Below are 55,659 nucleotides of genomic sequence, written 5' to 3' on the forward strand. Positions count from 1 at the left end.
TTAAAGGTATTTTACGTAAAATAATCAATTTATAATCGTAATTATAATTATTTATGCTGAAATTACATTCAGGTATATATTCTATAATAGAATATAATTTCAGTGTCGGCCTATTAAATATAAATGTTGTCAGACAAAGTAAGGGGGAAATGAATTAAATTCAAATTGAAATTGATATTCGTCATCTCAGATATTTCATCGCTGCGGCAGAAGGTGGAAGCTTCCAGAAGGCTGCAGCGGCACTCGCGGTGCAGGAATCCTCCGTCAGTCGCCGGATCCGCGACATCGAGGACCAAGTCTGTGGGAGCGCCGACGCTTCCCCTTCCGGTCGGCCCGGCTCCACGACGAAGCCGCTGCCGACGGAATAGAACTTCCGCGCCACAAGGAGCCGAAAAGCTCCTCCCGAACCCGTCTGATCCGCACGGGCATGGTCTTCAGGAAGCGCCTTGCGGCTACCCGGGACCCACCGTGTGGGACGAGGACGGCCCGATACCGATCCTGAACAGGTCGAACACGCTGATCACGCCGCCCCCCATTCCTGCGCCGCCTCCAGCAGGAAGGCCTGGGCATAAGGGGCGAAGGACCGCGCACACTCGACGCGGAACCCCTCGTTGCCCCGTATCAGCACGATCTCCGCCTTGGCGAGCACGGTGCGGGTGGCGCTCCCCGGCGGAAATGCGCTCCCGTGGAGGTCGAGGGGGACCCCCGCATTCAGGATCATCGGCGCGGCGGCGCCGCCGACGGTGATCGCCGCCTGGCGGTGGCCGATGTCCACCAGGGAGTGAAAATGCCCGGCGAGATCCGCCGCGATGGCGCTGGCCGCTCCATCCCCATCCGGCGCCACCAGCAGCCATTCGTCGGGGCCGAGGCGCGCGGCGAAGCGATCCGTCGTGCCCCGCGCGGAATTGACGGGGCCGGACAGATCGAACATCCCCGCCCGTCCCACCGCCGCCGCGGCTCCGGGCGGGAGGCGCAGCACGTGGCGGCTTGCCGGGCCGAGGGGGACGATGGCCGCCGCTTGCATGATGGAGGCCGGCGCGGTGAACGGCGAGCGATATGTGGCACGCTCAGACATGGACGTTGCTTCCATGGACGCGTTCTCCCGTAGGATCGAAGAAGACCGGGGGCACTACGCGCACGGCGGTGAAGCCGGTACGGGTCGTCGCCTGGAGGACCTCCTCCATCCGCCCCCGCCCGCCCGAGACGAGGGCCAAAGCGATGGATCGCCCGCAGGTGTCGCTCCAATAGCTCGACGTGACATGCCCGAGCATGGGCACCGGCACCGCGGCCGTCGGATCGGCCACGATCTGCGCGCCCTCATCCACCAGGAGGCCTTCCGCTTCGGTCAGCAGGCCGACCAGTTGTCGGCGGTCCGCCTTCAGCATGTCCGGCCGGCATAGCGAGCGCTTGCCGACGAAATCCGGCTTGGTGCCGGACACCGCCCAAGACAGGCCGGCATCGTCCGGCGTCACGGTGCCATCGGTGTCATGGCCGGCGAGCAGGAAGCCCCGCTCGGCACGCAGAACATGGGTGGCCTCGGTGCCGTAGGCGGACATGCCGAAGCCTTGCCCGCGCTCCCACAGGACGTCCCACACATCCCGCGCAAAGCCGGAGGGCACGTTGATCTCGTAGCCCAGCTCGCCGGTGAAGGAGAGCCGGAACAGCCGGAGAGGGACCCCGCATAGGGTTCCGCTACGCACCGCCATGGGCGGGAAAGCCATGGGCGAGAGATCAATGCCCTCGACCAGCGGCGCGATCACCTCGGTTGCCCTGGGCCCCTGCACGGCGATAACGCCCCATTGCTCCGTTGTGGAGGTGAGATGCACCTTCAGGTCGCTCCATTCGGTCTGGAGATAGTCCTCCATGTGGGCGAACACGCGCGCCGCGCCGCCACTGGAGGTGGTGACGTGGAAAAGGTCCGGCCCCAGGCGGGCGACGATGCCGTCATCGAAGATAAAGCCGTTCTCGCCCAGCATCAGGGCGTAGCCGCACATGCCGGGTTCAAGTGCGCTCAGGTCACCCGCATAAATGCGGTCGAGAAACGCCAGAGCATCGGGTCCCGTCACCTCGATCTTGCCCAGCGTCGAGGCATCGAACAGGCCCACCGCCTGGCGCACCGTTCGGCATTCCCGCGCCACGGCAGCGCGCATGTCCTCTCCGGCCCGGGGGAAATAGCGGGCGCGCTGCCACAGGCCCACCGGCTCGAAGACCGCGCCCCGCGCGCGCGCCCAGTCGTCGATGGGCGTGGTGCGGATGGGGTCGAACAGGGTATCGCGCGCCGCGCCCACAAGGGCGCCGAACGAGACCGGCGTGTAGGGCGCGCGGAAGGTGGTGGTGCCCACCTGCGGAATGGGTCGCTCCACCGCTTCGGCGATGAGGCCGAGAGCGGCCATGTTGGAGGTCTTGCCCTGGTCGGTGGCCATGCCGTTGGTGGTGTAGCGCTTGATGTGCTCGACGCTCTCGAACCCCTCGCGCACCGCCAGCCTGATGTCTTTGGCTGTGACGTCGTTCTGGAAATCCACAAACGCGCGCGCGCGGCCCGGATCGGCGTCCGTCGGCAGCACCCGAGCCGGGGTGAAGCCCGTGGCGGAGGGAGGGACAACGGCGAAGGTCCGCGCGCTCTCGCCCCTCGCCGCTCGCGTGCCCGCCTGCCAGCCTTCCGCGAGAATGGCGGACAGGTCGTAGGCGCCGTTGCAGGCGCCCGCCGACCGCGCCCGCTGCGCCGCCGCGCCGGGAACGAAGGCGTCGATATCTTCCCGGAAGGCCAGCTTGCCGCGCGACTGGGAGTGAAGATGCACGGTGGGCGTCCACCCGCCGGAGAGGCCGACGGCATCGCACGCAAGAACGCGGCGCGGCCCGACGCTCCCGGACGGGCTGACCGGCGCGACGACGAGCCCCCTCACCCGGCTGCGACCGAGGGAGCCGACCACAGTGTGCCCGGTCAGCACCTCGACGCCGGCATCGCGGATCCCGGCCAGTTCCGGCCCGCAGGCGTCCTGCGGGCGCGTGTCCACCACCGTCACGGCAAGGCCTGCGGCTCGCGCCTCCGCAGCGGCCTGGTAGGCAGATGCTCCGTTGGTCGCGAAGACGAGGGACCGCCCAACGGCGACCGCATAGCGCTGCAGGTAGACGCGGATGCTCTCCGCCAGCAGGATGCCCGGCCGGTCGTTACCGGCAAAGGCCAGGGGACGCTCGTGGGCACCGGTGGCGAGGACCACCTCGCGGGCCCGTACCTGCCACAGCCGCTCGCGCGGCTGGCCCGCAGGGGCGACCGCGAGATGGTCGGTGCAGCGCTCCGCCAGCGCGACATGATTGTGGTTGTAATAGCCGAAGGCGGTGGTCCGTGTCAGGACAGTGACGTTGTCCCGCCGCTGAAGCTCGGCCAACGCCTTGTCGCGCCAGGCAATAGCCTGCTCGCCCTCGATGCTCGAGACCGCGTCGTGGAGCAGGCTGCCGCCGGGCTCCGGTTGCTCATCGGCGAGGATCACCCGCTGTCCGTGTTCCGCCGCGGCGAGCGCGGCGGCAAGGCCGGCAGGCCCCGCCCCCACCACCAGCACGTCGCAATAGGCGTGGCGATGCCCATAGCGCTCGGCGTCCGGCGCACGCGGAGCCACGCCGAGCCCGGCCGCGGCACGGATCACCGGCTCATAGACCTTGTGCCAGAAACTTCGGGGCCATTTGAAGGTTTTGTAGTAGAATCCGGCGACGAAGATCGGCGCGAGAACATCGTTCACCTCACCGATATCGTATTCCAGAGACGGCCAATGGTTCTGGGAGCGCGTGACGAGGCCGTCGCAGGCTTCCACGATGGTGGCGCGGTTGTTCGGGTCGCGCCGGCCGGCGCCGCGATCGATGTCCAGCAGCGCATTGGGCTCGTCCGCGCCGTGGCTGAGGATGCCGCGCGGGCGGTGATACTTGAACGAGCGCCCCACAAGGTGGATGCCGTTCGCCAGCAGGGCCGAAGCCACCGTGTCGCCGGCGAGGCCGGCAAGTCCACGTCCGTTGAAGGTGAAGCGGAGCGGCTGGGTGCGGTCGACGCGCCCGCCGGCGGGAAGGCGGAAGGGCTGGGGATGGGCCATCATGCGCCTCCTTCTGGCCGTGGCGTCCCCATGGGATAGCTTGCCACGAACGCATCGCTCGCGGTGTCGCGCAGCGCGTTGAACCAGCGCCCGCAGCCGTGCGCATGAAGCCAGCGCTCCGCGTGGACGCCCCTGGGATTGGAGCGGAAGTAGAGGAAGCGCGCCCAGGCCGCGTCGTCGCACGCTTCGGGATGGTCCGGACGGGAGATGTGGGCTTCGCCGCCGCACCGGAACTCGATCTCGGGCCGGGCGCCGCAATGGGGACAATGGAGGAGGAGCATAATGAAACTCAGTGTGCGACCGCCGCCGCGGCCGCCTCGTCGATGAGGCGGCCAGTGCGGAAACGGTCGAGGGTGAAAGGCGCGCTGATGGGGTGCGGGGCACCGGTGGCAAGCATGTGAGCAAACAGGTCGGCCGAGCCCGGCGTCGCCTTGAAGCCACCCGTGCCCCAGCCGCAATTGACGTAAAGCCCTTCCACCGACGTCCGGTCGATGATCGGCGAACGGTCCGGGGTGACATCCACGATGCCACCCCAGGAGCGCATCATCTTCATGCGCCGAAACTGCGGGAACAGCTCGCAAATGGCCTCCAGCGTATGGGAGGTGACGTGCAGCCCGCCCTGCTGGGAATAGGAGACGTACTGGTCGGTGCCGGCGCCGATCACCAGTTCGCCCTTGTCCGACTGGGACAGGTAGGCATGGACGGCGTTCGACATGACGACGCAGGGCACCACCGGCTTCACCGGCTCGGAGACCAGCGCCTGCAGCGGGAAGCTTTCCAGCGGCATGCGCAGCCCGGCTCGCGCCATCACGACGCTGGTGTGCCCGGCTGCCGCGACGCCCACCCTGCGGGCGCGGATCGGCCCGCGGGTGGTCTCCACGCCGGCTATCGCGCCGCCGGACTGGCGGATGAATCCGGTTACCTCGCAATTCTCGATGATGTCGACGCCGAGGGCATCGGCGGCCCGCGCATAGCCCCACACCACCGCATCATGGCGGGCCGTGCCGCCGCGCCGCTGGAGCGCGGCGCCCAGGACCGGGTAGCGAGCGCCGGGAGAAATATCGAGCCCGGGGCAGAAGGCGCGCGCCTCCTCCGCCGTCAGCCATTCATTGTCGATGCCGTTCAGGCGGTTGGCATAGATATGCCGCATGAAGATCTGAAGGTCGTGCTGGGTGTGCGCCAACATCATGACCCCGCGCGGGGAATACATGACGTTGTACTGCAATTCCTGCGCAAGGCCGCGCCACATCTTCAAAGCATGCTCGTAGATGGCCGCGCTCTCGTCATAGAGATAGTTGGAGCGGATGATGGTGGTGTTGCGGCCTGAATTACCGCCGCCGATCCAGCCCTTCTCGACCACGGCGACATTGGTGATGCCGTGCTTGCGCGCGAGATAATAAGCGGTACCGAGCCCATGCCCGCCGCCGCCGACAACAACAACGTCGTAGGCGCGCTTGGGCTCGGGCTTGCGCCATTGCAGCCCCCAACCCTGGTGCGCATTGAAGGCTTCGGACAGAAGCGATGAGAGCGAGAAGTGCGGCATCCAAATCACCTGCAGCGGCAGCTTGGTCCTGCCAATTTGTGCAGCGATTGTGCCCGACGATAATGATTGAATCTTGCAGAAAGACGACTACACAATAGTAGGAATGAGACATTCGCGCGCGGTACGATCAAAGCTGAAGGTCGGCTTTTTGCTGCTGCACAATTTCACCCTTACTGCATTTTCCACGTTCGTGGATGTGCTGCGCCTCGCGGGCGACGAAGGGGATCGCTCGCGGCCCATCGCCTGCGACTGGCAGGTGATGAGCACGAACCGGCGGCCGGTGCGCTCCTCCTGCGGGATCGAGGTACAACCCTCCTCGGGCCTCATGGACCCGGCTGGCTTCGATTATGTGGTGGTGGTAGGCGGATTGCTGCACGACGTACCGCCCCTGCCCCCCGAGACCGCCGCCTATCTTCACAAAGCGGCTGAGGCCGGCGTGCCGCTCGTGGGCGTGTGCACGGCCAGCTTCGTGCTATGCCGGCTCGGCCTCATGGAGCACCGCAAGTGCTGCGTGAGCTGGTACCACTACCGGGATTTCATGGAGGAATTTCCGAGCCTTATCCTGGTCGCCGACTTGCTGTTCGTGATCGACGGGGACCGGATCACCTGCTCGGGCGGGGCCGGTGTGGCGGACCTGGCTGCGCGCCTCGTGGCGCTGCACTTGGGCCAGGCACGGGCGCAGAAGGCGATGCACATGCTGCTGATGACCCGGCCGCGGGACGAGGCGAGCCCCCAGCCTGTGCCGCAGCCGGATCCCCACGCCTGCGCGGACCGGCGCGTCCAACGCGCGCTGCTGATGATGGAGCAGAATCTGGCCGATCCGCTGACCATCCCGCAGATAGCGTCTCGGCTCGGCCTCGGGACCCGGCAGTTCGAACGGCTGTTCCAGGAGCAGCTCGGGACGAGCCCGCACCAGGCCTATCTCGACTTGAGGCTGAAGCATGGCCAATGGATGCTTCGGAATACTTCAACCACCACGGCACAGATCGCGGCGGATCTTGGCTTCGTGGATTCCTCCCACTTCGGCCGCGCCCTCAAGGCCCGGCTGGGCATGACCCCGGCCGCGTTCCGCAACGGGTGCCGGGCCGAGCGGGCGGGAACCGTCCACCCGCAGGAGAATGCGGATCGACGCATCTACGAGTGAGCCTTACGCGGACCGGGGCGCCTGACTGTCTATGCGCATGAAGAACTGCGTGCGCGGGATGAAGATCCGCTGAAACGAGCCGTGATTGGCCGGACTCGCCGAGCTGAAGATCTCCACCACCATGCCGATCGTCTTGGACGCCACCCCGATCTTGGAGCAAATGTCCCGTGGAAGAGGCTCAATTCGGATATCGTAGGTCACGCGCTGGACATTGAGGTTAAGCTCACGCCGCAGGTTAACGCCCTCAAGGGGCATCGTCTTGTCCTTGCGCGCCTGGTCATAGACGCGCGCATCAATAATGAACTGGCTGTAGACCAGTAATTCGTGGCCGATGTCGACGATGCGGTCGATCTCTACCACTTCGTCTTCCACCCATTGCAGGTGCATGCTCCAGGAGCCGCGGCTACTGTGCCGGTGGACACGATCCACCTGGGGGAAGACGGGGAAAAAGTTCTCGCGCCGCTCGTCGCTGAACAGGAAGTGCCAGACCGTATCCACTTGGCGCGGCTCGCGATTGACAAAGCTTCCGGCACGCCCCTGACGACGATCCACCGCCCCGTCCTGCACCAGCTCGCGATAGGCCTTCTGCACCGTGCCGAGGCTGAGTCCGGTGGCCAAGGCCAGATCCTTTTCGGGCGGCAGGCGATCGCCAAGGCTCCAGAATCCCTCGCGAATCCCCGCCAGCACCGCATCCCTCAGCTGGAGGTATTTCGGGGACTGGCCGGGGTCCTTCGGCGCAAAGCGGCGCCAGAAGTCGTAGCCCGCCTGGGACGCCGGAGCCCTGGTCACGGCATCGGCCTTATCGCGCGTCGCACGCGGAACCTGAGGCTTTGTCATGGGAGAGTCCGAACGCAGGTGAGAGGGCGGAGGTACCGACATTCCTCCGAGGAGGCAAGGCGCCGGCACGGTGGCGTGCGCGGTGCCCGCCATGAGCGGTCAGTCGCCGGGCAGATCATGGACGTTGCTGAAGAAAACGTCTTTCCAGGAGGCGAGTGAGTTCTTCAGGAGGCCGGTCTTGTGCATGTATTGCGCGAAGACCATTACCTTTCGGGGTGTCGGCGAGAAGGTCATCATATTTGGATCATTGAGGATCGCGACAATCTCGGCCACCGACAGCTTCGAGGTGTCGAACCGCTTGAACGCCTGCGCCGCCGCGGTCTTGTCGGCGGCGATGAGACCCATCGCCTCGGTCAGCGCCGCATAGGTGGCGTCATAGAGCTTGGGATTGTCCGCCCGCCACTTGTCATTGGCGTAAGCGGTGATCAACGTGCTGGGGCCGCCGGTGACTTCATAGGAGCTGAGGATGGTGCGCACGTTCGGATTGGCGAGTTCCATCTGGATGAAGGGCACTGTGGTCACGTGCGTCTTGGCGCCCGCCCCGCCCGAAAGCAGCGCAGCGACTCCGTCGGGATGGGACATTGTGATGGCGAGCGTGTCGAACTTGTTGCGCTGGTCGAAGCCGAAGGCCTGGGCGGTGGCCATCTCCAGGATCAGGGCATGCTGCGTTCCCTTGCCGGAGGCCATGGCGATCCGGTCGCTCGGCTTGAAGTCCTTGATGGACGTGATCGCGGGGTCGATGGTGTTGAAATAGATCGGGGAATCGCAGATCGCCATCATTCCCTTCACAGGGGCAAACTTCACCGTCTTGTCCCACAAATTCAGCATCACCGACGTGCCGGCCATGGCAATGTCGGCATTGCCGGAGATCAGCGCATCGGTGATGGCCGGGCCACTGGTCAGCTGCGTGTAGGTGACCTTGACATCGGGTACGCCGAGGGCGGCCGCATGCTTTTCAATCAGCCTGCTTTCCGTGGCGATGATCATGGGCAGGTAGCACAGGCCGAGGCCGCTCACGACACGCACCTCGGCCGCCTCGGCCTGCCGAGCAAAGTGCGGACCGAAGACGGCGGCAAGAGCGATGGCTAATCCGGCCAGCCGGGCAAGTTGTTTCATATGTATCCCCTTGTTATCCGGAAGGTTCTGCGCCGTTTTGGCGTCTCGTTTTGCGATCGATGAAACGCGACGCCGGCGGGCCGGGAATCGCGTTTGGTTCTTACTGCATCAGATTCGACGGGTGGTCGCCGAATCGCGTCAGAGCAGGCGGTCGTTCTGCGGTCCCTTGAGCGGGATCTCCATGAGGTCTTCGCCGAAGAAGATGTTGCCGCCGTAGACGCGCGAAATGTCGGAGACCACCCGTTCCCTGAGGCCCGGCCGGTCGAACTGCTCGGTGATGTGGGTGAGAACGAGATTCTTCACCTTGGCGTCGCGCGCCAGCTCCGCCAGCTCCATGTGGCCCATGCAGCTATGCGAAAAATCAGGGCTGTAGTTCGTTCCCGAAAGATAATGGCACATGTGCACGAGCACGTCGCAATCCTTGGCCAGCACATGCATGCTTTCCGCCGGCCCGCTGTCGCCGGAATAGACGAAGACGCCCTCGGGCGTCGTCAGACGGAAGCCGAGGGTGACGAGGAAGGGCTGGAAGTGGTTCACCTGGGTCGTCTCCAGCGTCCAGCCGTCGCCCTGGATGACGTCGCCGGGCGCAAGCGTGGTGACTTCAGGGGCGGGCCGCGGCCGGGGGAGTGCGCCGCCGCGGGCCTTGAACAGGTCGAGGCTCGAGCCGTGGGAGGTGCGTGCCACAAGGTCCGCGTTGTAGACGCCATCCAGCCCGAACAGGCGCTCGGTGATCTCGGCGATGGGGGCGGGCCCGAAGACCTTCAGCTCCGGAATGCGGTCGGCGCCCTGGTCCCAGCGGGTCAGGAGTAGACGGCCATAGTCGCCGCAATGGTCATAGTGCAGGTGGGAGAAGAAGAGGTGGGTCACCCTGGTCGCGGGGATGCCCAGTTCCAGCAGGCGATGATGGGCGCCGAAGCCATGGTCCATGACGATCACGTCGTTGCCGGTCTCGATCACATAGCCGGAGGACATGCGGCGCAGGGAGGGCGTGGGCGTGCCGGTGCCGAGTAGGCGAATACGCATGGGACTGCTCGTTTCCTTGGGTTTATGCGTGCAGGGTGGGGTCAGCCGCGGCTCATGCCCCAGCGGCGGATGGTGCGGGCCTCGATGGTGCGGAAGATCAACCCCTCCACCAGGAGGCCGATGATGATGACGCAGGTGAGCCCGGCGAAGACCTGATCGGTTTCCAGCTGGTTGCGCTTCTCGAACAGGAACCAGCCGAGCCCGCCCGAGCGCGAGGACACGCCGAACACCAGTTCCGCCGCGATCAGCGTGCGCCAAGCGAAGGCCCAGCCGATCTTCAGTCCCGAGAGGATCGAGGGGAAGGCGGCGGGGATCAGGATCAGCGCCACATAGCGCACGCCGCGCAGGCCATAGTTCTGGCCGGCCAGCCTCTGAGTTTCGGAGACGCCCAAAAAGCCCGTCAGCGTGTTGAGGGCCACGGCCCATAACACCGAATGCACAATGACGAAGACGAGGCTGGGCACGCCGAGCCCGAACCACAAGAGCGCCAGCGGCAGGAGGGCGATGGCGGGCAGCGGATTGAACATGGCGGTGAGGGTCGCCAGAAGGTCGGCGCCCAGCCGCGAGGAGACGGCGAAGGTGGTCAGCATGGCCGCGAGGGCAATGCCGATCGTATAGCCCGTCATAAGCACCTGGAGTGTGGCTCCGATGCGCTGGAGCAGGACACCGTGGATGAGGCCGTCCCACAAGGCGCGCAGGGTGTCCGTTAGCGTGGGGAACATCAGCGGGTTGGAGAGCCATATGGCATAGAGTTGCCAGGCCACCATCAGCGCCACGACGATTGCCCCGCGCCTGACACCCTCCATGTTCACAAGGTGCTCCCAGAGCGAAAGCGGACGCTCGATCTCGCCTGCATCGCTCACGCGCGGCGTGGTCCGTTCGAACTCCGGCCGGATCGGCGGGGAAAGCCGGGCGACCGGCAAAGGAGACATCTCAGCCATGGTGACCCTCTGCAAAAAGCATGGTGTTGATCTTCTGAGCCAGGGCCATGAAATCGCTCCCGCCCAGGTGGTCATGCCCGTACTGGTGGGCATTCAGTTCCGCCTTCACCTGGCCGGGATGGGGCGAGAGCACGAGAATCCGCGAGCCGATCACGATCGCCTCCTCGATGGAGTGGGTGACGAAGAGGACGGTGAAGCGGGTGTCGTCCCACAGCTGCAGCAGTTCGTCCTGCATCTGGCGGCGCGTCAGGGCATCGAGGGCTGCGAAGGGCTCATCCATCAGGAGGATGGCGGGCTCCATGGCCATAGCGCGGGCGATGGCCACGCGCTGCTTCATGCCGCCGGAGAGCATATGCGGATAGGCATCCGCGAATTTGCTGAGCTTGACCTTCGAAATACTGGCCAGAGCGCGCTCGCGGGCCATGGCGCGGGGGAAGCGACGGCTCACCAGGATGGGGAACATCACATTCTCCAGCACGGTCTTCCAGGGCATCAGCTGGTCGAAATCCTGGAACACCATCATGCGGTCGGGACCGGCGCCGGTGATCATTTGGCCGTTCAGCCGCATGAAGCCCGCCACCGGTTTCAGGAAGCCGGCGACACCTTTCAGCAGGCTGGATTTCCCGCAGCCGGACGGACCGAGTAGCACGAATCGGTCGGCCGGATAGACTTCGAAGCTGACGTCGCGGGTGGCCGTGACGAGCAGATCGCGGGTCTTGTACTGGAGCGTGACCCCGGACACCTCCAACAATGGCCTGGCTTGCTGGGGCGAATACGTCTGGTCTTGCGGATGCGTGGCAGCAGCGCTCATCGGCCCCCTCATTTTCCCGGCTCTGGCTTCGCCTTCAACGATGCCCGAAGGGGGCTATGCGCGGCGAATTGCACTGATTTTTAAGATGTAGCAAAACGTAAATGCTACATAGTTTAATGTCAAGCGGACCTCGATTGCGGTGGGATGTCGTGGAGCGGCCGCGGCGCTCAGCCGAGAGCTCCATTCAGCCGAGGTGTTGCCCGGAACTGCAATGGGGACCACGGAACAGACATTCTCGATGTCCGAGATGGGGCGCTGGCCTAGGCTCAGGACTCGCGAATCAAAGTCTGAATATAACGGCCGTCGCGATGCAGATGACAGAGAAGAATGCGCGAAAGAATCAAATCAAAACTGGCGCAAAATTTGTCAATTACTTTAGATTTTCGAGCAGAATAACGGAAATTAAATTCAATAATATTTTATAAATTATAAACAAGGCGGGACTGTTTCAGTATATTAATTGTTGCGGGCGCCGAGACGATCGACGAGGATTTTGAATGAAGAGACCTTTCAGGATCCGACACGAGTTCGTGGGGTTCATCCAGCAGGCCCGCGAGGCAGGTGGCCCGTGCAGTCGCGCCATGGGTGACCGAAGACGAACTGTCTGCATGGCGAAACGCATGGCCAGTCTGAGTCGGCTACAGCTGTGCACGGACCGCGACCCTGATGAGCCTGATCGATGGTGTCGGCCGGCGATCATCGCCTACACCCGTCGAGACGCCTCCGCCTCTAAATCTCATAGGTCGGAGTGTGCTGCGTGATCCGATGCCATGCTGATTGACGCTGCCGCCACGACAATCCAGTCTCACATTCGCGGATTGTGCCGCGAATGACCTATGCAGGCGAGGGAGTCGAAAGCGGCCGCTCAGATATCCGTCGCTCAGATATCCGTCCAAGGTGACAGCCGGCTGGAAAGTGGACGGTAGCACAGTCTCTAAAGGGTCAATCCCGCGCTTCGCGGCCGTGCAGGATGCAGCGGGACGTTCTTGGGTGTCGGCATTCCGGCTACGTTCGTTAAGCTAGGCCGGTGCTCCAAAGCGGGGCATCAGATCGCGGGGAAGGGACCCGTGCGTTCGTGCACGATCTCGAGATAGCGTCTGTCCGCGACTTGAGGCTTCGCCAAGATCGCAAGGCGCGGTTCTGGGAGGCCCATGCCAGGAGCGCCCTCAACACACGCCAGCGCCTCGTGGTCAACCGTCTGCTCAACGGCTTCGAAGGCAAGCTGACCTCGTCCAAATATGCCACCCCCGCCAAGTGCTCGTAGGACACCGCCGCCCGCGACATCGACGACCTGTGCGGCACGGGAATTCTGGCCCGGGATCCGGCCGGCGGGCGGAGCACCAGCTACAGCCTCATCGCCAGGGCTGCCGACGCCGTAGAGGCGGTGGCGCGCTGGGTTCTGGCACACGCCGACAAGACGGCGCGGGACGGGCCAGGAATGGCCAGGTCCGGAGGAGGGCCGGGCTCGCATGGAGCGCACTCAGGTCATCGGCCGTGAGCTTCAGACGCTCGCTCGCGAGTTCGACACGACGCCAAGCTATGTAGACTTTGAACAAAGGCTCCGTGCGCAGCACGATCTGGGGCTTTTCCCGGACGATCGATTGGTTCGCGCTGCCGCGATGGCCATCCAACGCGGCATCTAAAAAGGAAATGAAAGTCCGACATTCCCGCAGTCTTTGGCGGCGCCGAATTGATCTTAAGCCAAGCCATATCAGGCTGGGACGAAACACTTGGGCAACGCCCGAGCCTCGCAATTACGTGGGCCCGCCCGCTGTCGAGCGGATCGCAGCACCGAGCGTGCGCAGCGCCTTGCAGGCGGTCCGATCGGTGAGGTTTGAGTAGAGCATCACCTCCCGCGAGGGCAGTCCCGGTAGCCCAACCCTCGGCCCCACATCGACAGTCACCGCCGGGGCTACGCGGCGCCCAAGGGCCGCTACTGCAAGGCCGGCGGATACGGCGGCGCCAATGGTACCGATGCCGCCGCCGACGAACACCTCCGTCCACGGGATGCCCGCGGCATCCAGGGCAGATGTCGCCATGGTGCGAACGCTGCACGGCGCGGCCTGGGTGGCGAGCCCAGCGGATCGCCGGCCCTATGCTCGAAGTCCGGCACCGCCATCCAGCCGAATTCCTCGTCGAGAATAACCTCTCCGCCGCGGCGATGGTTATCGTGGCGCAGTACGATGGCCGCGTCGAGTTCGCCGCGTTCGAAATCCTCTAGGCTCTCCCATCAAGAGGTGACCCGCACCTCCAGGATGAGCGATGGGTCAACGCCACCCATCTCGCACGCCCGCTGCTTGACACCCTGCCGCAGGCCTGAGCGCGATGGCCCACTCGTTGAGCGTCTGGCCCCGTGCCGCCGATCTTGGCGACGAATTCAGCAATTCTCTGTTTGTTGTAATCTTTGGGCAATCGCGCTGCGCGATAGCCCTGCCCATGAAAACCGATCTTCCTCGTCGGGGCCTTGTGTGGCCCCCGCGCTGCCTCCTGATTGTTGCAGGGGCGCTCGCCTTGGCGGCGTGCGGTGAGAGCCAGCCGGCTGCACTCCACGAACCCGTCGAGGTCTCGGTCGTGCAACTGAGACCCGAGGCCATTACGATCTACGACGTGCTGCCCGGCCGGGTCGCCGCCTATCGTGTCGCGGAGATCAGGCCGCAGGTTGGCGGTATCGTCCGGAACCGGCTATTCCGCCAGGGCAGCGAGGTCGAGGCGGGCCAGCCCCTGTTCCAGATCGATCCGGCCGCGTTCGCCGCCGAAGTCGACATGGCGGCGGCGGCCCTTAGCAGGTCCGATGCCGCGCTCAACAGGACGGAGGCGCAGGTCCGGCGCGTGGAGGCGCTTCTCAAGACCAACACGGCCACACAGCAGGCCTATGACGAAGCCATCGCCGCGCGCGCGCAGGCCGCTGCCGACGTCGCGTACGGCCGGGCCGCGCTGGAGCGCCGGACGCTCGATCTCGGCTTCGCCACCATCCGCGCGCCCATCGCCGGGCGGATCGACCATGCGTTGGCGAGCGAGGGCTTGCTGGCAACGCCGGGCGGCACCTCGCCGCTCGCGATCGTGCAGCAGATCGACCGGGTCTATGTCGATCTCCGCCAGCCGGCACGCCGCCTCGACGCCTTGCGGGGGCTGGCGCGCCCCGATGAAGCGGATGCGGGCACCCCGGTGGAAATCCTGTCGGCAGACGGCAAGGCCTATCCTGTGGTCGGAAGGCTGCTGTTCTCGGGGATCAGCGTCGACCCCGGAACGGGCGAGATCGTCCTTCGCGTCGAGGCGGACAATCCCCAGCGTCTCCTGCTCCCGGGCATGTTCGTGCGGGCGCGGCTGGGGCGGGAGAAAAGGCCGGCGGCACTGCTGGTGCCCCTGCAGGCGGTCCAGCGCGACGGCAACGGCGTCGAGCACGTCAGCATCGTCGAGGACGCGGGCAGGGTGGTGCGCCGCGAGATCGTGACCGGCGGGCAGATCGACGGGCGCGTCGTCGTCGAAAGCGGGCTGCGCGCCGGCGACCAGGTGGTCGTGGAGGGGCAGGACCGCATCCAGCCGGGCGCGCAGGTGAACGCCTTGCCCTGGCGGGTCGAGCGCGTCGCGGATGCGGAGCCGCATCGCTGATGTCCGCCTTCTTCATCGACCGGCCGGTCTTCGCCTGGGTCATCGCGATCGTCATCGCGCTCGCCGGGGCCATCGCAATCCCGCAGCTTCCCACCGAGCGCTATCCGGCCATCGCGCCGCCGAGCATCAGCATCTATGCGACCTACCCCGGTGCCTCGCCCCAGGCGATGAGCGAGGGCGTCGTCGGCCTGATCGAGCGTGAACTCTCGAGCGTGCGCAATCTCCTGTATTTCGAGAGCTCGACGGACATGTCGGGCACCGCGACGATCACCGCTACGTTCAAGCCCGGCACCAGCCCGGAACTTGCGCAGGTCGACGTGCAGAACCGGCTGAAGACCGTGGAGGCGCGCCTGCCGCAGGCGGTCCGGCAGCTCGGCCTGACGGTCGAGGCCGTCGCCTCCGGCTTCCTGCTACTGCTGGACATCACGTCCCTGAGCGGGGCGCACGACGAGGTAACCCTCGGCGACTACGCTGTGCGCAACGTCGCTGACGAGCTCAAGCGCCTGCCCGGCGTCGGCCGCGTCCAACTCTTCGCGACGGAGCGCGCGATGCGGATCTGGGTCGATCCGGTCAAGCTGTCCGCCCACGATCTGACCTTCGGCGACGTCACCACCGCCATCGCGCAGCAGAACGTGCAGATCGCGCCGGGCGCCCTCGGGGCCGAGCCGACGACCGCCGGCCAGCGTGTCACCGTGCCGCTCGAGGCCGATGGGCGGTTGCGGACGCCCGAGCAGTTCCGGGCCATCGTGCTGCGCGCCAATCCGGATGGATCCAGCCTGACCCTCGGTACGGTCGCCCGGGTCGAGCTGGGTGCGCAATCCTACGCCTTCGCTTCCCGCTCCAACGGCAGGCCGGTGGCGACGCTCGCGGTCCAGCTCGCCCCCGGCGCCAATGCGGTGACGACATCCTCAGCCATCGCGGCCCGGATGACGGAGCTGGCCAAGGCCATGCCGGAGGGAATGGGGTTTTCGATCCCTTTCGATACGGCGCCCTTCGTGCGCGTCTCCATCGAGAAGGTGCTGGTCACGCTTCTTGAGGCCATGGCGCTGGTCTTCCTGGTGATGTTCCTGTTCCTGCAGAACGTCCGCTGCACGCTGATCCCGGCGATCGTGGCGCCGGTCGCCCTGCTCGGCACCTTCGCGGTGATGCTGGCGGTGGGCTATTCCATCAACGTGCTGACCATGTTCGGCATGGTGCTGGCCATCGGTATCATCGTCGACGACGCCATCGTCGTGGTCGAGACGGTAGAGCGGCTCATGGCGCAGGAGGGGCTCACACCGCGCGCGGCGACGCTCAGGGCGATGCGCGAGATGAGCGGGGCGGTCATCGGCATCACGCTGGTGCTCTCGGCCGTGTTCGTGCCGATGGCGCTGGCGGGCGGTTCCGTTGGCGTCATCTATCGGCAATTCGTGCTCACGATGGCGGTGTCGATCCTGCTTTCGGCCTTCCTTGCCCTCACGCTGACGCCGGCGCTCTGCGCGACCATGCTCAAGCCGGTGCGGGCGCACGGGGAGAAGCCGGCCTTCTTCGGCTGGTTCGACCGGCGCTTCGAGGGGCTGACGCGCGGCTACGCGCGCGGCGTCGCCCGGCTGGTGGTGCGGCCCCGGTACATGATGGCGGGTTTCGCGGTGGTCGTCGTCCTGCTCGGCCTCGCCTTCGCGCGGCTGCCCTCGGCCTTCCTGCCGGAGGAGGACCAGGGCTATTTCCTGACCTCCATCCAGCTGCCGCCGGACGCGACCGCGAACCGCACACGCGAAGCGGTCGAGACCATGGAGCGGCACAATGCCTCGCGGCCGGCCATCCGGCACACCGAGAGCATCCTGGGGTTCGGCTTCTCGGGCTCCGGCCCGAATGCCGCGATGATCTACACCATGCTGACGGACTGGGACGCGCGCAAGGGGGCGAGCGCCGCCGACGAGGTCACACGGGCCAACGCGGCCGCCCGGTCGATCCGCGAGGGCAGCGTCGTCAGCATGCTGCCGCCGGCGATCGACGGGCTTGGCACGACCTCAGGCTTCGCGCTGCGGCTGGAGGATCACGCCGGCCGCGGCCCGGCCGCGCTCGCGGCGGCGAAGGACTGGCTTCTGGCCGCGGCCGCCGCAAGCCCCGTGCTCTCCGGTGTCTATGAGGAGGGCCTGCCCGCCGGAAGCCGCATCCGGCTTCATATCGACCGGCTGAAGGCGCGCGTCCTCGGCGTCTCCTTCGCCGATATCGCGGAGACGCTCAGCGCAGCGATGGGTTCGTCCTATGTCAACGATTTCACCAATCTCGGCCGCGTGCAGCAGGTGATCGTGCAGGCCGACGCGGCGGCGCGGATGACGCTCGAGGACATGCTGGCGCTTCAGGTGCGCAACGCCGCCGGCCGTTCCGTGCTGCTGTCGGAGCTCGTCACGCCCGCGTGGGAGTCCGGCCCGCTCCAGGTCGTGGGCTACAACGGCTATCCGGCGGCGCGGATCACGGGTTCGGCGGCGCCGGGCCGCTCCAGTGGAGAGGCCATGCAGGAAATGGAGGTTCTGGCGCGCCGGCTGCCGCCGGGCTTCGCCGTCGCGTGGACCGGCCAGTCCCTGCAGGAGCAGCAGGCCGGCGCGCAGGCTCCGCTGCTGCTCGCCTTCTCCATACTGGTCGTGTTCCTGGTGCTGGCCGCGCTCTACGAAAGCTGGTCGGTGCCGTTCGCGGTCATGCTGGTGGTGCCGCTCGGCCTGATCGGCGCGGTGGCTGCCGTGATGCTGCGCGACATGCCCAACGACGTGCTCTTCAAGGTCGGGCTGGTGACCATCATCGGCCTCTCGGCGAAAAACGCCATCCTGATCGTCGAGTTCGCGCGGGCCGCCCGCGCGCGTGGCGTCGATCCGGCGAAGGCGGCGGTGGAGGCGGCGCGGCTGCGGCTGCGTCCGATCGTGATGACGAGCCTCGCCTTCACGCTCGGCATCGTGCCGCTCATGGTCGCCTCTGGGGCGGGCAGCGAGACCCAGCAGTCGATCGGCACGGGCGTCTTCGGCGGCATGATCAGCGCGACCGTCCTCGCGGTCGTCTTCGCGCCCGTGTTCTTCGTCGTCGTGACGAAGCTGGCGGAGCGGCTGGCCGGGTGGATTGGGCGCGGTCCGGCGGCCTCGGCCGACCCGTCGCCCGAACCGACGGCCGACCCGGCCGGGCCGCGTTAGGTTGGGGGTCAGGCGCGGCTGCGCCACATGCGCGGCAGAACGTCGGTGGGACCGTTCCTGTCCTCGTAATGGTGCTTCAGCGTGCCCGCCACGTGCAGGCCGACGCAGGCGAGGAGAAGATAGGCCGCATATTTGTGAAGGGCCTGAAACACCGCGAAGGCCGCGTCGTTCTTCGGCAGGAGTTCCGGCAGGTGGGGCAGGAAGAAGAACGGCACGCCGTCGCTCTGGGTGAAGCTGCTCGACATGGCGTAGCCCAGCAGCGGGATGAGCACGGTGAGCGCGATCATCAGGCGGTGGGTGGCGTGCGACAGCATCTTCTCCCATCCCCGCAGGGCCGGGGGCATGCCGGGAAGACGCGCGCTGTAGTGCCAGCGCAAGGTCAGCTGCACCAGCGCCACGAGCCAGACCAGGATGCCGAACTGCTTGTGGTTCACATAGAAGAACCCGGCGGTCGGATCGTCTTCGGACAGCCGGGTCATGTACCAGCCGGCCGCGATCAGCGCGAGGATCAGCACCGCCCGCACCCAGTGCAGGATGCGCATGGAACGCGGGTAGACGACGCTCTGTCCGGCGTGCAGCGATTGAGGCATGAAAGACGTCCTGTTCCGTGTGGCTGTGCCTCGGCTTGGCCGGAGGCGGGCGGGCTTGGTGCGGCAGGTCGGTCTAGTCCCGCCCCGCCATGACCTTCTCGAACCTGAACATGCCGCCGCCGCCCGGCAGCTCGGGCTGATCGTCGCGGTGGGGGTCGGGGTGGCCGGCGTGATAATAGGCGACGATCTTGAAGCCGCATGTGTTGACGTAGAAGTGGATGTTCCGCCTTTCGAAATAGGGGGTGTGGGTCGTCCACACTCGCGTTTGCGGATAGCGGGCTTCGATCGCCTTCCAGGCGCGTTTGCCGATGCCCTGGCCTTCATGGCCCACGGCCACGAAGAACAGGGCGAGCGCGCTCTGCCCGGTCAGTCTGTCAATGATCACGACGGCGCCGCCGACCCTGTGTCCATCCCGCACGATGTGAAGAACCTCCGCGCCCGGTGCCTCGCAGGACTCCTTGATGATTTCGTCGGGCGGGATGGCAGCCTCCGCCAGAGCGCCGAATTCCGCCACGGCGGCGGCGGCGAAGGCCTCCCGCAGGTCCTGCCGGTAGCGCGGCAGGTCGGCGGCGGCCACGGGCTCGAGCGTCATATTATCGTGATCCAAGGTCATGATCCGGCTGAAGGCCCGGTCCGGGCCCCGCGGTGAGGGTGACGCGGCGCGGTCGCGGGCATCAGTCCGGCACAAAGGCTGACACCATGCCGGCACCGCAAGACGGCGTGATGGCTTCGGTTGGCACCGTGTCCGCCGAAGGGACACGATTGAACCCCTGCACACCCGAAACCGCCGCGCGCGCGACGGTTCGCACCTCATCCATGAATCGGAGCTCCATTACATGGACATTACGCAGCCCCGACCGCCGGGCGCCGCAGATGCGAGAACGCGCCTCGGCGCGCGCGTAATCTTCATGTAACGATGACGGCCAAGAAGCGGGGCCACTCGAAGAGGGCATCCATCCGTGCGCATACTCGTCATAGAAGACGATGCCGATCTCGGCCCCTGGCTGCGGGATGCGCTGGAGGCCGCGCTCGGCGGGGCCGATCGCGTGGCGACGCTCGACGAGGCCGAGGCCGCCTTGAAGGTGCGCCCCTTCGATCTGGTCGTGATGGACCGGCGGCTGCCGGACGGCGACGCGGTGACGCTGATCGCGCGAATGCGCATGCTCAGTCCGCGCCCGAGCATCCTGGTGCTCACCGCGCTGGACGATCCCAACGAGATCGCGAGGGCGCTTAATGCCGGCGCCGACGACTATCTCGCCAAGCCTTTCGAGCCGGTGGAACTGATCGCGCGGGCGCGGGCGGTCCTCAGGCGCAACCAGCTCGACCAGAAGGGTGTGACCAGCGTGTCGAACCTGCGCTTCGACACCTTCGCGCGCACCGCCTATGTGGATGACCAGCCGCTGATCCTTCCGCGCCGGGAGCTCGCCCTGCTTGAGGCGCTGATGCGCCGGGCGGGACAGGTGGTGCTGCGCGAATCCCTCGACAATGCGGTCTACGGCTTCGACGACGAGATTCAGTCGAATGCCATCGACGCCCATCTGTCTCGCTTGCGCAAGCGCTTGCGGGAAGCCGGCTGCCGTGCGGAAATCAAGGCCCTGCGCGGAATCGGCTACCTGATGGCTGAATGAGGATGTTGCTGAAGAGATCCATCGCTTCGTCGGCCGCGATGCTGCTTGGAGGCCTGATCTCGGCGCTCCTGTGTTGCCTCTTCGTCGGCTTCATCGCCTTCTACGGGGATGATGGCGACGTTGCGCAATCCGACGTCGCCACCGAGATCAAGCGCTCGGTCAGGACGGATGAGGCGGGCCGCCCCTTGCTGGCGCCGACGGGCCGGCTGCTCGCGCTTCAGCGGCAGTTTCCGCAGCTCTGGTATGTGGTCAGCACGCCCCACGGCAGCCTTTCCCATGGCGAGGTGCCCCCGCGCGTGCGCGCCGGCCTCGGCCTGCCGGATGCCCCACAGGCGCGATCCGCCTATGACGCGAGCGGCCCGGAGATGCAGCTTGTCGGCTCGACGCGCGCCGGGGACAGCCCCGACATGCTCATCGCCCTCGGCGGGGCCGTCTACACCAGCACGGAAGTCGTGATGTCGCTGCTGCGCGAGCCGGACATGCCCTCGACCGTTCTGGCGGCGGTCATGACCATCATCATCCTCACGACCATCCTGGTGGTGCCGGCGCTGATCGTGCGGCCGGTGCGCCGGGCGGCCGCCGCGGCCGAGGAGATCGGTGCCTGGGAGGGCGCGCGGCTGCCGGTCGATCAGCAGCCCTCGGAGCTGAAGCCGCTCGCCCTCGCCTTCAATCGCGCGCTCGACCGGATCGATGCCGCGACGGCGGAGCAGCGGCGCTTCCTGTCGAATGCCGCCCATGAGCTGCGCACGCCGCTGACCCGCCTGCGCACGCGCCTGGAGCGCGTCGAGGATCGCGAGATCAAGACGGAACTGGTGGCGGAGCTGCAATCGCTGTCGGCGACGGTGACCATGCTGCTGCAGCTCGCGCGGCTCACCTCCCAGCCCACGGAAATGCAGCCCATCGATCTCGTCTCGGTCGTGCGCGAGGCGACGGCCCGCGAGGTGCCGACCGCGCTGGCGAGCGGCGTGGATATCGAGCTGCGGGGCGAGGGGCCGGTGATGGTCTCCGGCTCGCCGCAGGCCATCGGGATCGGCCTGTCCAATCTCGTGCGTAACGCGATCCAGCACGGCGGCAGCGGGGGCAGGGTGGTGGTCGTGGTGGCGGCGTCCCGGCGGGTTTCGGTGATCGATTTCGGCCCCGGCATCGGCACAGCCTATGGCAGCCGCACGGTCATGGAGCCGTTCGCCCGCGGCAAGCAGGATTCCGCCGGCACGGGCCTCGGGCTCGCCATCGTCGCGCAGGTTGCGGCGCTGCATGGCGCGGGCCTCTCCATCGAGGAGACACCGGGCGGCGGCACCACGGTGAGCCTGAGCTTTCCGCAATGATGCTCCGCCGGCGCGCTCGTAATGCGTCGGTAATCCTGGGTCCGAGAATGGCGCACGTCTTCCATTCTTTCGGGGTTCATCATGCGTACCATCGCCATGCTTCTACTCGGTGCCGCCGTCGCGACCGCCCTGAGCGCGCCCCCCGCTGCGGCGGACAGCGACGATCTCCTTGCCGGCGCCATCGCGGGAGCCGCTGCCGGAGCCTTGGCCGGATCGGTCTTCGCCGTGCCGCCTCCGCAGGTCTACGTCTACCGTCCCCACCCGGTCTGGATCGTTCCCGTGCCGCAGCATCCGGTCGCCGGAACCTACCATCGGGACGGCTGGGACGAGGATTTCGAGGACGATCCCTGGGACGACGACGACTGGGGTCACTGATGCGGCCCCATCGCCCCGATCGCCGCCGGCTCCTTAGCGCGCCGGTGCGCGGCGAGGTCTCTCGATCCTTCCCTGATTGCGACGATCCCATGATTGCGACCCTGCAATGAATCCTCCTCTCGGCGCGCCCGCCCCGCCTTCTTCCGTCGAGCCGACCCCGTACCTTCTCCGCGAGGTCCTGCGCCTTCTGCGCCCCTTCTGGCGGCTCATCGTGCTGGCGAGCCTCGCGGGCGCTGCCGGCGGCGGCGCCATGGCCTGGGCGCTGTCGCTCATCAACGGCGCGCTCGCCTCCGCCGCCTCGACAGGGGTCATGATCGGCCTTGCCGCGCTGTGCCTGCTCAGCCTCGCCGGCCAGCTCATCGCCGGCGTCGGCAACAGCCTGCTGGGGCAGCGCATCGTCGCGCGGCTGCGGCAGGAGGTCTGCCACCGCATCCTCGATGCGCCGCTCGCCGAGATCGAGCAGATGAAGAGCCCGCGGCTTTTGGCGGTGCTCAACGGCGACGTGGAGAAGATCGCCGAGTTCGGCAACCATTTCGCGGGCTACACCACGGCGCTGGCGATGGTTCTGGGCTGCCTCGCCTATCTGTTCGTGCTGTCGGTGCCCATGGTGGGCTTCGGGCTGGTGCTGGTGGTCCTGGGCGGGGTGCTCAACAACTTTGCCATGCGGGCCTGGCTCGCCCGGTTCGACGAGGCGCGCGGTCTCGAGGACCAGCTTCAGAATCAGTATCGCGCCATCATCGAAGGCGCCAAGGAACTGCGCCTCAACCGCCCGCGCCGGCTGCGCGTGGAACGGCAGGGCATCGGCGCCCTCACCAACCGGATCGCCGCCGTCAACGGCCGGGCCTACGCCCTGTTCTGGGCCGTCGATACCATCAGCATCGCGCTGATTTTTCTGTTCGTCTGCATCGTCCTGGTGCTGCGGCCCCATCTCGGCATCGACAACGAGGTGATCACCGGCTTCATCATCGTGATGCTGTTCGCCAAGGGGCCGATTGAGGAGTTGGCCAGCGCGCTGCCGGTGTTCAGCCAGGCGCAGATCGCCCTGCGCCGTATCAGCGCGCTAACGGCCGGCCTCGCCGAGGCGGGCCCGGACGGAGCGGCGGGCAAGCACCTCGCTCCGCCCTTTTGCGACAGCCTCGCCCTGGAGGGCGTGCGCCACAGCTTCGCGGGCGAGGGACGCGCGAGCGGCTTCGCGCTCGATATCCCGCATCTGACGATCCGGCAGGGCGAGATCACTTTCATCGTCGGCGGCAACGGCAGCGGAAAGACGACCCTCATCAAGATCCTGCTCGGGCTGTACCGGCCGTGCGCCGGCGCGGTGCTGCTGGACGGGCGGCCAGTCCCGGCCGCCGGGCTGGAGGGCTACAGGCAGCTGTTCTCGGGCGTGTTCGCCGACTACTACCTGTTCGACGAGATACTGGCCGGGCCTGGCGGCGAACTGCGGCTCAGTGCCTGGCTGCAGCGCCTCGATCTCGCCGGAGTGGTTGCCGTGGTCGGGGGGCGTCTTACCACCACTGATCTCTCCACCGGGCAGCGCAAGCGGCTGGCCTTCATCCACGCCGTGCTCGAGGACCGGCCGATCCTGATGTTCGACGAATGGGCGGCGGACCAGGATCCGGACTTCCGGGACCTGTTCTACCGCAAGCTCCTGCCGGAGCTGCGGCAGGCCGGCAAGACCGTGATCGCGGTGTCGCATGACGACCGCTATTTCGACGCGGCCGACCGCATCGTCCACATGGCGCGCGGGCGCATAACCGCGATCGAAAGCGTCGGCGCGCGCGTGGCCGGTTCTGCCGCGGCTCCGTTCGCGGTCCACGGGGTGTAATGCTCGCGTAATCGCGCCGCGCAAAATGCCCTCACGCTCGGAAGGGCCGCTGGACCGTAACACCCGCCGGCATCCTCGCTTCCGGGTTCCCCGGCTGGCCGGCCTCGCGCCGATCGCCCTGCAGATGGCGTGAACGCCGACGCGTTCCACATGACGGACGATGCTTCTGGAACCTTTTTCCATGCTTTGCGATGGGCGTGCGCCGGCCGGTCGGCCGTCCGACCGGTCGGCTTCGGGCCGCCCCATCGGGCGCGTCTTGGCCTTTTCGCTCACGGGCGTCTTGCTGCTGGCGGGCTGCTCGATGCTGGAGCCCGTCGTCGCCGAGGCGCCGGCGCTGCCCGCGCGTTATGCGCAGGAGGCCGCGCCGGGGCCACGGCGGGATATCGACGGCTGGTGGCGCCGCTTCCACGATCCGGCGCTCGACCGCCTCGTCGCCCAGGCCGCCCGCCAGAACCTGTCCATCGCGCAGGCGAAGGCGCGACTTGCGGCCGGGCGCAGCCAGGCGGGCGCCGCATCCTCCCTGTTCCTCCCGAGCGTGGGTGGCAGCGGGCAGGCGCTGGCCGGCACGTCGGCGGAGCCGTTCGAGGATCCCCTGCGGCAGCCGGTCGTCGCCGGGTTCGATTCAAGCTGGGATGTGGGCCTGTTCGGCCTCTCGGAGAGCTCCGGCCAGGCGGCTGCCGCCTCGGCCGCCATCGCCGGCGACGAGCTCGAGGCGGTCCGCATCGCGGTGACGGCAGAGGTCGCGGCGGCTTACATCTCCCTCTGCTCGGTGACGCGGCAACGGGAGCTGTCGGCCGCTCTCCTCGCGGCGCAGGAGCGGCGCGCCGGCTCCGCGCGAAGCCGGGCGCGGATCGGCCTCGCGCCGCCCGGCGCGGATGCCGACGGCGCCGCCGTCGCGGAGACGCAGGCCGAACTCGCCCGGTTCGATGCCCGCGCGGCCGCCCTGCGCCAGCAGATCGCGACGCTGCTCGGCACCCCGGTGCCGGACGACACCCTCGGTGCCTCGGGGCGCCAGCCACTTCCGCCGGACAGTCCGGAGGCCGGGCGGCCCGCCGATCTCCTGCGGGCGCGGCCAGATGTGCGGGCGGCCGAGCAGAGGGTGCTGAAGGCAGCCGCCGATGTCGGGATCGCGAAGGCGGATCTCTATCCGAAGCTGCGGCTCGGCGGCACGATCGGCGTCGGCCTCCCGTCGGCCAGTTCGCCGCTGGGCCTCGCCGGTGGGCCGTCCCTCCAGATTCCCCTGTTCGACCATGGCCGGCGGGAAGCGGCGGTCGATGCCCGGCGCGCGGCGCTGGACGAGGCGCTGGCCGCCTATCGTCAGGGCGTCCTCACCGCCTATCAGGAGGCGGCCGGGGCGCTTGCGAACTGGCGCGCGGCGCGCAGGGCGACGATAGGCCTTGCGGCGGCGATCGAGGCCGACCGCCAGCAGGCCCGCCGGCTCGGCGTGCTCTATCGGGAGGGGCTTGCGGATGCGGGCGGCCACGCGGACGCGGACGCCGGCCTGATCCAGGCGCTGCGCCGCCTCGCCGTGGCGCAGGAGGCCGAGGGGCTGGCGACCGTCGCGCTCTACAAGGCGCTGGGCGCGGCCGCGCCTTCCCTGGCACAGGAGGCACGGGGTTGATGGCGGTCGCGCTCGCCCGCAAGACGCTGGTTCACGAATGGCGTCGCTTCCTGCCGGCGGTGATGTCCGTGGGCTTTTCCGGCGTTCTCATCATCGTGCAGGGCGCATTGCTGCTCGGCATCGTCGGCACCAACGCGCTGCCGGTCACGCAGTCGCGCGCCGATCTGTGGATCGGCTTTCCGGGGACGCAGAGCGCCGATCTCGGTCGCAGCATCGATGCCGGCGCCGCCGCCGAGTTGCTGGTCGATCCGCGGATCCTGCGCGTCGAACCCCTCCTGCTGGGCTCCGGAGACTGGCGCGGCCCGCGCGGCGGCGGCGTCAGCGTGACGCTCATCGGCATCGATACGCGGCCGGACGGGCTGGGCCTCGCCGAGGCGATGCGACACTCCGAGCGTGCGCTGCTGACGGAGCCGGCGACCGTACTGGTCGACGCGGCGGACCTCGACAAGCTCGGGACGGCCATCGGCGGCGCCGCCGAGATCAACGGGCAGCGGGTCCGGGTCGTCGGCACGACGGACGGCATGCGCGCCATGGGCGGCGTCAACATCGTCGCGTCCCTCACGACAGTCAGGGCGCTCGACCGTTCGCTCGCGGCCGCTGGCGACATCACCTACTATCTCGCGGCCCTGCGCTCCGCCGGCGCGGCGCGGGCGGTGAAGGCCCGGTTCTCGCAACCCGAGACCCGAAAGCGCTTCGAGGTCTGGACCGCAGACGATCTGGCCGGCCGCTCCGTGCGCTACTGGCTGCTGGAGTCGGGCGCCGGTGTCGGCTTCATCTTCGCAACCATCGTCGCCCTGCTGGTGGGCACGCTGATCACCAGCCAGACCCTCACGGCCGCCGTCGCGGCCTCGACGCCGCAATACGCCACGCTGCGGGCCATCGGCGTTCCGTTTCCGAAGCTGCGCCGCATCGTGGTCGAGCAGGCGGCGTGGGTCGGCGCGGTCGGCCTGGTGCTGGGGTTGGCCGGCAGCCTGCTCGCCGCGGTGCTGGCCTATCTCAACGGCATCCCCTTCGCGCTCGGCCCCGGCATTATGGCGCTGTCCGGCGGGCTCGTCCTGTCGGTTGCGCTGCTTGCGGGCGTGCTCGCGCTGCGCCGGCTGCGCCATGCCGATCCAGCGGCGCTGCTGCGATGATGGCCGACGTCTCTTTGCGCGTGCGGGGGCTGGAGAAATCCTATGTCGTCCAGTCCATCCGGACGCAGGCCCTGAGCGATGTCTCGCTCGCGCTCTATCCGGGGGAGCTCTCCCTCATCAGCGGTCCCTCTGGCTGCGGCAAGAGTACTCTGCTGTCGCTGATGAGCGGCCTGTCGCGCCCGGATCACGGCGAGGTGCGCGCGCTCGGAACCGACCTCTGCGCGCTCGACGATGCCGCGCGGGACGCCTTCCGCCTTGTCCATTGCGGCTTCGTCTTCCAGGGTTTCAACCTGTTTCCGGCGCTCGACGCGCTGGAACAGGTGCAGCTCGTGCTCGACTATTGCGGCATCCCGCACGACGTGGGCCGGCGCGCGGCCGCCCGGGTGCTCGGCATGGTGGGGCTCGGCCAGCGGCAGCATCTGCGCCCCGCCGAGCTGTCGGGGGGCGAGAAGCAGCGGGTGGCGATCGCGCGCGCCATCGTCAAGCGCCCGCGCCTGCTGTTCGCCGACGAGCCGACCAGCGCCCTCGACAGCGTGAACGGCGCCATCGTCACGGACCTGCTCCGCGAGATCGCCCACCGCAGCGGCACCATCGTCGTCTGCGTCTCGCACGACCCGCGCCTGATCGCTCGCGCCGACCGCGTCATCGAGATGGAGGACGGCCGGCTCCGCCGCGACAGTCGCGGCCCTTTTAGATCCGGCGCCACGGAGACCCGCCCATGAAGCTCTTGCGTTTCGCGACCGTCGCCCCCGTGGTGCTGGCGCTCGCCGTCTGCATCATTGCTGGCATCGTGATGGTGATCAACAGCAGCCGGGTCGACGCCGAGCCGCAGCCGGACGGCGCGCCCGTGATCGCGGCGGCGCGCGGGCGCGTGGAGGTGGAGGGCGGCCTGTCGCGCATTCTCGCCACGCGGGACGGCGAGGTTCAGGAGGTACTGGTGGCCGAGGGCCAGCGCGTCGAGGCCGGCACCGTTCTGGCGCGGCTCTCGGCGCGGGAGGCCACCTTCGCCCTCGCCGCGGCCGAGGCTGCGCTCGATGAAGCGAAGGCCCGGCAGGCGGCGCTGGAGCGGCGGCGCGCCATACAGCAGCGCGGCCTCGATCGCACCCGCCGCGCGGCGAAGGAGCAGGCGGTCTCGGCGCAGGCCCTCGACGAGGCCGAGGCGGCGATGGCCACGCTGACCGGCGAGCTGAAAGGCGCCGAGGCCGCGTCCGCGCTCGCGCTCGCCCGCCGCGACAGCGCCCTTTACGAGCGCGAGCGCCGCGAGGTGCGCGCGCCGCTCGCCGGGCGTGTCGCGCGCCGGTCGGTGAAGCCGGGCGACATCGTGTCCGCCAGCGCGGCGACGGAGATGTTCGTCGTGATCCCTGATGCGCCGCTGATCGTGCGGGCGGAGATCCAGGAGAATTTCGTTCGGCTGGTGAAGCCGGGCATGACCGCCGAGATCGTCGCGGAGAGCGACGAGCGCACGAGCGCGCCCGGCCGTGTTCTGAGGGTCGGCGCCTTCCTCGACAACCGCCGCACGGGCGAGGGGCCGACCGAGCGCGCCGACGTGCGCGTGGCGGACGGCGTCCTCGAAATCGACCGGCCGGAGCTGTTCCTGATCGGCCAGCGCGTCTATGTGCGCTTTCACAATCCGTGAAGGTAAGGCGCAGAAATCGCACGTAATGCCCGCGTAATCCGCCGGCCGCATCGCTCTCCTCAGAAGCATTCGGATCGGAGATCCCCATTGTCAGCCAATCTGCCCGACGACGCCTGGCCCTCTTCCGTCGAGCCCGAGCTCGTCGCGCGCCTCGTGGACCTGATCGCAAGGGAAGGCATGCTGGACCGCGCCACGATGAAACCCGCTGCTACCCTCGACGAGCTGGATTTCGACTCGCTCGAAGCGGTCATGGTGATCAACGGAATCGAGCAGGCCTTTGACATCGAGATCGGAAGCGAGCTGCGCTGGGGCGAGGCGCGCAATCTCGGTGAACTCGTGGTTTTGCTCGCGGACTCCATCAAGCGCGCGACGCCTGCGCTGCAGTCATGAGCAGTGTCGCGATCACCGGCTTCGGCGTCGTCTCAGCCGCCGGATTCGACCGGAACGCCTTCGCCCGCGCGCTGTTCGAGGGGCGCAGCGCCATCGGCGAGGTCGTGCTGCCGCGGGCCTTCGGCCGCCGCGCGTTCCGGGCCGCGCAGATCGGCGATCTCCCGGGCAATGCGGCGGAGACGGCCGGCGGCCGGCGCGCCTATGACCGCTTCAGCGTGCTGGCCTTGCTGGCCGCGGAGGAAGCGGTCGCTGCGGCCGGGCTCGACACGGAAGAGTTGGCGGGCGCGCGGACTTCGGTGGTGCTGGGAACCGGCATCGGCGGTGCCACTTCCATCGACGACAGCCACCACGGGCTCTATGTGGAGCAGCGACGGCCCGATCCCCTCACCATTCCCCGGCTGATGGCCCATGCGGCCCCCGCGCTGCTCAGCCGCCGCTGGGGCTGCCGGGGAACCGTCCTCGCCATATCGAGCGCATGCGCCTCGGGCGCGCAGGCCATCGGGCTCGGCATGATCTTGATCCGGACCGGCCTCGCCGATCGCGTGCTCGTGGGGGGAGCCGAGGCCTCGCTCACACCGTGCGCCCTTGAGAGCTGGCAGGCCATGCGCGTCTTGACCTCGACCCGCTGCCGGCCCTTCTGCGTGGACCGCGACGGCATGGTGCTGGGCGAGGGGGCGGCCGTGTTCGTGCTGGAGAGCGACGCGGCGGCGGCGCGCCGGGGGGCGCCGGTCCTCGCGCGCCTGCGCGGCTACGGGACGACTTCCGACGCCGCCGATCTGGTGCGCCCGGATGCCGGTGGCGCGGCGGCGGCCATCCGTGCCGCCCTGAATGATGCCGGCCTCGCGCCGCATGAGATCTGCCACGTGAACGCCCATGGCACCGGCACACGGCTGAACGACGCCGCCGAGGCTGAGGCCCTTCAGGCGGTCTTGGGCGCCGATGCGTCGCGCATTCCGCTCTCCGCGACCAAGCCGGTCCATGGCCACACGCTGGGGGCCTCCGGCGCCGTCGAGCTTGCCGCGACGATCCTCGCCCTCCAGTTCCGCACCGCGCCGGGCACCCTCGGCTTCGAGGCGGCGCAGGCCGAATATCCGCTGGCCATCAGCGCCCAGAACCAGCCGATCGCCGGCGCGATCGGCCTCAGCAACAGCTTCGCGTTCGGCGGCGTCAATGCCGTGCTGATCGTGGAGGCTCACCCGCTCGCGTCCCTGTGAGGCCCGCCTTGCCCCCTGCGCAACACTCGCCGCCGTCCCTCTGGCAGGCCATCGTCGATTTCGACGGCACGATCTCCGTCAAGGACTCGACCGATCGCGTGCTCGAACGCTTCGCCGCGCCGGGCTGGGAGGAGATCGAGGCCGAATGGCACGCCGGCCGTATCGGCTCGCGCGCCTGCATGGCCCGGCAGGTCGATCTGCTGCGCGTCTCACCCGACGTGCTCGACACCTTCGCCGCCACGACGGCGATCGACCCCGGCTTCCCGGACTTCGCGCGCCTCTGCCGGCGCCACGCCATCCCCCTCACCATCGTCTCCGACGGCCTCGACAGGACAATCCGCACGGTCATGGCGCGCGCCGGCCTTGGCCATATCCCGGTGGTCGCCAACGAGCTGCGGTGGATGGGCAGCGACCGCTGGCGGCTGCTGTCGCCTCATGCGGCGCCGGGCGGGACCTGTGGCAGCGGCACCTGCAAGTGCCGTGTCGCCGCGCAGCTGGCGCGGCCGCTGAACCTGCTGGTGGGCGACGGACGCTCGGATTTCTGCGTGGCGGGCGAAGCCGACCTTGTCTTTGCCAAGGCGAGCCTCGTGGCCCACTGCGCGCAGGCCGGCATCCCCCACCACCCCATCGCGGATTTTGCGGACGCCAGCGCGCGCTTGGAAGCCGTTCTGGCCGGCGCGCCGCTGCTGGCCGCACCCCGTCAACTCGAGGACAAGATCAATGGATAACGCCGTTCTCCAGCACGACCGTTCGCCCGCCGCCAGCGCGGAGACGCGCGCCGGCCTCGCAGCAGAGGAGGCGCGCCTGCTCGCGCTTGAGGCCGTGTATTGCTCCCATGGCGATACGGTCCATTACACGCAGTTCCCGAAGATCTTCTCGGGCTGCGAAGGGTCCTTCATGCTGGATGCGGCCGGAAACCGCTTCCTCGACTTGCAGATGTGGTATTCGGCGGTCAACTTCGGCTACGCCAACCCGCGCCTCAACGCCGCGCTGAAGCGCCAGATCGACACGCTGCCGCAGGTCGCCAGCCAGTATCTCCATCGCGAGAAGATCGAGCTCGCGGCGATGATCGCGAAGGATGCCGAGGCCAAGTTCGGGGCCAAGGGACGGGTGCATTTCAATGTCGGCGGCGCCCAGGCGGTGGAGGATTCCCTCAAGATCGTGCGCAACGCCAGCAACGGCAAAAGCCTGATGTTCGCCTTCGAGGGCGGCTATCACGGCCGAACGCTCGGGGCGTCCGCCATCACCTCGTCCTACCGCTATCGCCGCCGCTTCGGCCATTTCGGCGAGCGCGCGCAGTTCATCCCCTTTCCCTACCATTTTCGGGGGCCGAAGGGCATGAGCAAGGAGGAGTATGGCGAACATTGCGTCGCGCAGTTCGCCCGGCTGTTCGAGAGCGAGTACAATGGCGTCTGGGACCCCAAGCTCGGCGAGGCGGAATACGCGGCCTTCTATGTGGAGCCCTTGCAGGGCACGGGCGGCTACGTCATTCCCCCGCCCAATTTCTTCACGGGGCTGAAGAAGGTGCTCGACGATCACGGCATCCTGCTGGTCGTCGACGAGATCCAGATGGGCTTCTACCGGACCGGAAAACTCTGGTCGATCGAGCATTTCGGTGTGCAGCCGGACATGATCGTCTTCGGCAAGGCGGTCACCAACGGCCTCAATCCCCTGTCCGGCGTCTGGGCGAAGGAAGAGCTCATCAACCCCACCATCTTCCCGGCCGGCTCCACCCATTCGACCTTCAACGCCAATCCGCTCGGCACCGCCGTCGCACTGGAGGCGATGAAGATGATGGCCGAGGAGGAGTACGAGCCCATGGTCATGGCCAAGGGCGCGTATTTCCTGGAGGGTCTCAGGGACTTGCAGCGCCGCCACAGGATCATCGGCGACGTGGACGGGCTCGGCATGGCGCTGCGCATGGAGATCTGCGAGGCGCACGACAGCTATACGCCGGCGAAGCGCCTCGTGGACCTCATGTGCGACGAGGGCATGAAGGCCGATCTCGAAGTCGCCGGCCGCCGCTACGGGCTCGTGCTCGACATCGGCGGCTACCACAAGAACGTCATCACCCTCGCGCCGGCGCTGACCATGAGCTATGCCGAGATCGATCTCGCCATCGCTCTGCTCGACCAACTGCTCGCCCGCGTCGCGGCGGCTTGATGGGCGCGGCCATGGCGCGGTTTCATGTGATCGATCTGGACGGCAGCCTGCCGTCGCAGGAGCCGCTGCGCCGGCGCATCGATGCGGGGACGGCCACCCGCATCGATGCCGTCGACCTCGCCGGAAGCCTGCGCATCGTCGCGAGCCGCGGGGCGCTGCGCCGCCTCGCCTCCCGGCTCCCGCCGGCGGAGGGCGGGGCGGGCGCGACCGTCACCTTCTATGGTTCGGGCGACTTCCATCACCTGACGGCTGGGTTCGTGGCGGCGCTGGACGAGCCCGTCACTATCGTCCATTTCGACAATCATCCCGACTGGGTGCGGTTCCCCGCCACGCACAATTGCGGCGCCTGGGTCAACCGGGCGCTGAGCCTGCGGCAGGTGTGCAAGGTGGTGACCATCGGCCCGTGCAGCAGCGATCTGGTGCGGCCCGAATTGCAGTTCGCGAATCTGGCGGCGGTCCGCGACGGGCGCATCGCGCTCTATCCCTGGCGGCATCCCCCGTCGCGCGTCTGGGGTCGCTACGGCCACACGCGGTGCTACCGGCAGGAGGGCGACCATCTGCACTGGCGCAATCTGGCCGAGGAAAGCTGGACGGACTTCCTCGACGAGCTCGTCGAGGAAATTCCGACCCGCGCGGTATGGATCACCATCGACAAGGATGTGCTCGCGCGCGGCGATGCGCTGACCAACTGGGACCAGGGCGCCTTGCCGCTCGGCCATCTGCTGGCGGCTGTCGAGCGCCTTGCCGGCACGCGCCGGATCGCCGGCGTGGATGTCTGCGGCGACTGGTCGGAGCCGCGCTTTTCCGACCCGTTCCGCGCGGCCCTCGCCAGGTTCGACCATCCGCCGCTCCTGCGCCCCAGCGCCGACGACCTCGCCGTCAATGCGCGGGTGAATGCCGCGCTCATCGACCTCTTCGACCGGGTGCTGTCATAATGTCGAGGAACGCGCGCCCGTCGCGAAACGAGGACGGTCCTGCGGCCCGGTTCGCCACGGCCGACCACGGCATAAGGCTGGCCGGCGGGCGAACCGGCTTCCTGCTGCTCCACGGCCTCGGCGGCACGCCGGTGGAGCTGAAGCTCATCGCGCGGGCGCTCAACGTCGCCGGCCACACGGTGCATTGCCCGCAGCTCGTCGGCCATTGCGGCAGCGAGGGGGACCTGCTCGCCACCGGCTGGCGCGACTGGGCGCAGAGCGCCCTCGATGCGCTGGCCTCCCTCCACGCCGAGTGCGACCGGGTGATCGTCGGCGGGCTCTCCATGGGCGCGGTGCTGGCCATCCACGTCGCCGCCGAGCGCCCCGCCGAGGTGGACGGCCTCGCGCTCTACGCGCCGACCCTGCGCTACGACGGCTGGTCGATCCCGCGCTACGCCTTCCTGCTGAAGTGGCTGATCAACACGCCGCTCGGCCGCCGCTACAGCTTTTCCGAGCGCGAGCCCTACGGCATCAAGCACAGGCGCACCCGCCAGACGATCATGGAGGCGATGGCCTCCGGCGACACGGGGCTGGCCGGGCTGGAGGGCACGCCCGCGCGGGCGCTCCAGCAGCTCTGGCGGCTTGTCGCGGCGACGCGCGCGCGGATGCCCGCCGTCACCTGCCCGGCGCTGCTCGTGCATGCGCGCGAGGACGATATCGCCGGGCTCTCCAACGCCTTCGAGATCCAGCATCGCCTGGGTGGGCTCGTCGATGCGGTGATCCTCGACGATTGCTATCACCTCGTCACCATCGACCAGCAGCGCGGCATCGTGGTGGACCGCACGCTCGCCCTCGCAAATCGCCTCGCGGCCGCGGGCGGCTCCGTGCGGCCCGGCCGTGCGCGCGTGGTCGCGGGGCAATGACGATGTTCGCGGGGCGGGTCGTCGTCAGCATCGCCGAGATCGCGGCGTCGGATTGGGACGCCTGCCTGCCGGGCGAGGCGGAAAACCACGCCTATTTCAGCGCCTGCGACGGCGCGGCCGTCGCCTCCGGTGTCGGCCTGTGCTGCGGAGCGGTGGTCGTCACGGATCCGGTCGGCGTCGCTGCCGTGGCGCCGGTCTTTCCCTTCGCCTACCGGTTCGATACGCCGTTGCAGGGGCGTGCGCGGCGGTGGGCGGAAGCGGCCTTCCGGCTGGTGCCCGGCCTCGCGGCGCTCCGGGTGCTGTGCGTCGGCTCGCCTTATGCGGAGCGCTGCCACCTCGGCTTCGCCTCGCGCCTCGATGCGACGGCCCGCGCTGGCGCGATGGAGGCCTTGCTGGCCGCGCTGGAGGACGAGGCACGGGCGCGAGGCGCGCATCTCGTCGCGTTCAAGGATCTCGCCCCTCGTGAGGATGCGGCGCTCGCGCCGATGCTCCGGCGCGCCGGTTTCGCGCGCCTCAACAGCCTGCCGGTCGCCACGCTCGACCTGCCCTTCGCCGACGCGGAGGGCTATCTTGCATCGCTCTCCGGGGCGACGCGCAAGGACATCCGCCGCAAGCTCGCGAAGGCCGGCGCGGTGCGCATCGAGCATCGCATCGGCATCGCCGGGCTGGAGGGGCAGATCGAAGCTCTCTACGAGGCAACGCGCGCGCGCAGCAGCCTCGACTATGGAGACCTCGAAGTGCTGCCGCCGGGCTATTTCGCGGCCGTCGCCGAGGCGCTCGGAGAGCGCGCCGTCTTCGCCCTCTACTTTGTCGGCGATACCCTCGCGGCCTTCAACCTGCTTCTCGTCGAACCGGACCGGGTGATCGACAAGTTCCTGGGCATGCGCGACCCGCTGGCGCGCGAGCACAATCTCTATGCGGTCAGCTGGATGGCGAACGTGCGCTTCTGCCTGGAGCGGGCCGTAGGCGAGTTGCAGACCGGGCAGACCGCCTACGCCTCCAAGCTGCGCTTCGGCAGCCGTCTGGTCCCTTCAACCATTCGCTTCCGCCATCACAATCGCCTGATGCAATGCCTGCTCGCACGCCTGGGCCCATGGTTGTCCTTCGATCACCTGGATCCGCAGCTTGCCTCCTCGCGAACCTTCTCGTCGCCTGATCGCTGAGCCCCGGGCTCCGCGGCCGGAGCTCTAGAGCTCCGATGGACTGGGAGCGAGCGAAACGCTCAGCGTGACTTCAGCGCCGACCGGCGCGGCCGATGGTCGAGGACGTGCGTGGTGTCCAACTGAGCCGCCATCGTCCACTCCGTGGGCGGCGCGCGAGTCGACCGCATCCACTTGGATCAAGGCCGACGGCGCCGCCGGCAGGTCCATGGCAAACCCGGTCAACCTCTCACTCTTTGACACTCCCGAGATACGAGAGATGACTGGGGGGCCTCCTCCGCAGATGACCTGAGCCCAAGCCGGGGCTCATTTGAATGCGGAGAAGGTCAGGCTCTCGCTTGCCCGCGACGACGGAGAGCCGCCGAGCGCCCGCCATGACAGCCGGCGACTTTCGTCCCGATGCTTCCATTCCGCTTCCACGCCGCACAGCCGAGTGTAACGGAAGCAGAAAACGCCCCGAAAGGCGTTTGCTAGCTGTCTGATTTTCTTGGGAAAATTTTGAGCTGGCGATGGGATTCGAACCCACGACACCAACCTTGGCAAGGTGCCACCGGCGCTTGCGCTACGCTGCGAAGAATTGCGATGGTCTCGTATTACATACTGTAATAACATTATATTTTTCATAATTTCCGCCGCCGATCCTCCCTCAGGGCGCTTCTGAACGCGCCCTGAAAGGCTGACTTTCTGCTTACTCCGGCGGGCGGCTCGTGATAAAGTAAGCAAAATTCAGCTAACACACTGACATATAATGGCAAAGCTCACGAAACAGACGGTCGATGCTCTGAAACCTTCGAAGGTTGGGGTCAAAGGTTCGTATTCGATCGAGTGGGATCAGGAGCTCCGGGGCTTCGGCGTCAAGGTCGTCGCCTCGGGCTTGAAGACCTTCGTCGTCCAATATCGCAACGCCCAAGGCCGCAGCCGTCGCATTATGATCGGCCGCTACGGCGTCATGACCTTGGAGGAGGCGCGGCGCGAGGCGAAGAACGTCCTCGGCCGGATCGCCAGGGGCGTCGACCCTCTCGAGGAAAAGCAAGCGGCGGCCAGTGACGCCATCACCGTTGCTGAGGTGTGCGACTGGTATCTGGCCGAGGCGGAGGCCGGCCGGATCCTCGGTAAGAGACGCCGCCCCATCAAAGCGTCAACGCTTGCCATGGATCGCAGCCGCATCGACGTGCATGTCCGGCCGCTCCTCGGGAAGCGCGCGGTCAGCGCGCTCAAGCTCGGCGATATCGAGGGGGCACAGGCCGACATCGCGGCGGGCAAGACGTCCAAGCCCCGCACCGGCAGTCGCGGCGGTGCCGCGACGGGCGGCGAGGGCGTCGCTGCGCGGACCATGTCGACTCTGCACGCGATCTTCGAGCACGGTGTCCGGCTGGGAAAGATCGAGAGTAACCCGGCGCGGGGCGTGCGTCGCCTCGCCAGCACGCCGCGCGACCGCCGGCTGAGTCGCGCCGAGATCGAAAAGCTCGGCCAAGCGATCCGGGCCGCGGAGCAGGAGGGGGAGCACCCGACCGGCCTCGCGGCGATCCGCTTCTTTCTGATGACGGGGCTGCGCCGCATGGAGGGGCTCGCTTTGGAGCATGCCTGGCTCCATGACGAGGAAGGCTCGATCCGATTTCCCGACACGAAGAGCGGCGCGCAGACGCGGGTCATCGGCCGCGCCGCCATCGACTTGCTGCTGGCTCAACCACAGGCCGGCTCGCGCTTCTTCTTCCCGGCCGACTGGGGTGAAGGGCATTTCGTCGGGATCGTGCGCGTGCTCGATCGCGTTTGCGCGATGGCGCGGCTGGAGGACGTCACCCCGCATACCCTGCGCCATACCTTCGCCAGCGTCGCCGGCGACCTCGGCTTTTCCGAGTTGACCATCGCGGCGCTGCTCGGCCACGCGGCGCGCGGCGTGACGCAGCGCTACATCCACATCGACGAAGCGCTGCGGCTCGCGGCGGACCGTATCGCGGATGAGATGGCCGACATCCTCGACGGCAAGGGGGCATCTGCGCGTCCTCCTCGGCGTGGGGCGCGCCAGTCGCAGGAATTTCGGGAGACGGATCAGGGAGTGCCGCAGGCAGAATCGTGACACGGCGGAGCGGAGTCCGGCTCCATCGGCCAGCGAGCTGAAGCGGTTGGCGGACGGCCACGATCGGCGTCGACCCGCCGGGCCGGTGTACGATGCGGAGATTGCACTTGGTATACTCCGCATAAATTGCGGATATCGCCTCTTGCGCTTGCGGAGATTGGCCCTCACATTCTCCGCATGGAGCGCGGAGAATGCTAACCTATATCCATGAGCGGCCCGACTGGCCCCAGCTTCGCTGGGATCACGCGGCCCTGACCGCGCCGCTGGCGGCCGTGCGGCATCACCAGGGGCGATTGGTCGGCCGCATGGAGGGGCTCGGCTTCGAGCTCCGCGGCGAAGCCGTCCTGCAATCCCTGACCGAAGAGGTCCTCAAATCCAGCGACATCGAGGGCGAGCGGCTCGACCGCGCGCAGGTGCGCTCCTCGATCGCGCGGCGCCTCGGCATGGACATCGGGGCACTCGCCCCGGTGGATCGCCATGTCGAAGGGGTCGTGGAGATGATGTTGGACGCGACCCAGAACTACCGTGCCCCCCTGACCGAGGAGCGGCTGTTCGGCTGGCATGCCGCGCTGTTTCCCACCGGTCGCAGCGGCATGGCCAAGATCACCGTAGGCGCGTGGCGCACCGGACAATCCGGGCCGATGCAGGTCGTTTCCGGGCCGATCGGGCGCGAGCGTGTCCATTTCGAAGCGCCGGGCGCGGAGCGCCTCCCGGCCGAGATGCAGGCGTTTCTCGCGTGGTTCAACGCGCCCAGCGGCATCGATCCCGTCCTGTTCGCGGCCGTAGCCCATCTGTGGTTCGTCACCATCCACCCGTTCGAGGATGGCAACGGGCGCATCGCCCGCGCCATCGCCGACATGGCGCTGGCGCGCTCGGAGAGTTCGCCTCAGCGGTTCTACAGCATGTCCGCGCAGATCCGGATCGAACGGACAACCTATTACGAGACCCTGGAGCGAACCCAGAAGGGTGATCTCGATATCACGGCGTGGCTCGCTTGGTTCCTGGAATGCCTGGACCGCGCCTTCCATGGGGCGGAGGCGGTCCTTGCCACGGTTCTGCGCAAGGCGCGGTTCTGGGAGGCCCATGCCGGGAGCGCCCTTAACCCACGCCAGCGCCTCGTGGTCAACCGCCTGCTCAACGGCTTCGAAGGCAAGCTGACCTCGTCCAAATACGCCACCCTCGCCAAGTGCTCGCAGGACACCGCCGCCCGGGACATTGAGAACCTGTGTGGCAAGGGCATTCTGGCCCGGGATCCGGCCGGCGGGCGGAGCACCAGCTACAGCCTTATTGCCAGCGCCGCCGGCGCCCTGGAGGCGGTGGCGCGCTGGGTCCTGGCACACGCCGACAAGGCCGCTCGGGATGGGCCGGGATGGCCCAGCCCGGAGGAGGAGCGGGCTCGGATGGAGCGCATTCAGGCCATCGGCCGTGAGCTACAAACGCTTGCGCGCGAGTCCTACGCGACGCCGAGCTATGCCGACTTTGAAACAAGGCTGCGCGCGCTCCACTCCTTGGGGCTTTTCCCGGACGATCGATTGGTTGGCGCTGTCGCGATGGCCATCCAACGCGGCCTTTAGATGAAATGAAAGTCCAGCAACAATAATATCGCAGGCCGGCGCGCTCTCGCGCCAGCATTTGCGCGCTTCGCGTGGTGTCACCGGGTGTTCGGCGGTGCCCTTCTCGCCACGCGGTCGATGGCATCCGTGACCGTGCGATGCAGCGCGGCCGGCAGGTGGTGTCCCATGCCGTCGATCAGCATGAACTCTGCGCCAGTGACGTCGCCCCTACGACCTAATCCGGTTTGAAGTTAGCTCTGGCCCAACTTGAAGCGCTCCCCATTTCTAGGCCATTCGGAGCTGGAAAATTCCGGGGTTAGGGCTCATTCCGGCGGGGATGCCGGAGAGCCATTCATGAGCGGGATCGGCGGCTTGTTGCCGATCGAGCTGTGCGGCCGAACCTCGTTGTAGTCTCTACGCCAAGCCTCCATTTTCGCCTACGCGTCGTGAAGGCTCTTGCACCAGTGCGTATTCAGGCATTCCGCCCGGAACTTGCCGTTGAAGGACTCGATGAAGCCGTTGTCCGTCGGCTTGCCAGACCGCGAGAAGTCCAGCACCACGCCTTTCTTATACGCCCACAGGTCAAGATCCCGACTGACGAACTCGGATCCCTGATCCACCCGGACGCTCTGCGGATAGCCCGTGCTCCGGCAGAGGCGGTCGACGATCATGTAGCTGCCGCGCACGCGATAGTTCACGAGTTCGGAAGTGTCGCCTTGCGGGCCGACCACGAAGATTGGCGGCATCTCGCCCCGGGCGATGCCGCGAGGAAACTCGATGAACACCTGCTGGCCGTCGTCGAAGGCGCGCAGGGGCCGCCAGGGCGCCCGGTCGCCCGTCACCTCGTAGCGGAAGTTCACTTTGGTCAGGTCGATGCCGGTGGCGACGGGCTGCACCGCCTGTGTCTCGGCATTCTGGCGCCTCAGGGCGATAAGCTGGTCCTGGGGATACTGCCAGGAAACCGAGGCCATGTAGGTCTTCTCGGTGGAGCGCAGTTCCATGTGATAGGTGCGCAGATTGGTGTTGATGACGAGATTTCTGGTGAGGTCCGGTCGCGTGGGCTTCACCAGGATGTGGACCTGCTTGGCCGTTCCCGCGCCGCTCTCGGTGTCGCCGATGATCCAGCGTACCGTGTCGCCGGCAGCCACGAGCCCCGTGCCCACCAGTTGTTCGCCGGGCTGCAGGGCGATGTCCGTGACCTGTCCGGGCGCGGCATAGACTTGATAGAGGGCGCCCTCGACGAAGGGATAGACCTGCATGGCGTTGATGAAGCCGCTGCGCACGGGCTGAACGCTGGCGGCCGCATTGGCCTGGTTCACCCGGGAGGCAGGGCCGGTCACTTCCGGTTCTGCCTTGCCGTCCTTGCCAACCGGCTTCACTGGCAAACAGAAAGTTGCCAGCCCTCGTCGGCGCGGAACACGCAATCACAAGCAGTCCAATGGACTGACGAAGGAAGGCCGCTGGTGGAATCGTGAAACGGTGCGGAAAGCCCAAGCCCTATGCCGCGTGAAGGCCCGCGCTTTGTCGTCGCTGCCGAAGAGTACAACGACGCGATGCTCTCCACACCGCGACATCGTCTCTGGGGGCTTCCTCGTCCTTGCTGACAACGACGATGGTCTTGGAGCCCTTCACGCCGACGAGATTGTGTATGAATCTGGAGATGGGGAAGGCGATCTCCTAAGCCGGCCGAGGATGGCCCGGGCGCGGATCCGGACAGGCGCGTCGACCATCGCCCTGTCGATGGCTGCCGCACCGTCCTGGCTGGCGAGAACTTTCCGCGCCCAGGCGACCTCGGCGTCGTCCGGTGCGAAGCCGGCGCGGATCGGCACAATCTGGCGGGGGTGGATGGCGAGCTTGCCACCGAAGCCCAGATCGCGCGCGTGACGGGCATCGGCCGAGATCGCGCTGGCATCATCGATGCTCGTCGTCACGCCATCCACCGGCGCGGCGAGACCGGCAAGGCGGGAAGCGAGCACGAGTTCGCTGCGGGCCGCGAGCAGCGCCTCGCGGATATGCGCGCAGCCCGATGTCGGCGCAGAAGTCGATGCTACCGAAGGCGATGCGGGCGACATACGCCGTTTCGGCGAGGTGGCGAGGTGGCGAGGTGGCGAGGTGGCGAGGTGGCGAGGTGGCGAGCGTCAGCGAGGCCCCGCGCGCTTTCCACCAGAGCGACCACGGGAACGGGCGAGGCTCTGCACAGCGATGTGAACGCCTCGCTCGCCTCCACCTTCGGCACCATGACGCCGGAAATGCCGTGCCCGGCAAGCGCCGCCACGTCGGCGGCATGCCAGGGAGTTCCGAGCCCGTTCACGCGCACGAGGACCGGAACCGATGCGAAACCGGAGCGCAGAGCTGCGCGCGCCGCGTCCTTGGCGTCGGCCGCCACCGCATCCTCGAGGTCGAGGATGACTGCATCGGCACCGGCTGCGGCGGCCTTCTCGAACCGCTCCGGACGATCGGCCGGCACGAACAGCGAGACCACAAAATCAAGCGCCGGCGCGGTCACCACGAGGCCTCCGCAGCCATGGAGACTGGCCCCCCTTCGCGCGCGGTCCACAGCTTCAGCCCGTCTGCGTCGGCTGTCGCGTGTAGCGCGAAGGTGTCGGTGTCGAACAGAGGGGAGAGGCCGCGGAAGCTGAAGCGCGCAGGGGGCGCCCCGCGGAGTTCGGCGGCATAAGTACAGAGCAGAGCCGCCTGCATAGGGCCCTGGACGACGAGAGCCGGATAGCCTTCGACCTCGGTCGCGTAGGGCCGGTCGTAATGGATCCGATGGGCGTTGAAGGTCAGCGCCGAATACCGGAACAGCAGGGGCGTGCCGGCAGTCATCGGCTTGACGTGGTCGCCCGTCTCAGCCGGCGACGGCGCGTTGCCGGAGCTGGCCGGGATGTCGGCGCCGCGATAGACGACGTCCTGCCGCTCCTCGATCGCCAGCACGCCGTTTGCCTCGACACGGTGCTCTACCGTGACGAAGCAGAGCGGCCCGGTCCGGCCATCTTTCAACGCCACGTCGGCGATGCGCGAGACCCGCTTCACGCCGTCGCCCACCTTCAGGTCGCCGTGGAAGGTGAGCGCGCCGCCTGCCCACATGCGCCGCGGCAGCGGCACCGGCGGCAGGAAGCCGCCGCGTGTGGGATGGCCGTCCGGCCCGAGTTCCGCCGTCGGCACGGCCGGCTGGGCCAGGCAGAAGTGGATCAGGCGCGGCACGGGCTCGCCATGGGCCGGCGGCGTGCCGGGCGCATCGAACATGGCGTGGTATTTGCGCGCGAGATCCTCGCTGATGACCTCGGCACCGGTGTCCTCGCGGCCGATCCAGGATTTGAGGCGGGCCATATCGATCACGGGCTGGCCGGGCGCGGTCATCAATATGACCTCGGCATGCCGAGCACATGCTCGGCGATAAAGCTCAGAATGAGATTGGTGCTGATCGGCGCCACTTGATAAAGCCGCGTCTCGCGAAATTTGCGCTCAACATCGTATTCGGCAGCGAACCCAAATCCACCATGGAATTGAAGACACGCATTCGCCGCCTTCCAGGATGCCTCGGCCGCTAGGTATTTCGCCATGTTAACTTGCGCGCCGCAGGACTCGCCCGCATCGAACCGGCGACAGGCGTCGAAGCGCATGATGTTTGCCGCCTCAATATCGATATACGCTTGCGCGATTGGGAACTGCACGCCCTGATTTTGGCCGATGGGCCGCCCGAACACCATCCGCTCCTTGGCGTAGGGCACAACCTTGTCTATGAACCAGTAGCCATCGCCGATGCATTCGGCTGCAATCAGGGTGCGTTCGGCATTCAGGCCATCGAGAATATACTTAAACCCAAACCCTTCCTCGCCGATCAGATTCTCTGCCGGTATCTCAAGATTATCGAAGAACAGCTCGTTCGTTTCGTGGTTGACCATGTTCGGAATGGGCCTTGCTGTCATTCCATGGCCTATGGCTTCGTGCAGATCCACAAGGAAGATTGACATGCCCTCTGATTTTCGCTTGACCTCGGCGAGGGGCGTCGTGCGCGCGAGCAGAATCATTAAATCCGAATGCTGAACGCGCGAGATCCAGACCTTTTGTCCATTTATGATATATCGGTCTCCCTTCCGGACAGCTGTGGTCTTAATCTTGGTGGTATCCGTGCCCGTCGTTGGCTCGGTAACAGCCATGGACTGCAAGCGCAGTTCGCCGGAGGCGATACGAGGGAGGTATTGCTGCTTTTGCTCCCGCGAACCATGCCTGAGCAAAGTGCCCATATTGTACATCTGGCCATGGCAACTGCCGGAGTTTCCGCCAGCGCGGTTGATCTCCTCCATGACGATGGAGGCCTCGGTCAAACCTAGTCCGGAGCCGCCGTATTCCTCGGGAATGAGCGCAGCGAGCCAGCCGGCTTTCGTCAGCGCGTCAACGAACGCGCCCGGGTAGGCGCGTTCTTCATCCACTTTGCGGTGGTACTCAGCAGGGAAATTTACGCAAAGGGCTCGAACGGCCTCACGTAATTCCATGTAACCTTGAGCGATGTTCAGCATGATTTACTCCAACAACAATGCGTCGAGATTTAGGGGGCGCGCACAGATCGCCGCCGCATGGGTGTTTCCCGGCTCGGAGGAGTACCGGATTCACTTGATCCGCGAGAAACGTGTTGGCCGCCATATTTGCCGATCCGTCCCCGCAAATGTGGCCGAGGCGTCCAGCTGCGCATCTGCCAAATGGTCCAAGGCAAATCCGCGTCCGACAGTGCCGGTGATCGCCTGCCAATAGCCAATGCTCGGGTTATGACCGCTTGGAAGTCCTGACGGTAAGAAGCTGGCCACAACTGGACCGCCATCGCGCGGCGAGGACATTGCCCGCTTGAGCGTCGCCTCAGCCTCCGGCATGAGAACAAAAAGCTGGCCGTGCAGCCTGGCGAAGGTGTCTGTAACGGCCGGTACGAGGTCACGGATCCAGGCTGGATCCTGGTAGAGCGCCGCGCGCTGGCTGATACGCGCTTCCACGCTCTCGTAACCCCAGATATGATTGACCTGATCGAGTTCCCCGGTCTCGGTCGGTCCGCTAAACCAAAAACCGATCGGCTCCGCATACCGGCTCAGTACGGGGAAGCCTTTTGCTTCGAAAATAGCGAGATAGTCTGACAGGCGACCAAGCTTCAGCTTGTACGTTCTCAGTTCGTAAATCATGGAGGACACGCTTTCATTTTGCTTCTTTAGTCTCCCCGAAATCTGCTACTAAACGCGAAAGAGAATTTCGGAGGAAGCGGGATGGAGCTGCGGGAGTTGCGGTATTTTCGAACCGTAGTGGAGTGCGGCAGCTTCTCGAAAGCAGCCGTCAAGTTGATGGTTGCCCAGCCTTCGCTGAGCCGGCAGGTCCGCGCGCTCGAGCATGAACTGGGATTGCCGCTGCTTCGGCGGAGCGCCCGCGGCGTATCGCCTACGGACGCGGGAAAGGTGTTGCTGGAGCGCACGCTGCGACTTGAGGAGGATGTGGACGGCATCCGTCGATCGTTCGCGACGATGGCAAGTCAAGTTAGGGGAAGACTCCGCGTGGCGGTGCAGGCGCCCGTGTCGTTCGTCCTTCTGCCTGACCTGGTGAGAAACTACAGAGCACGTTATCCAAACGTAATACTGGAACTCGTTGAGGGTTTCAGCGGTGACGTGATCGAAAAACTGCTTTCCGGCGTGATTGACGTCGCGATTGTCGACATCCCCAGCACGCCAATTGCCGAGCTGAGTGCTACTCCGCTCTGGGTTGAAACATTCAGCTTGTTCGGCTGGACGGGCGCTCCTGCCATCCAGCCCGACAGGAGGACGCCGGTGACCTTGGCCGAGATCGCCGAACTGCCGCTGATCGCCGCGAGCGCGCGCCATGCCATACGTTATCTTGTGGAGGCAGCTTTTGAGCGTCGATCCCTGAAGTTCCAGCCCGTGATCGAAGCCAACGGCGCGCTGATGATCTTTGAGTTGGTTCGAGCTGGCTTGGGTTATGCAGTAATGCCAGCCAGTGTCTTCCGCCCGCATTACGCCTTCTGCGAGCTGCGCTCTGCCGAGATTGAAACTGTTATCCGACGCACAATCAGTATCACGGCGCGGTCCTCGGTCGCCGAGGATCGGGCGATCTCGTCGTTTCGGGAGATGGCACTTGAGCTGCTCCCTGAGCTGACCAAGTCGACCCGCTTCGGGCCGGTGGCGCTCTATGCGCTCGCGCAAGATAAAGGTCAGTAGACCATCCGCGCTCATTCGAACAACTCGGCGAGGCGCGCGCGATGGATCTTAAGCGTCGTCGTTAGGGGCAGCATGTCCATCGACACGGACTGAAAACGTCTGGGAACCTTGAATGCGGACAGTGACGCGCGACAATGTGCGGTCAAGTCGTCCGCAGAAAACGACACGCCATCGACGAGCACGATGAGGGCGCCCACAACTTCCTCCCGAGTCGGGTCTGGAAGACCTGTGACGAAGGCTTCGCGGACGCAGGGATGAGCGCGAAGGATCTCCTCCACCTCTGCGGGCGATACATTCATGCCGCCGGTCTTGATCATCTCCTTCAGGCGACCGCGAAAATGCAGATATCCGTCCTCGTCTAGCGCGCCAAGATCGCCAGTCCGGAAAAAGCCGTCTCTGTCGAACGCATTTGCCGTCGCGGTCGGGTCTTTGTGGTAGCCGGCCATGATGCAGCCGCGTACGCGGATTTCTCCCTCCTGACCGCTCGGAAGCGTCTGCTCTGTCGCAGGGTCGACGATGCGAAGCTCGCTGCCGGGCAACACGCGGCCTGTGCTGGTTAAGCGTTTGCCGATAGGATCGTCCACGTCGGTAACGGTAGAATTGCCATATCCCTCTGTGAATCCAAAGATATGGCAGATGTCGGGCGCCAACCTATCGATAACCTCGCGCATGAGTGTAGCGGATCCAAAGGTTAAACCAGTTCTGAGCGTGGTGATGTTGCGCTCGCTCAGCCGGGGCAGGTCCAGAAGCGATTGCATGATGTTCGCGGTGCCATATATCGCTGTGCATCGAAACCGCTCGATTAAGGACACCGCCGCCTCGGCATCGAAGTGCTCCAATAGAACGATGTGGGTCGCGTGGGTCAATGCGGCCATCATTGCGTTGGAGCAACCGAATCCCCAAAACAACGAAATCGGAAGCAAAAGTACGTCATTTTCGGTCAGATGTTGGCGCTCGCCGATATCGCAGCAATTCTTTAGCAGCCCCCAATGGGCGAGACGCACGCCCTTCGGCAACGCGGTCGAACCTGACGTGTAGAGAAGGAGGGCGATATCATCGGACCTTACCGCTGCATGCATCGCGGCGACCTCGCCATCACACAAGGTATCGCCACTCGCCAGGAACTCGTCCCATCCGACCATGCCGTCGGCGGTCCCCTCAAGAACGACGACGCGCTGCAGGGAGGGGAGTGATGTATTCCAGGGACGCAAGGAATTGAGCATTGCGACGTAGTCACTTCGCAGGAACGTACGTGCCATGATGAGCAAGCGCACATCAGCATGGGACAGGACGTAGCCAAGCTCGCGACGCGTGTACCAGGTGTTGACGGCTACGATTGTTGCGCCGAGGTATTGAGCGGCAAAACAGCTCACGATCCATTCGGCACGGTTGCCCATGAGGATCCCGACCGAGTCGCCCGGGCGTATACCTGCCGCACGGAGCGCCTTGGCCAGACGAATTGCTGCAGCCCGGAGCTGGCTGAATGTCAGGGTGCCGTTCACATCGGTCACGGCGGCGCGATCGGGGCGAGCTCTGGCCAGCTCGTCGATCAGATCCGCCAATGTCGCGCTCCTGCGGACAATGTCGCCGGCGGGCGGTCCAGCGACATGGGATGCCGATGTGGGAGTCATTTCACTTCTCCTTCTTCAAATCGGGCTACGACCCGGCCGGGGCTCGTCTTCACGAAGGTCGCGCGGACCATCGTCCCGATGGCGGGAATTGAAGCGAGGTCGGCGGGGTTGGCGTAGAACATTGGGCCTTCCGCAAGCCGCACAAGGATCACCGTGTAGGGCAGCGGCAAGTCGAGGTCAGCAAAGTATTCGCGGTGAAACTGGCAAGCCGCCTCGACGACCCCGCGCCCGCTCGAGGCGCGCCATTCCACCTCGGGTGAATGGCAGCGCGGGCAGATGGCAACGGCGGGAAGCCAACGGTGCTCGCACTTTCGGCAGAAGGGCAGGCGCAGCTCGCCAGCCGCAGTTCCCGCCCAGAAGCCGTCGAGGAAGGCTTCGCTCATGGCTCTGCACCATAGATTATGCTCGAGCATTGCGGCGCAGCCGTCATCACATGGATCAGCTCCGCATTGGCGATCTGCCGGCCAGTGGCCTGCCCACGCAGCTGGCGCACGGCCTCCACGTTGAGGGCCCAGCCCTGCATATAGCTTTCGGACAGGTGGCCTCCGGAGGTGTTGGTCGGCCATTTTCCGCCGAGGCGCAGCCTGCCATCCTGGACGCTTCTCCACGCGGTGCCGGGCGCGCAGTAGCCGAACCCTTCGAGGGCAAACAGCACCACCGGCGTAAAGTTATCGTAGATCATCAGCCCAGACATATCCGTGGGTTTTACCCCGGCCTCGCCAAATGCTGACTCGCCCGCGCGACCCATGGCGCCGCGCCAATAGTCCTCGGACGGAAAGCTCGTGTGGCGAAAGTCCGACGCGTGGGCACAACCGCGCACGAATACAGGGGGAGGGCCTTCGGGTTCGACCAAGGTCGCGTCACTCAAGATGATCGCGACCCCGCCATCGTTGATCAGGCAGTAATCAAGCAAATGGAGGGGAGCCACGATCGGCCGGGCTGCCGCGTGATCCTCGGCTGTCATCGGAGTGCGCATGACCGCGCCCGGATTGCGAGCCGCATGGGCTCGGAATGCGACAGAAATTTCAGCCAGATGCGCACGGCTCGCGCCGAACTCCGCCATGTAGCGGCTGAACATCAGCGCGTGCAATGCGCCCGGTGAGGTCATCCCGGAGGCAGCCCAGAGCGGGTCATTTCCATACGGCCCCGGCGGCATTCCTCGGCCACCATAGATCATGCCTGCCGATTTTCCGTTATTGCCGTATACGAGCGCGACGCGGCGCGCACGGCCTGACGCGATGGCGAGGCACGCGGTTTCGATTGCAATCCCGGCCATCCGGCCGGTCGGCGGCATGACAAGGGAGAAGTCCGGCGCCAAGCCGGCGGCTTCAGCAAAGCCGGCATTGTCGGCTATGCGCGTGACGATGAGGCCATCGATTGCAGCCGCCGGGAGATTGCAGTCCGCCAATGCCTCTCGCAAGGCCCAGAGCCCCAGATCGGTCGCGGTATAGCCCGACAACGCGCCAAACGCGGTCGTTCCGATGCCAACGACCGCGACACGACTGCGCAACGACCCTCGTGACACGCGTTTCCAGCCCTATGGTTATTTTGCTTAGGCCAATGGCTAAAGGACGCCATACCCGCGGACCAATACCTTTCAGGCCTAAGTCGTATACGATCTCGTACGGAGCTGACGCTTAGCCGAAGGGGTATTTGTTGCTGACAATCAAGAATGACGTAGGCGGGCCAGCCGCCGCACGTGGAGAGGAAACAGTAGTATGCGCCGTGTCGAAGCCCGGGCGGACGAACTGGGAGAATGCCCGACCTGGGATGCGCATTCCCGCCGTCTTTTGCGCATCGACGTAACCGGCCGTCGGTTCCTGTCCTGCGAGTTCGATGGTGGACAGCCTGAGACGCTCAGCCTCGCCGAAATCCCTGGCAGCTTCGCACTGCGGCGCCACGGCGGGCTGCTCATGGCCTATCGCCGCGGGCTCGCGTTACGGGATCCTGCCGGAAACGAGACGCGGCTCGCGTTGCCTGCGGATTGGGACGGCAGCCGGGAACGATTTAACGACGGTGCCTGCGATGCGTACGGCCGATTTTGGGTCGGCACGATGGACAGGCGCCTGCATGACACGGTGGGAGCGCTTTATCGGGTCGAATGCGACCTGACGGTTCGCAGAATGGCCTCCGGTTTCGGTCTCTCGAATGGGATCGCGTGGAGCCCCGATAACAAAACGATGTATCAATGTGACTCGCGGCCTCCTGTCATCTACGCTTACGACTTCGACCTCGAGGCGGGCGTAGTAGAAAACCGCCGGACATTGGTCGAGTTTTCCTCTGAGATGGGCCTGCCGGACGGCTGTGCCGTGGATGCCGAGGGATTCCTTTGGGTTGCCGCGCCACAGGCGGGCCAAGTCATGCGCTTCGATCCGGCTGGCAAGCTAGAACGCGCCGTCCGGACGGTCGCGGCAAGTCCCACCAGCGTGACTTTCGGCGGCACCGACTGGCAGACCTTATTCATAACATCGATGCAACCGCACGAAGTATCACCGGGTCCTGCCGACGGGGCCGTCTTCGCATGGGATGCGCCTGTTGCTGGACTTCAGCTGAACAGCTTTGCGGCCTGAGGAGGACCATCATGAATCAATTCCAATTGGCGCGCGCGGACGTCTCATCCACATGAGGGCAATGGTCGTTCGAGAGCCGGGCGGACCCGAAGCCCTTCGCTGCGAAGTCGTTTCCGACCCATCGCCGGGCCGAAGAGACGTGGTGATCAAGATCAACCGATGCGGCGTGTGTATGCACGACGTCGCCGTCCGCGATGGCACACTCCGCCGCGGCGTTCAAATGCCGTGTATCCTGGGTCACGAGATCGCCGGTGAGGTGGTGGCGGTTGGTGCGGATGTCACCACTCTCAAATATGGCGATCGCGTCGCAACAGTTCAGCGTGCCTTCGTCTGCGGCCAATGCCGGTTTTGCCGCTCCGGCCGCGAGACGTTGTGCCCCAGCGCCCGTTTCCTGGGCGACGTCGAAATGGTTGGTGGCTACGCTGAATATGTCTCTTTGTCCGAGGACAACGTGGCTGTCGTGCCGGATGGTGTGACGGACGATCAGGCAGCCATAGCGGCGTGCACTGTCGGTACGATCCTGAACGCAATCAATGACGTTGGCAAAGTCCGGCCGGGCGAAAGGGTGCTGGTCACGGGTGCGGGGGGCGGCCTGGGCATGCACGCGGTGCAACTTGCACGCTTGGCTGGCGCGGAGGTGATCGCTCTGACCTCCTCTCCGACCAAGGCGGATCAAGTGCGGGCCGCCGGGGCGGATGTCGTAGTGGTGTCCGGCCGCGGTGAGGATTTTTCCCGAGCGGTGCGGGACGCAACCAATGGAGAAGGCGTCGACGTTGCCATCGACAACGTGGGTACGCCTGTCTTCGATGGCATTCGTCGGAGTATGGCTCTGGGCGGCCGTTGGGTTCTGATTGGCCAGGTCACTGGTCAGTTTGTGCCGTTCAACCCGGCCCAGCTTTTTCTGCGGGGGATCTCGATGCTGAGTGCCACGAGCACGACGCGCGAGCAATTGCGGACATCCCTCCGATTGATCGAGCAGAAGCGAGTCACTCCCGTGATCCAAGAGGTGCTTCCTCTCGAAGAGGCAACCCAAGCGCATTCGCGGGTTGAGCGCGGCCAGGTGCTCGGCCGCCTGCTTCTCGACCCCACAGAATGACCGAATAATCGGCAAAAAAAGAAAAGATCACAAGGAGGAAACATGAATATCAACGAGGCGATCGACAAGCAAAAAATAGGATCATTTCAGGCCCTCGTCGTCATACTGGGTTTTTTAATTATCATGGCCGACGGGTTGGACGTGGTGATTATGGGGTTTATCGCTCCGCAACTTAGGGTGGAGTGGGGCGTAAGTCCGCAGATGCTCGGGGTGCTGTTCAGCGCCGCTCTGCTCGCCCAGGTGTTTGGCGCGGCTATTTCCGGCCCGCTGGCCGACCGGTTCGGTCGGAAGGTCGTGGTCTTGTCGAGCTTGGTGTGGTTCGGCGGGGGGACGGCCGCTGCAGCTTTTGCCACTGATGCTACGACGCTCATTCTATTGCGCTTCATCGCAGGCCTCGGCCTGGGTGCCGCGCTCCCCAATACGATTACGTTGGTCGCGGAATACGTGCCGCGGCGGGCACAATCCTTTCTAGTCAATGTTGCAACATGTGGTTTTACCGTCGGGGCGGCCTGCGGTGGCCTTGTTGCAGCTTGGATCATTCCCGCTTTTGGCTGGCGTGGAGTGCTGGTGTTCGGGGGCGTCTTTCCGTTGCTGGTTGCGCTGGCCTCGACGATCTGGTTGCCCGAATCGGTCAGCTTTCTCCTTGCCCGGAGCTGCGATCAGGCGCGTGCCCGGCGATTGGTTCAGCGCCTCGGGATTTATCTCACGGAGACGACCATGCTGACATTGTCTGCGTCTGAAAAAGAGGCGGCAGGCCCGGTCCGGACACTGTTGCTGCCCCGCTACCGTTTCGGGAGCATCATGCTCTGGCTGTCGTACTTCTTCGTCCTGTTTGCGGTCTACTTGCTGAGCAGCTGGTTGCCGACGCTGATCAAGGACGGTGGCGGTTACACCGTGTCCGACTCGGCGATTGCCGCTGCAATGTTCCAGGTCGGCGGGCCGGCGGGTGTCTTGGCGATCGGCTGGTTGATGGATCGCAACTCCAAAACCCTGGTGATCGGCACTGCGCTTCTAGCCGGCGCGGTGATGATGATCGGCGTCACTCAGATCGAGACGAACTTCGTGATGTTGTGCGTCGCGGCGGCCCTGATCGGCTTCTGCCTGAACGGCAGTGCCGTTGGGATGAATGCTCTGGCGGCCGCTTTCTATCCGACCACGGCGAGGGCGACCGGCGTGTCGTGGATGACCGGCTTCGGTCGCGCTGGAGCCACGCTGAGCGCGATCGCCGGTGGCCTACTGCTGGGCTGGGGTTGGAAGGCCGACGCGGTTTTCAGTGTGCTGTCCATCCCCGTACTCGTCTGCGTGCTAGCCATGCTCCTGTTCGGGCGTCACGAGCGGCGCAGGACAGAAACGCCCGGGCTGTCAGTTGCCTCCGGACCGGCCGACGGAGACGGACTCAGCGGTGCCCTCGCGACCGTTAACAAGGAGCGGGCTCGATGAGCGAACAAATCGACCGTCCAGGAACATGTGCAATCCGTAGCGGATTATTCAAGACGGACCCGCCGCGGCTGATTGGTTCAGCGTGCCGAGATTGCGGCGTCCATACGTTCCCGGCGCGCGAGTTCTGTCCCGAGTGCGGATCTGAGCAGGTGACGCCGGATGTCGCGCTTGCGCCCACAGGCCGTCTCTACAGCTTTACCACGGTACGTCAGGCGCCCCCCGGACGGCGCACCCCTTACAATCTCGGCTATGTCGATCTCGATGACGACGTGCGGGTTATGGCGCAGGTCGAGGCCGATCCCGCGACACTGCAGATCGGCATGCCGCTGCACCTGCGCATTCAGACTGTCGGGCGTCAGGACGACCTCGATCTGATTGGCTACGTCTTCATCCCGTCCGACATCGATCAGGAGGTTCCGAATGAGTGAGATCTTCGTTGCAGGTGTCGGCATGGTGCGGTTCGGCAAGTACGGGCCACAAATCACGCTGGAGCGACTAGCAACTGAGGCAGCCCGCAATGCGCTACGCGACGCCGGTGCCAATCGTCGGCAAATTGAAGCTGTGTTTGTCGGCCACGTCTTCGGTGGTCCGGTTGCAGGCCAGCGGATCGCGACAGAGATCGGGCTCGGCGGCCTTCCGGTCAGCAATCACGAAAACTACTGCGCGAGCGGAGCAACCGCGCTGCGGGAGGCTTGGACTGCGATCAAGGCCGGTCTGTACGACGTCACCCTGGTCATCGGAGTCGAGAAGATGACTGACCGCGTAAAAGGCGGCGTGGCGCCTGACCCGAATGATTTGGACGCCATGCAAGGCTACGTGATGACGGCCGGCCATGCGCTCAGCGCCCAGCGCTATATGCACGACCACGGCGCGACGCGAGAGCAGATCGCCAGCGTTGCCGTCAAGAACCACGCCCATTCTCGACACAACCCTTATGCCCAGTATCAGCATGCGGTCAGCTTGCAGGACGTGTTGAACGCGCGGCCCATCGCGGACCCGCTCGGACTTTTGGATTGCAGTCCGATCAGCGACGGCGCGGCAGCGGCTGTCGTGTGTAGCAAGCGTGGGCTGGAACGGCTTGGCATCAACGGTACGCGGCCGCAGGTCCGGACAGTGTCACTGGTGAGCGGAAAGCTCCGCAGCGGGACCGGCGACATTAACGAGGAGGACATTTCTCGACGCGCAGGGCGACTGGCCTACGAGATGGCGTCAATCGCGCCCGACGACCTCGATTTGGTCGAAATGCACGATTGTTTCACCATCGCCGAAATTGTCCGGATGGAAGGCCTCGATTTGATTCCAACGGGGCAAGGCGCCGCGTGGACCGAAGCTGGCAAGACATCAATCGGAGGCACGCTTCCGGTCAATCCCAGCGGCGGTCTGCTCTCCCGCGGCCATCCAGTCGGCGCGACAGGAATGGCACAGGTCTGCGAGCTTTACTGGCAACTCACCGGGCAGGCAGGAGGGCGCCAAGTCGAGGATGCAAAGCTTGGTCTGGCCTATTGCAAGGGCGGCACCGTTAGCGGCACGGATGGCGGCTCGGTCAGCGTTGTGGTCATGTCGGCATGAACGGACAGCGTTTCATACTGGTCCACAACGGTTCAGACACGCTCGCGCTGACGGCTCTGCTCCGTGGGGCCGACCACGAGGTCGTCACGGTCGAGGGCTTTGGCAAGAACTCCGACGACGAGGCCGAAGCCGCACGCGTGCTGATGATCGGGGGCCTGTTCGATTGCATGGTCCTCGCGCCGCCTGTCCCGGAGGGCACCGGATCCACGGCAGTCGCCGACACGCTGTGCCGAAGTTTCGCGCTGATCAAGACGGCCCTTGCCGCTTGGGGATCAGACATGGACGGGAGGATCGTCGTCCTCCTGTCAAGCGAGGCCGCGATGGGCGATCCCTCGAACCCGGCCGGATCGGCACTCGCCGGCGCAATGCTGAGCCTCAGCCGTACAGTCGCGCTTGAGTGTCGTAAGGGGCGCAATACCATCAACACCATCATGTTCGACTCAGTGGAGCGCAACGCCGACGCTGTTGCCCTCCAGATCGGAGCACTCGCGCATCCCGCATCCCGCGGCGTGAGCGGCCAGGAGATTTTTGCAGCCGGTGCCAGCGACGTGGGGAGATTACATCCGTGAGCGATCTTCCCCATTCCTGCATCATCACCGGTGCCGCAGGCGGTATCGGCCGCGCCGTCAGTCTCAGTCTCGCAAAAGCCGGCATCAACCTGGTTTTGACGGATCGGAATGTCGAGCAGCTTCGCCTGCTGGAAAAGGATGCCGCCGGACTTCCCGGCCGTATGGTGGGCCTGCCTGGTGACATGCTCGACGCGGATTTGGCCGAGAAGCTGTGTGATCACGCGCGTGATGCCTTCGGCGGCATAGACTTACTGATTAACTGCAGCGGTTTCCTTGAAGATGCGCGCGTCGAAAAGATGCCAGTTGAACTTTTTCGCAAGTTGATCGACATAAACCTGATTGCGCCGATGCGGCTGGCAGATGCGGTCACGCCCACCATGCGGGACGCCGGATTCGGCCGGATCATCTCGCTGTCCTCTCGGGCGTGGCTCGGGAACTTCGGATCGGCGGGATACAGCAGCGCGAAAGGCGGTGTGGTGGGGTTCTCGCGTTCGCGCGCGCTCGCCCTGGCGCAGTATGGGATCACCGTGAACTGCATTGCGCCCGGCTTCATTGATACACCGATGGCGCGTTCCCTGCCGCCACACATCATGGAACGGGTGCTTCGTTCCATCCCCGTCGGCCGAGCCGGAACGGTGGACGACATTACGTCGCTGATCCTGTTTCTGGCATCTCGGGGCAGCGGCTACATCACCGGCCAGACTTTTGTTGCCTGTGGCGGCCGAAGCATCGGCAGCCCTATTTCAGGAGCATAGCGAGTGAATGCGAACGATAAACCTTGGCGTGATCGCTTCTTCGGAGATTTTTCAGTCGGAGACACATGCAAGCACCGCAACGCGCGGACGCTGACCACTTATGACAACATTCTTTTCACCTCGCTTACACAGAACCCGGCGCCCCTGCATCTCAATCATGATTACGCGCGCGCGGCCGGGCACGAGCGCGTGCCGTTCAACAGCACCTTCACCCTCGCGCTGGTAACCGGGCAGTCGGTCGCCGACCTGACCCCCAACGTCATGACCAATCTCGGCTGGTCGGATGTCAGGCTACCGGCTAGCGCGTATGAGGGCGACACGATCTACAGCCAATCGACCGTTAAGTCGTTGAGGGAGTCGAGATCCAACGAGCGCGTCGGAATCATGGACATCGATACGGTCGGCCACACGCAAACCGGTCTTATCGTCATCGCATTTACGCGCACGGTGATGATCTACAAGGCCGGCTTTGCTCCGTCTATTCCAAGACCGGAACCGGCTCCCGACAGGAGCAATAAGCAATGACATCCATGACGAATCCTCATCGTCCGTTGGGAAGGGCCGCAACGTCGCCAAAATGAGGGGCGAAGTTGATAAATGAAAGCGCAGTTTGAAATCGGATTTAATCTGCAACAAATTTTGTCGTTTATCGCCGCTGCAGAGTTTGGGAGCTTTCGTAGGGCAGCGAACAGTCTGAATATCCAGGAGTCGGCCATTAGCCGGCGTGTCCGGGACCTGGAAGATCAGATCGGTACATCCCTGTTCATTCGGCATTCCGGCGGGGTTATTCTTACGTTGGCTGGGCAGCGCTTTTTCGCCCGAGCGAGATCGGCATTAAGCCAGTTGGATGAAGGCGCAAGGGAGGTGGGAGCCATCGGCCGCTCGGAGACGGGCCATCTGAGCGTGGGACTATTCACCTCCATCGCCTCCGGATTCGTTTCGCGGCTGTTCGCTGCCTACGACGACAAGTATCCGAATGTTGAGGTCTCGTTCCATGAGGGATCGGCGGCACATCACCTGCTATCGATA

53 protein-coding genes and 3 pseudogenes (1 of these 56 only partly in view) are annotated in these 55,659 nt (G+C 66.0%); 34 read left to right on the forward strand and 22 right to left on the reverse strand.

Annotated elements, in window-relative coordinates; all coding sequences use genetic code 11:
• Positions 1-176 precede the first annotated feature (176 nt).
• A complete protein-coding gene (locus V5F77_RS21960) occupies positions 177-368 on the forward strand; it encodes a helix-turn-helix domain-containing protein (protein ID WP_429007541.1) in 192 nt (63 codons plus the stop codon).
• A gap of 90 nt (positions 369-458) precedes the next feature.
• On the opposite strand, the pseudogene V5F77_RS21965 reads toward V5F77_RS21960, so the two are convergent.
• From V5F77_RS21965 to V5F77_RS21985, 5 genes and pseudogenes are all read right to left on the reverse strand, one after another.
• Positions 459-524 (reverse strand): annotated as a pseudogene (locus tag V5F77_RS21965) (serine dehydratase beta chain); the annotation flags it as partial.
• The gene (locus V5F77_RS21970) at positions 521-1,075 is read right to left on the reverse strand and encodes a sarcosine oxidase subunit gamma (protein ID WP_429007485.1); all 555 of its coding nucleotides are present in this window, start codon (positions 1,073-1,075) and stop codon (positions 521-523) included. The pseudogene V5F77_RS21965 and the gene V5F77_RS21970, both read right to left, overlap by 4 nt.
• Positions 1,068-4,082 (reverse strand): sarcosine oxidase subunit alpha family protein, encoded by a 3,015-nt coding sequence (locus V5F77_RS21975; protein ID WP_429007486.1) that lies wholly within the window; start codon positions 4,080-4,082, stop codon positions 1,068-1,070. The genes V5F77_RS21970 and V5F77_RS21975 overlap by 8 nt, the downstream gene beginning before the upstream one ends.
• Complete coding sequence (locus V5F77_RS21980; protein WP_429007487.1) at positions 4,079-4,360, reverse strand: sarcosine oxidase subunit delta; 282 nt, start codon at positions 4,358-4,360, stop codon at positions 4,079-4,081. The genes V5F77_RS21975 and V5F77_RS21980 overlap by 4 nt, the downstream gene beginning before the upstream one ends.
• 8 nt (positions 4,361-4,368) lie before the next feature.
• A complete protein-coding gene (locus V5F77_RS21985) occupies positions 4,369-5,622 on the reverse strand; it encodes a sarcosine oxidase subunit beta family protein (protein ID WP_429007488.1) in 1,254 nt (417 codons plus the stop codon).
• 103 nt (positions 5,623-5,725) lie between these two features.
• Here V5F77_RS21985 and V5F77_RS21990 point away from each other — a divergent pair, with 103 nt between their 5' ends.
• On the forward strand, positions 5,726-6,766 hold the full coding sequence (locus V5F77_RS21990) for a GlxA family transcriptional regulator (RefSeq protein ID WP_429007489.1): 1,041 nt from the start codon (positions 5,726-5,728) through the stop codon (positions 6,764-6,766).
• Positions 6,767-6,769: 3 nt separating this feature from the next.
• Here V5F77_RS21990 and V5F77_RS21995 read toward each other — a convergent pair whose 3' ends face one another.
• From V5F77_RS21995 to V5F77_RS22015, 5 genes are all read right to left on the reverse strand, one after another.
• A complete protein-coding gene (locus V5F77_RS21995; protein ID WP_429007490.1) occupies positions 6,770-7,603 on the reverse strand; it encodes a GntR family transcriptional regulator in 834 nt (277 codons plus the stop codon).
• Between the two features lie 99 nt (positions 7,604-7,702).
• Positions 7,703-8,719 carry an ABC transporter substrate-binding protein gene (locus tag V5F77_RS22000; protein WP_429007491.1) on the reverse strand — a complete coding sequence of 339 codons (1,017 nt, stop codon included), beginning with the start codon at positions 8,717-8,719 and terminating at the stop codon, positions 7,703-7,705.
• A 138-nt stretch (positions 8,720-8,857) separates the two neighbouring features.
• Positions 8,858-9,742, reverse strand: a complete 885-nt coding sequence (locus V5F77_RS22005; RefSeq protein WP_429007492.1) for an MBL fold metallo-hydrolase — start codon at positions 9,740-9,742, stop codon at positions 8,858-8,860.
• A 41-nt stretch (positions 9,743-9,783) separates the two neighbouring features.
• On the reverse strand, positions 9,784-10,674 hold the full coding sequence (locus V5F77_RS22010) for an ABC transporter permease (protein WP_429007542.1): 891 nt from the start codon (positions 10,672-10,674) through the stop codon (positions 9,784-9,786).
• A 1-nt stretch (position 10,675) separates the two neighbouring features.
• Positions 10,676-11,494 carry an ABC transporter ATP-binding protein gene (locus tag V5F77_RS22015; protein WP_429007493.1) on the reverse strand — a complete coding sequence of 273 codons (819 nt, stop codon included), beginning with the start codon at positions 11,492-11,494 and terminating at the stop codon, positions 10,676-10,678.
• A gap of 1,075 nt (positions 11,495-12,569) precedes the next feature.
• Here V5F77_RS22015 and V5F77_RS22020 point away from each other — a divergent pair.
• Positions 12,570-12,758, forward strand: a complete 189-nt coding sequence (locus V5F77_RS22020; protein WP_429007494.1) for a hypothetical protein — start codon at positions 12,570-12,572, stop codon at positions 12,756-12,758.
• A gap of 205 nt (positions 12,759-12,963) precedes the next feature.
• Positions 12,964-13,137 carry a hypothetical protein gene (locus tag V5F77_RS22025; protein ID WP_429007495.1) on the forward strand — a complete coding sequence of 58 codons (174 nt, stop codon included), beginning with the start codon at positions 12,964-12,966 and terminating at the stop codon, positions 13,135-13,137.
• Positions 13,138-13,248: 111 nt separating this feature from the next.
• On the opposite strand, the gene V5F77_RS22030 is transcribed toward V5F77_RS22025, so the two are convergent.
• The gene (locus tag V5F77_RS22030) at positions 13,249-13,533 is read right to left on the reverse strand and encodes a hypothetical protein (RefSeq protein ID WP_429007496.1); all 285 of its coding nucleotides are present in this window, start codon (positions 13,531-13,533) and stop codon (positions 13,249-13,251) included.
• A gap of 56 nt (positions 13,534-13,589) precedes the next feature.
• On the opposite strand from V5F77_RS22030, the gene V5F77_RS22035 reads away from it, so the two are divergent.
• From V5F77_RS22035 to V5F77_RS22045, 3 genes are all read left to right on the forward strand, one after another.
• On the forward strand, positions 13,590-13,715 hold the full coding sequence (locus V5F77_RS22035) for a hypothetical protein (protein WP_429007497.1): 126 nt from the start codon (positions 13,590-13,592) through the stop codon (positions 13,713-13,715).
• Positions 13,716-13,930: 215 nt separating this feature from the next.
• The gene (locus tag V5F77_RS22040) at positions 13,931-15,103 is read left to right on the forward strand and encodes an efflux RND transporter periplasmic adaptor subunit (RefSeq protein ID WP_429007498.1); all 1,173 of its coding nucleotides are present in this window, start codon (positions 13,931-13,933) and stop codon (positions 15,101-15,103) included.
• Entirely contained in the window at positions 15,103-18,264 is a 3,162-nt protein-coding gene (locus V5F77_RS22045) for a multidrug efflux RND transporter permease subunit (RefSeq protein ID WP_429007499.1), read from the forward strand. Before V5F77_RS22040 ends, V5F77_RS22045 begins: the two co-directional genes overlap by 1 nt.
• 8 nt (positions 18,265-18,272) lie before the next feature.
• Here V5F77_RS22045 and V5F77_RS22050 read toward each other — a convergent pair whose 3' ends face one another.
• The 3 genes from V5F77_RS22050 to V5F77_RS22060 form a co-directional block, all read right to left on the reverse strand.
• The gene (locus V5F77_RS22050) at positions 18,273-18,854 is read right to left on the reverse strand and encodes a cytochrome b (protein WP_429007500.1); all 582 of its coding nucleotides are present in this window, start codon (positions 18,852-18,854) and stop codon (positions 18,273-18,275) included.
• Positions 18,855-18,927: 73 nt separating this feature from the next.
• On the reverse strand, positions 18,928-19,431 hold the full coding sequence (locus V5F77_RS22055; RefSeq protein WP_429007501.1) for a GNAT family N-acetyltransferase: 504 nt from the start codon (positions 19,429-19,431) through the stop codon (positions 18,928-18,930).
• A gap of 97 nt (positions 19,432-19,528) precedes the next feature.
• On the reverse strand, positions 19,529-19,672 hold the full coding sequence (locus V5F77_RS22060) for a hypothetical protein (RefSeq protein WP_429007502.1): 144 nt from the start codon (positions 19,670-19,672) through the stop codon (positions 19,529-19,531).
• Between the two features lie 141 nt (positions 19,673-19,813).
• On the opposite strand from V5F77_RS22060, the gene V5F77_RS22065 reads away from it, so the two are divergent.
• From V5F77_RS22065 to V5F77_RS22145, 17 genes are all read left to right on the forward strand, one after another.
• Positions 19,814-20,482, forward strand: coding sequence for a response regulator transcription factor (locus V5F77_RS22065; protein WP_429007503.1), 669 nt, complete (start codon positions 19,814-19,816; stop codon positions 20,480-20,482).
• Positions 20,479-21,807, forward strand: a complete 1,329-nt coding sequence (locus tag V5F77_RS22070; RefSeq protein ID WP_429007504.1) for a sensor histidine kinase — start codon at positions 20,479-20,481, stop codon at positions 21,805-21,807. Before V5F77_RS22065 ends, V5F77_RS22070 begins: the two co-directional genes overlap by 4 nt.
• Positions 21,808-21,888: 81 nt before the next feature.
• Positions 21,889-22,182, forward strand: coding sequence for a hypothetical protein (locus tag V5F77_RS22075; protein WP_429007505.1), 294 nt, complete (start codon positions 21,889-21,891; stop codon positions 22,180-22,182).
• A 106-nt stretch (positions 22,183-22,288) separates the two neighbouring features.
• Positions 22,289-24,007 carry a cyclic peptide export ABC transporter gene (locus V5F77_RS22080; RefSeq protein ID WP_429007506.1) on the forward strand — a complete coding sequence of 573 codons (1,719 nt, stop codon included), beginning with the start codon at positions 22,289-22,291 and terminating at the stop codon, positions 24,005-24,007.
• 256 nt (positions 24,008-24,263) lie between these two features.
• Positions 24,264-25,628 carry an efflux transporter outer membrane subunit gene (locus V5F77_RS22085; protein WP_429007507.1) on the forward strand — a complete coding sequence of 455 codons (1,365 nt, stop codon included), beginning with the start codon at positions 24,264-24,266 and terminating at the stop codon, positions 25,626-25,628.
• Positions 25,628-26,761, forward strand: coding sequence for an ABC transporter permease (locus V5F77_RS22090; protein WP_429007508.1), 1,134 nt, complete (start codon positions 25,628-25,630; stop codon positions 26,759-26,761). Before V5F77_RS22085 ends, V5F77_RS22090 begins: the two co-directional genes overlap by 1 nt.
• Complete coding sequence (locus V5F77_RS22095) at positions 26,758-27,483, forward strand: ABC transporter ATP-binding protein (RefSeq protein ID WP_429007509.1); 726 nt, start codon at positions 26,758-26,760, stop codon at positions 27,481-27,483. The genes V5F77_RS22090 and V5F77_RS22095 overlap by 4 nt, the downstream gene beginning before the upstream one ends.
• The gene (locus V5F77_RS22100) at positions 27,480-28,397 is read left to right on the forward strand and encodes an HlyD family secretion protein (protein WP_429007510.1); all 918 of its coding nucleotides are present in this window, start codon (positions 27,480-27,482) and stop codon (positions 28,395-28,397) included. Before V5F77_RS22095 ends, V5F77_RS22100 begins: the two co-directional genes overlap by 4 nt.
• 87 nt (positions 28,398-28,484) lie before the next feature.
• Positions 28,485-28,787: an acyl carrier protein gene (locus tag V5F77_RS22105; protein ID WP_429007511.1), complete on the forward strand. Its 303-nt coding sequence runs from the start codon at positions 28,485-28,487 to the stop codon at positions 28,785-28,787.
• Positions 28,784-30,001: a beta-ketoacyl-[acyl-carrier-protein] synthase family protein gene (locus V5F77_RS22110; RefSeq protein WP_429007512.1), complete on the forward strand. Its 1,218-nt coding sequence runs from the start codon at positions 28,784-28,786 to the stop codon at positions 29,999-30,001. Before V5F77_RS22105 ends, V5F77_RS22110 begins: the two co-directional genes overlap by 4 nt.
• 8 nt (positions 30,002-30,009) lie before the next feature.
• Positions 30,010-30,729: an MtnX-like HAD-IB family phosphatase gene (locus V5F77_RS22115; protein ID WP_429007513.1), complete on the forward strand. Its 720-nt coding sequence runs from the start codon at positions 30,010-30,012 to the stop codon at positions 30,727-30,729.
• Positions 30,722-32,164, forward strand: a complete 1,443-nt coding sequence (locus tag V5F77_RS22120) for an aspartate aminotransferase family protein (protein ID WP_429007514.1) — start codon at positions 30,722-30,724, stop codon at positions 32,162-32,164. The genes V5F77_RS22115 and V5F77_RS22120 overlap by 8 nt, the downstream gene beginning before the upstream one ends.
• An 11-nt stretch (positions 32,165-32,175) precedes the next feature.
• Entirely contained in the window at positions 32,176-33,099 is a 924-nt protein-coding gene (locus V5F77_RS22125; protein WP_429007515.1) for an arginase family protein, read from the forward strand.
• Entirely contained in the window at positions 33,099-34,001 is a 903-nt protein-coding gene (locus tag V5F77_RS22130) for an alpha/beta hydrolase (protein WP_429007516.1), read from the forward strand. Before V5F77_RS22125 ends, V5F77_RS22130 begins: the two co-directional genes overlap by 1 nt.
• A complete protein-coding gene (locus V5F77_RS22135) occupies positions 33,998-35,164 on the forward strand; it encodes a GNAT family N-acetyltransferase (RefSeq protein ID WP_429007517.1) in 1,167 nt (388 codons plus the stop codon). The genes V5F77_RS22130 and V5F77_RS22135 overlap by 4 nt, the downstream gene beginning before the upstream one ends.
• Before the next feature lie 745 nt (positions 35,165-35,909).
• Positions 35,910-37,238, forward strand: a complete 1,329-nt coding sequence (locus tag V5F77_RS22140; protein WP_429007518.1) for a tyrosine-type recombinase/integrase — start codon at positions 35,910-35,912, stop codon at positions 37,236-37,238.
• A gap of 191 nt (positions 37,239-37,429) precedes the next feature.
• Positions 37,430-38,812 carry a Fic family protein gene (locus V5F77_RS22145; protein WP_429007519.1) on the forward strand — a complete coding sequence of 461 codons (1,383 nt, stop codon included), beginning with the start codon at positions 37,430-37,432 and terminating at the stop codon, positions 38,810-38,812.
• A 302-nt stretch (positions 38,813-39,114) separates the two neighbouring features.
• On the opposite strand, the pseudogene trbG reads toward V5F77_RS22145, so the two are convergent.
• The 5 genes and pseudogenes from trbG to V5F77_RS22170 all read right to left on the reverse strand — a co-directional run bounded on the left by trbG (position 39,115) and on the right by V5F77_RS22170 (position 43,959).
• Positions 39,115-40,176 (reverse strand): annotated as a pseudogene (gene trbG / locus V5F77_RS22150) (P-type conjugative transfer protein TrbG).
• 243 nt (positions 40,177-40,419) lie between these two features.
• Positions 40,420-41,273: pseudogene (locus tag V5F77_RS22155) on the reverse strand (HpcH/HpaI aldolase/citrate lyase family protein).
• 20 nt (positions 41,274-41,293) lie between these two features.
• Positions 41,294-42,151, reverse strand: a complete 858-nt coding sequence (locus V5F77_RS22160; protein WP_429007520.1) for an FAS1-like dehydratase domain-containing protein — start codon at positions 42,149-42,151, stop codon at positions 41,294-41,296.
• Positions 42,151-43,311: an acyl-CoA dehydrogenase family protein gene (locus V5F77_RS22165; protein ID WP_429007521.1), complete on the reverse strand. Its 1,161-nt coding sequence runs from the start codon at positions 43,309-43,311 to the stop codon at positions 42,151-42,153. Before V5F77_RS22165 ends, V5F77_RS22160 begins: the two co-directional genes overlap by 1 nt.
• 90 nt (positions 43,312-43,401) lie before the next feature.
• On the reverse strand, positions 43,402-43,959 hold the full coding sequence (locus V5F77_RS22170) for an NIPSNAP family protein (RefSeq protein WP_429007522.1): 558 nt from the start codon (positions 43,957-43,959) through the stop codon (positions 43,402-43,404).
• Between the two features lie 81 nt (positions 43,960-44,040).
• On the opposite strand from V5F77_RS22170, the gene V5F77_RS22175 reads away from it, so the two are divergent.
• Positions 44,041-45,000, forward strand: coding sequence for a LysR family transcriptional regulator (locus V5F77_RS22175; RefSeq protein ID WP_429007523.1), 960 nt, complete (start codon positions 44,041-44,043; stop codon positions 44,998-45,000).
• 11 nt (positions 45,001-45,011) lie between these two features.
• Here the strand turns inward: V5F77_RS22175 and V5F77_RS22180 are convergent, their stop codons facing one another.
• The 3 genes from V5F77_RS22180 to V5F77_RS22190 form a co-directional block, all read right to left on the reverse strand.
• On the reverse strand, positions 45,012-46,562 hold the full coding sequence (locus V5F77_RS22180; RefSeq protein WP_429007524.1) for a class I adenylate-forming enzyme family protein: 1,551 nt from the start codon (positions 46,560-46,562) through the stop codon (positions 45,012-45,014).
• 65 nt (positions 46,563-46,627) lie between these two features.
• Complete coding sequence (locus V5F77_RS22185; protein ID WP_429007525.1) at positions 46,628-47,014, reverse strand: Zn-ribbon domain-containing OB-fold protein; 387 nt, start codon at positions 47,012-47,014, stop codon at positions 46,628-46,630.
• Positions 47,011-48,141 (reverse strand): thiolase family protein, encoded by a 1,131-nt coding sequence (locus V5F77_RS22190; protein ID WP_429007526.1) that lies wholly within the window; start codon positions 48,139-48,141, stop codon positions 47,011-47,013. Before V5F77_RS22190 ends, V5F77_RS22185 begins: the two co-directional genes overlap by 4 nt.
• A 208-nt stretch (positions 48,142-48,349) precedes the next feature.
• On the opposite strand from V5F77_RS22190, the gene V5F77_RS22195 reads away from it, so the two are divergent.
• The 9 genes from V5F77_RS22195 to V5F77_RS22235 form a co-directional block, all read left to right on the forward strand.
• Entirely contained in the window at positions 48,350-49,201 is an 852-nt protein-coding gene (locus V5F77_RS22195) for an SMP-30/gluconolactonase/LRE family protein (RefSeq protein ID WP_429007527.1), read from the forward strand.
• Between the two features lie 142 nt (positions 49,202-49,343).
• Positions 49,344-50,297 carry an alcohol dehydrogenase catalytic domain-containing protein gene (locus tag V5F77_RS22200; protein WP_429007528.1) on the forward strand — a complete coding sequence of 318 codons (954 nt, stop codon included), beginning with the start codon at positions 49,344-49,346 and terminating at the stop codon, positions 50,295-50,297.
• Positions 50,298-50,339: 42 nt separating this feature from the next.
• Positions 50,340-51,737, forward strand: coding sequence for an MFS transporter (locus V5F77_RS22205; protein ID WP_429007529.1), 1,398 nt, complete (start codon positions 50,340-50,342; stop codon positions 51,735-51,737).
• The gene (locus tag V5F77_RS22210) at positions 51,734-52,165 is read left to right on the forward strand and encodes a Zn-ribbon domain-containing OB-fold protein (protein ID WP_429007530.1); all 432 of its coding nucleotides are present in this window, start codon (positions 51,734-51,736) and stop codon (positions 52,163-52,165) included. Before V5F77_RS22205 ends, V5F77_RS22210 begins: the two co-directional genes overlap by 4 nt.
• Positions 52,158-53,306 (forward strand): thiolase family protein, encoded by a 1,149-nt coding sequence (locus tag V5F77_RS22215; protein ID WP_429007531.1) that lies wholly within the window; start codon positions 52,158-52,160, stop codon positions 53,304-53,306. The genes V5F77_RS22210 and V5F77_RS22215 overlap by 8 nt, the downstream gene beginning before the upstream one ends.
• Complete coding sequence (locus tag V5F77_RS22220; RefSeq protein ID WP_429007532.1) at positions 53,303-53,875, forward strand: hypothetical protein; 573 nt, start codon at positions 53,303-53,305, stop codon at positions 53,873-53,875. The genes V5F77_RS22215 and V5F77_RS22220 overlap by 4 nt, the downstream gene beginning before the upstream one ends.
• Positions 53,872-54,630: an SDR family NAD(P)-dependent oxidoreductase gene (locus V5F77_RS22225; protein WP_429007533.1), complete on the forward strand. Its 759-nt coding sequence runs from the start codon at positions 53,872-53,874 to the stop codon at positions 54,628-54,630. Before V5F77_RS22220 ends, V5F77_RS22225 begins: the two co-directional genes overlap by 4 nt.
• 3 nt (positions 54,631-54,633) lie before the next feature.
• The gene (locus V5F77_RS22230; protein ID WP_429007534.1) at positions 54,634-55,155 is read left to right on the forward strand and encodes a MaoC family dehydratase; all 522 of its coding nucleotides are present in this window, start codon (positions 54,634-54,636) and stop codon (positions 55,153-55,155) included.
• A 72-nt stretch (positions 55,156-55,227) separates the two neighbouring features.
• On the forward strand, positions 55,228-55,659 hold the beginning of the coding sequence (locus V5F77_RS22235; protein WP_429007535.1) for a LysR family transcriptional regulator. It continues 486 nt past the right edge of the window; the window shows 432 of its 918 coding nt (coding positions 1-432); it begins with the start codon at positions 55,228-55,230; its stop codon lies beyond the right edge, outside the window.

This window comes from Roseixanthobacter psychrophilus (assembly GCF_043195195.1).
In the GTDB taxonomy this organism is placed as follows: Bacteria; Pseudomonadota; Alphaproteobacteria; order Rhizobiales; family Xanthobacteraceae; genus NCEH01.

Excerpts from the sequence above, each read along its gene's own strand:
- V5F77_RS22090 (WP_429007508.1), top strand. The coding sequence starts at position 25,628 with ATGGCGGTCGCGCTCGCCCGCAAGACGCTGGTTCACGAATGGCGTCGC.
- V5F77_RS22145 (WP_429007519.1), top strand. The coding sequence starts at position 37,430 with ATGCTAACCTATATCCATGAGCGGCCCGACTGGCCCCAGCTTCGCTGG.
- V5F77_RS22070 (WP_429007504.1), top strand. The coding sequence starts at position 20,479 with ATGAGGATGTTGCTGAAGAGATCCATCGCTTCGTCGGCCGCGATGCTG.
- V5F77_RS21995 (WP_429007490.1), bottom strand. The coding sequence starts at position 7,603 with ATGACAAAGCCTCAGGTTCCGCGTGCGACGCGCGATAAGGCCGATGCC.
- V5F77_RS22095 (WP_429007509.1), top strand. The coding sequence starts at position 26,758 with ATGATGGCCGACGTCTCTTTGCGCGTGCGGGGGCTGGAGAAATCCTAT.
- V5F77_RS22160 (WP_429007520.1), bottom strand. The coding sequence starts at position 42,151 with ATGACCGCGCCCGGCCAGCCCGTGATCGATATGGCCCGCCTCAAATCC.
- V5F77_RS22170 (WP_429007522.1), bottom strand. The coding sequence starts at position 43,959 with ATGATTTACGAACTGAGAACGTACAAGCTGAAGCTTGGTCGCCTGTCA.
- V5F77_RS22125 (WP_429007515.1), top strand. The coding sequence starts at position 32,176 with ATGGCGCGGTTTCATGTGATCGATCTGGACGGCAGCCTGCCGTCGCAG.
- V5F77_RS21985 (WP_429007488.1), bottom strand. The coding sequence starts at position 5,622 with ATGCCGCACTTCTCGCTCTCATCGCTTCTGTCCGAAGCCTTCAATGCG.
- V5F77_RS22195 (WP_429007527.1), top strand. The coding sequence starts at position 48,350 with ATGCGCCGTGTCGAAGCCCGGGCGGACGAACTGGGAGAATGCCCGACC.
- V5F77_RS22185 (WP_429007525.1), bottom strand. The coding sequence starts at position 47,014 with ATGAGCGAAGCCTTCCTCGACGGCTTCTGGGCGGGAACTGCGGCTGGC.
- V5F77_RS22135 (WP_429007517.1), top strand. The coding sequence starts at position 33,998 with ATGACGATGTTCGCGGGGCGGGTCGTCGTCAGCATCGCCGAGATCGCG.
- V5F77_RS22035 (WP_429007497.1), top strand. The coding sequence starts at position 13,590 with ATGCTCGAAGTCCGGCACCGCCATCCAGCCGAATTCCTCGTCGAGAAT.
- V5F77_RS22050 (WP_429007500.1), bottom strand. The coding sequence starts at position 18,854 with ATGCCTCAATCGCTGCACGCCGGACAGAGCGTCGTCTACCCGCGTTCC.
- V5F77_RS22080 (WP_429007506.1), top strand. The coding sequence starts at position 22,289 with ATGAATCCTCCTCTCGGCGCGCCCGCCCCGCCTTCTTCCGTCGAGCCG.
- V5F77_RS22215 (WP_429007531.1), top strand. The coding sequence starts at position 52,158 with ATGAGTGAGATCTTCGTTGCAGGTGTCGGCATGGTGCGGTTCGGCAAG.
- V5F77_RS22075 (WP_429007505.1), top strand. The coding sequence starts at position 21,889 with ATGCGTACCATCGCCATGCTTCTACTCGGTGCCGCCGTCGCGACCGCC.
- V5F77_RS22120 (WP_429007514.1), top strand. The coding sequence starts at position 30,722 with ATGGATAACGCCGTTCTCCAGCACGACCGTTCGCCCGCCGCCAGCGCG.
- V5F77_RS21970 (WP_429007485.1), bottom strand. The coding sequence starts at position 1,075 with ATGTCTGAGCGTGCCACATATCGCTCGCCGTTCACCGCGCCGGCCTCC.
- V5F77_RS22110 (WP_429007512.1), top strand. The coding sequence starts at position 28,784 with ATGAGCAGTGTCGCGATCACCGGCTTCGGCGTCGTCTCAGCCGCCGGA.
- V5F77_RS22130 (WP_429007516.1), top strand. The coding sequence starts at position 33,099 with ATGTCGAGGAACGCGCGCCCGTCGCGAAACGAGGACGGTCCTGCGGCC.
- V5F77_RS22220 (WP_429007532.1), top strand. The coding sequence starts at position 53,303 with ATGAACGGACAGCGTTTCATACTGGTCCACAACGGTTCAGACACGCTC.
- V5F77_RS22210 (WP_429007530.1), top strand. The coding sequence starts at position 51,734 with ATGAGCGAACAAATCGACCGTCCAGGAACATGTGCAATCCGTAGCGGA.
- V5F77_RS22025 (WP_429007495.1), top strand. The coding sequence starts at position 12,964 with ATGGAGCGCACTCAGGTCATCGGCCGTGAGCTTCAGACGCTCGCTCGC.
- V5F77_RS22040 (WP_429007498.1), top strand. The coding sequence starts at position 13,931 with ATGAAAACCGATCTTCCTCGTCGGGGCCTTGTGTGGCCCCCGCGCTGC.
- V5F77_RS22140 (WP_429007518.1), top strand. The coding sequence starts at position 35,910 with ATGGCAAAGCTCACGAAACAGACGGTCGATGCTCTGAAACCTTCGAAG.
- V5F77_RS22000 (WP_429007491.1), bottom strand. The coding sequence starts at position 8,719 with ATGAAACAACTTGCCCGGCTGGCCGGATTAGCCATCGCTCTTGCCGCC.
- V5F77_RS22205 (WP_429007529.1), top strand. The coding sequence starts at position 50,340 with ATGAATATCAACGAGGCGATCGACAAGCAAAAAATAGGATCATTTCAG.
- V5F77_RS21975 (WP_429007486.1), bottom strand. The coding sequence starts at position 4,082 with ATGATGGCCCATCCCCAGCCCTTCCGCCTTCCCGCCGGCGGGCGCGTC.
- V5F77_RS22045 (WP_429007499.1), top strand. The coding sequence starts at position 15,103 with ATGTCCGCCTTCTTCATCGACCGGCCGGTCTTCGCCTGGGTCATCGCG.
- V5F77_RS21990 (WP_429007489.1), top strand. The coding sequence starts at position 5,726 with ATGAGACATTCGCGCGCGGTACGATCAAAGCTGAAGGTCGGCTTTTTG.
- V5F77_RS22165 (WP_429007521.1), bottom strand. The coding sequence starts at position 43,311 with ATGCTGAACATCGCTCAAGGTTACATGGAATTACGTGAGGCCGTTCGA.
- V5F77_RS22175 (WP_429007523.1), top strand. The coding sequence starts at position 44,041 with ATGGAGCTGCGGGAGTTGCGGTATTTTCGAACCGTAGTGGAGTGCGGC.
- V5F77_RS22030 (WP_429007496.1), bottom strand. The coding sequence starts at position 13,533 with ATGGCGACATCTGCCCTGGATGCCGCGGGCATCCCGTGGACGGAGGTG.
- V5F77_RS22060 (WP_429007502.1), bottom strand. The coding sequence starts at position 19,672 with ATGGATGAGGTGCGAACCGTCGCGCGCGCGGCGGTTTCGGGTGTGCAG.
- V5F77_RS22100 (WP_429007510.1), top strand. The coding sequence starts at position 27,480 with ATGAAGCTCTTGCGTTTCGCGACCGTCGCCCCCGTGGTGCTGGCGCTC.
- V5F77_RS22015 (WP_429007493.1), bottom strand. The coding sequence starts at position 11,494 with ATGAGCGCTGCTGCCACGCATCCGCAAGACCAGACGTATTCGCCCCAG.
- V5F77_RS22010 (WP_429007542.1), bottom strand. The coding sequence starts at position 10,674 with ATGTCTCCTTTGCCGGTCGCCCGGCTTTCCCCGCCGATCCGGCCGGAG.
- V5F77_RS22005 (WP_429007492.1), bottom strand. The coding sequence starts at position 9,742 with ATGCGTATTCGCCTACTCGGCACCGGCACGCCCACGCCCTCCCTGCGC.
- V5F77_RS21980 (WP_429007487.1), bottom strand. The coding sequence starts at position 4,360 with ATGCTCCTCCTCCATTGTCCCCATTGCGGCGCCCGGCCCGAGATCGAG.